This window comes from Streptomyces sp. NPDC101151 (assembly GCF_044768335.1).
GTDB lineage: Bacteria > Actinomycetota > Actinomycetes > Streptomycetales > Streptomycetaceae > Streptomyces.
Map to the genome: position 1 here is coordinate 112,393 of NZ_JBIWPP010000015.1, position 57,671 is coordinate 170,063.

Genomic DNA, 57,671 nt, shown 5'->3' on the forward strand with positions numbered 1-57,671 from the left:
CGTCGCGGCGTCGGACGACGCTCTCTCCTCCGGCAGCTCTGAGGTGGTCACGGACATACGGGGGAGCCCTTCTGGCGGCGGACGGGAGGGGAGGGTTCCGGTGGTGGGGCAGCCGGGTTCGCGGGCGTCGTTCACCGAGGCCGGGGGGTGGGCGGGCGGATACCGACGACTGCGGGCGCACGGGGGGATGACGGGCGCCCGGAGCGATAAACCTAAAGGCTTTCGGTTTTCGCAATGTAACCTGCCGTTGGGCATCCGGGAAGACCTCAGGGAGAACGCTGACCATGGGACGGCCGCGCACACCGCTCCTCGACCGCGAGCGCATCACCACCACGGCGCTGCAACTGATCGACGAGAACGGCGACTTCAGCGTGCCGCAGATCGCGCGACGGCTCGGCGCCCAGACCGGGTCGGTGTACCACCATGTGGAGGGCCGGGACGGCATCGTGGAACTGCTGCGCGAGCGCGTCGCCTCCGCGATCGAACCCGCCACCCTGGACCTGACGCCCTGGGATGCGGCCGTCGAGGCCTGGGCCCGCTCCTACCGCGCCGCGTTCGCCGCCCACCCCCGCGCGATCCCGCTGCTGATGACCTCACCGGTACGCGCGCCCCGGGTGCTGGAGCAGTACGAACGGGCGGTGACCCTGCTGCTCACGGCCGGCTTCGACCGCGCCGAGGTCATGCCCCTGATCATCGCCCTGGAGAACCTGGTGCTGGGCTCGGCACTCGACCTCGCCGCACCGGAGGCGATGTGGGAGCTGACCGACCGGACCCCGACGCCCCGCCTCGCCGAGGCGCTCGCCGCGGTGGGTGAGGGCCGCGCCGACCGTGCCTTCGAGGTGGGCCTGACCGCGTTCATGAACCACGCCCGAGCGCTGCGGGAGAACCGGGCAGACGCCGGCTGAAGCAGGCGGGGCGACCGCCTTTGAGTACGAGAACTCATGACGGTGGCACCGGGATCGGCCAGGATCGGTGCATGACAATGATCAGAACGACGGGGGCCCGGGCCGGGGTGGTCCCCTTGGTGCTGCTGGCCGTGCTGACGGCCGGGTGCGGGATGCGGCGGGCCGCGGACGACGCCGGTGCGGGCGGGCCCTCACAGACCGCGGTGGCGACACCGAGCAGGCCCGACGGTGTGCCGTGCCCCGGCGAGAGCCCCACCGCGTCGCCCCTGCCGTCCACGGACTCCCCGAGCCCCACCGCGCCGCTGACCGACCACTACGCCGAGAACCACGGCTTCATGGTGCCGTTCCCGCTGACCGGCAAGCGCCGCTGCCAGGGCCTCGCGGTCGTCGGACGCGTCCAGGAAGCACTCGAACCACTGCGCAGGCGCGGGGAGTTCAAGCCCGAGAGCGTCCGCAGGGCCCTCATCGGCCTCGGATACTCCGACGGACAGGTGCAGACGTACCAGAACGGCCCGACCGGCGTCGGCTTCCTGATCGAGGTCGACGACCACCCCCTGTGCGTGGAGGGGGGCATGGACCGCGCCAAGACCGAGGCGGACGCTTTCGGCGGCTACCCCGACCACACCGGCTGCGACCAGCCCTCGGGAGGCCATTGACCTCTCGGGCCCATCTAGGACAGTTTCCGGCCTATTCATGTCCTACGGTCGCCTCATGGTCACCTCACAGGAAAACCGAGAGTCCCAGCTGTCCGGCGAGTGCGGCGAGCTGCTGCACGCCCTCGCCGAGCAGCGGGACCGGCTGCTGATCACCGTCCGCGGCATCACCGACGCGCAAGCCGCCCGGCGCACCACGGTGAGCGAACTCACGCTCGGCGGGATCGTCAAGCACCTGGCCCGGGCCGAACGGGTCTGGACGCAGATCATGGCGAAGGGCGACGGGGAACTGCCCGACGGCATGCTCGACCTCGAGCAGTACCGCATGACGGACGGCGACACGCTCGCGGCGCTGCTGGAGGAGTACGCGGCCGGGGCGCGCGCGACCGAGGAGGCGGTGGCCGCCCGGCCTGGACCGGAGCGTGCCGTTGCCCAGGACCCCGTGGTCCCCGCCGGAGACGGTCCACTGGTCGGCCCGCCGCATCCTCCTGCACCTGATCCGGGAGACGGCCCAGCATGCCGGGCACGCGGACATCGTCCGGGAGGCGCTGGACGGGGCGAGCAGCACCGCTCAGTGGTGAGCGCCGCCGGTTTCCCAGTACCGCAAGTAATATGATCACCTTCTCTGGGTATACCAGTCAGTCAACTCGGCCCGTCCCTTCCGGGACGCGCCCTGCCCGGAGATGTCCATGTCTTCTCTCAACGATGCGGCCGACGACGCATTCGAAAACGCACGCTTCACCTACGAACAGCACATGCAGACGTGCCGCCAGTGCCATGCCGACGGCGCGCACTGCGCCGTGGCCAAGCACCTCCTGCGGATCTACAACAACGCCCGCAGGGACCGCCTCCGTGCCACGGGGTACCAGGCCCCGACGGTCGCACCGTGACGCCCGGGCCCGGTGACCGAGGTCAGACCGTGCCGCCGTACACCTCCGCCACGTTCGTGCGGGGCGGCGGGCCGTATCGGGTCGCCGGGCCCTGGGCGAAGGCGCGCAGCAGGTTCTCCGTGGTGCGCGTGACGAACGCGCGCGTGCGGCTGTCCATGCCATGGGCACGGCCGAGTTCGCCGGTGCCGGCGAGCAGGCCCTCCACCCAGCGCATGGTGCCGGCCGCGAAGACGCCCGCGCCGCCAGGAGTCGTGTAGTACGCCGAGTCGCTGTGACTGGGGCGGCCGGCGCACACGACGGGGGAGTGCGCGGTGATCTCCATGGGACCGGGGGCGGGAGAGCGGGGCACGACACGGTCGTACTCGGCTCCGACCAGATGGGCGAAGCCGTCACCCGGCCGCACACCGGTGCCGTCGTACAGCCAGTGATCGGCGGCTCGTACCACATACGGGGCGTCGACCGGATAGCCCTCGTAGAGGACACCGGTGAGCGAGGACTCCGGGTCGGCGGCGGGCGGGCTGCGGAAGTCGGTGGTCACCAGCGCCGGATCGGACGCATACGAGGGGTCGGCCCGATAGGACGTCTTGTAACAGATCACCGTACGGTCGCCCGCCTGCTCCCCGCCCTCCAGGCGGACCCGGCGGAAGCAGGTGTTCGCGCCGAGGAAGGCCACGTTGGTCCCGGCGTCCCGGGCCCGGGTGACGGACGCCCGCTGTTGCGGCGTCCAGTATTCGTCGTGTCCCAGACAGACGACCGCGTGCGCTCCGTCGAGCACCGACGGGTCGCGGTGGACGTCGACGCCCGTGGTGTAGGCGAGCGGAATGCGCAGGCGCTCGGCAAGCACCGCCACCGCCCACTCGTAGACCAGGAACTTCTCGGCGCCGTTGCCCTCGTAGGGGCGGTCGAAACTGACCGCGAGCGACCGGGTGTCGTATGCCCCCGAGGGGCCCGTGTAGAGGCTGTGGCCGCCCCAGTGGTTGTACGCCTGCCAGGTGGCCGGGGCGTGCAGCAGGACCGTGCGGCCCGCGCCCTCGGCGGAGCGGACGATCAGCGGGACGTGACGCTGGTGGCCGGTGTCCGCCTCCAGCCGCAGCAGATACGCGCCCTCCGGCCATCCGGTGGTGTCGAGGCTCAGCGACGTGGGCCAGTCGGCGCGCACGGTGCGGGTGGCGGGCAGCAGCAGCGGGGGCGGCTGGGCGCGGCCGGGTACGAGAGGCGACGTCCATATGAGGCGGGCCCGCTTGCCGCCGTACCAGCCGACGCGGAACGCCGAGACCCGGAACGACGCGGCGGTGGTCGACACATACAGGCCGCACTCCTGGCCCGGCACGATGCTCACCTGGTCGGTGTATCCGGCCACGGCATCAGGCGGGCCCGTCGAGCGGATCCGCCAGTCGGCCGTGCCCGGCGCGTGCTGTTCGGCCTCCGGCAGGAGCCGCCCGGCCCGGCCGGGCCGGGCACGCGGTGGCGGCGGCGTACAGGCAGCCGCCGCGCCCAGGCCCGCACCCGCGCACAGGGCCAGGAATCGCCGTCGGCTCGGGCCCTGCCCGTCCGCGGACGGAGTGCCGTGTGCTGGGGTCACCGCGCCTCCCGGATCCACCCCGGTTCGTCCTTCCTCCAGGCTCCCGATCCGGCTCCGCCTCCCGCAACCGCACGACCGCTGTGGACAGGCTCTACAACGGCGGATCCTCGACGAGTTCCAGCAGTGTGCGGGCGCTTTGTGCGGCCAGGGGAGCGGTTTCGGAGGCGGTCGGAAACAGCCGGCCCCAGGCGCGGGCACGCCCCAGGGCGCTCAGACGCCAGGCGAGGCTCGCCGCGCGCCGGAGTTCCGCCGCCGTCCGGCCGGTTCCGGTCCACGGCTCCAGATAGGCGTCCCGCAGGCGGGGCACCACGTCGGGTCCGTACCGGGCGCCGGCTCTGCCAGCTGTGACCTGCAGGCTGCAGAACGGGTGGGAGACGGCCGCGTCGCCCCAGTCGAAGAAGGTGTACCGGCCCGGCTCCGGATTGAACAGCTGGCCGTCGTGCAGATCCGAGTGGTCGAGCGAGTCCGCGATGCCGAAGGCCGCGAGTTCGCCGCACCAGTCCAGGAGGCGGGGCCTCAGTGCGTCCAGCCGGGCGCGTTCGTCCGGGCGGAGCGCCGCGTTCTCGGTGAGCAACTTGTCGAAGACCTCGGGCAGTTCCGAGGTCCGGGCACTCGGGACGCCCAGCCGTACGATCTCCCGCGCGTGCGGGACCAGGGCGTGCTGCATGCTCGCGTACTGGCGCAACAGGTCCTCCCACGCGTCGGGACCCACGGGCTCCCGCTCCAGCACGTTCCGGAAGAGTGAGCCCCCGTCCGGCAGCAGCGACCAGCCACGGCCGGCGTCGACCGCGAGCGGCTCCAGGACATGCTCCGGCACCCAGCGGGCCAGCGCGGAGGTCAGCGCACCCTCGAAACCACTGGCCGGCGGATTCGCCTTGAACCAGACGGCCTCACGCCCGGCCACCGGCACCCGCACCAGGACGGACCACGGCCGCAGCCGCACCTGCAGGGGGCCGGCCCTCCGCAGCCCGCGCGCGGCGAGTCCCGTCGCCACCCAGTCGAGGGCCGCGGTCCGCCAGGACTCCCGCTCCCAGGGCGTCACCGCGTCCTCGTACCGGCCGCGGTCCACGGTCGTCGACGCATCATGCTGCATCGGGCCATCTCAACATCGTGAACCGCGGGTGGCCAGCGGTTTTCCACGAGACCGGAGACGCGGCCAGGCGACTCGAAGTACGGAAAGAGACCCGACTCGCCTCGTGTGCCGCCGGTAAGCTCACGAACACATGTCCGGAGCGTCGTATGCGGCCAACTCCGAACAGACACAGCCGAATACAGTAGGGGGAACCGTGCCTCAACGGCACCACCGGCCCGCGCGCCTGGGGAGCGCAGCGGCCACCGTCGCCACCACGCTGGCCGTCACGGCGGGACTGGCGTTTCCGTCACTCGCACCCGCGTACGCAGCCACCACCGGAGTCGCGATTCCCGCGCCCGATGCCGACGCCGACCGCCGGATCACGGTGGTGACGGGCGGCCGCACCGGCGTGCTGTACCAGGAAGAGGGAACCGACGGGTACGTCTGGAGCAACACCAGGAAGGTGGTACCGGCGCTCAACGGCGTACCGGCGCAGTCCATCTTCTTCACGTCCGACTACGACAACAGGGTCTACTACTCCACGACCGCGGACGACGGCGGCATCACCATCACGGAACTGAGCCTGGACACCGGCGCCTCGCGAACCCTCGCACTGCCGAGCGGCTACCGACATCCGCAGGTGAGCAGCGGCTATGTGCTCGCCTCGCAGCAACAGGCCGACGGTACGTACGAATACCGGGTGACCAGGTTCAACGGCACCGACATCCAGGTGCAACTGCCGGCGGGCGCGACCGCGGAAGCCGCTCCGGAGATGCCGGCGAGCGACGGCTCGCAGTTCGTCGTCCGCTACCGGAAGGACGGCCGCGCCGCCTACGGCATCGTCGACGGCGTCTCCGGCGCCGTCACGCCCCTCCAGGTGAGTGGACCGGCGAGCAGCTTCCGGCTCACCGACGCCTGGGTGTCGTGGTACACCCGGGAGGACGGGACCGGGATCCGGATCAGGGCGCGGGGCAGCGCCGGCGGCAGTCCCGGCGTCCGGACCGTGCCGACCTCGTCCCCGGACACCGACGTCACCTCGTTCGTCGTCGGCAACAGCCTGCTGTGGTACGAGGGCTCCGGCGGGGCGCTGCGCAATCTGTCGCTCGGCGCGGACACGGCACCGCTCCTGACCGATGTCGAACAGGCCTGGCAGAACGGCGAGTCGGTGGCCGTGATCGGACGGGCCACCGCCGACAGCCCACGCACCCTGTACCTCCTCACCGGATCCGGCGGCAGCGAGGTCTCCGTCACGCCCTGGCACACGGTCTCTCCCGTGCACCACGACGGCTCGGTCGGTGCGCTCGGCCTCGACCGGGGCACCGTACGCCTCCTCAACACCCTCGGCGGCACCAGCACTCTGCACAGCCAGGACGTCGGCACAGCCCTGACGCCGGCCGGCGGGGCCCCGCTGACCCCGGCCGCCACCTCCGGCAGCACGGGTGCGGGCCGCTTCGCCGACGGCGGCGACGAGGGCCTCGCCCAGCTCACCACCGACCCGGCCACCGGCAACGACATCCTCACCACCGCGGCCGACCCGTCCGGCCCCATCGCCCTGCCGGCCAAGAACGGCAGGATCCTCGACGTCTCACCGCAGTACGTCCTCTACACGGGCGGTGGCAAGCAGTACGTCGTGGACATCACCGCCGGCACGGTCGTACGCGAACAGAAGGCCCAGGCGGCCGTTCTCGACCACAGCACGCTGTGGACACCGTCCGCCACCGCGGGCCAGGTCGTCGCCACCAGCCTGCGCACGGGCAAGGCGGTACGGACCGTCGACACCGGAGGCGGCTGCACACCGGACGACCTGCGGACCAACGGCACGCTCCTGTACTGGAGCTGCCGCGCCCTGCAGAAGGCCGGGATCAAGAACCTCGCCTACATGGACAAGACGTACTACGCCCCCGTCGGGGACGTGCTCCTCGGCGACGGCTTCTACGGCTACTACGACCCCGCCAGGAAGTCGATCCGGCTGACGGAGGTCCACAACGACGTCACCGACTCCCTCGGGGAGATCACCGGCGTCACGTCCACGGCGGCCGCCGACACCCGGGGTGTCACCTGGGCCGTCGACCGCGGCTCCAACAAGGTCGCCTACGTGGACGCGGACAGCACCGTCCATGTCGTCGGCGCCTACGACTACACCTGGCTCGCGTCCAAGCTGACCGCGCCCGACTCCAGCGCTCCCTCGTCGTTCGCGGTCACCGGCGGTGCGGCGCGGTGGGACGGCCGCTGGTGGCTGTCCAAGCCCGCCGCCTCCTGGCAGGTGACCCTCAAGAGCAACACCACCGGAGCGGTTCTGCGCACCTGGCAGGGCGGCCCCGCCCGCAGCGCCGTACGAGTGAGCTGGGACGGCAGGACGCAGGGCGGCGCACTGGTGCCCAACGGCGCCTACACCTGGACGCTCACCGCCGCCCCGGCCGACGGCAACGGCGCCGCGCTGTCCGCCTCCGGCACGGTCAAGGTGTCCGGCGCCGACGCCGTACGGCGCGACCTTGCGGGCTCCGACGGGATCGGCGACCTGATGACGCTCGGCTCCTCCGGAGCCCTGACCGTCCAGAAGGGGGACGGCAAGGGCGCGTTCTCCGGCAAGGTCACCGGGTCGGGCTGGGCCGCCTCCGTCAAAGCCGTCCCGTTCGGCGATCTCAACGGCGACCGCTGCAACGACGTACTGGTGCGGTTCGCCAACGGCACTCTGCGCGCATACCGGCCCGGCTGCGGCAAGGCCGTCACGCCGTCCACCGCGTACACCGCGCTGGGCACGGGCTTCGACCAGTACGACGTCCTCACCTCACCCGGTGACGTGAGCGGTGACGGACGCGCGGACCTCGTCGCACGGAGCGCCAGGACAGGTGCGGTGTACCTGTACAAGGCGACCGGCTCCGGGAAGCTGTCGGCGCGGGTGAAGCTGTACGCGGACTGGTCCGGCTACAAGAAGGTCATCGGTGCCGGTGACCTCGACAGCGACGGCCATGGTGATCTGCTGGTCCAGGACAAGTCGAACAAGCTGTGGCGCTTCAACGGCACCGCGTCGGGCACGTTCAAGGCTCGGGCGAAGGTCTTCGACACCTGGGGTTCCTCGTACAACGCCGTCGTCGGCATCGGTGACATCACCGGGGACGGCAAGGCGGACCTCGTCTCCCGCGACACCTCCGGTGTGCTGTGGCGTGAAAACGGCACCGGCAAGGGCTCCTTCGGCGGCCGCACGAAGATCGGCTCGGGCTGGGGCACGTACAAGGGCGTGTTCTAGCCCCGGGCCTGCACGAGGGGTGGAGCTTACCGAGAACCCGGGAAGTGCCTCTGAGCTGTAACGACAGGACGTGCTGAGGATCCTGTACGGGCTAGCGGAAGAGGCACTTCCCATGTGCAGATCAGTAATTACGGGTTACGGACGGGGCTTCCCGGGGGCTTCCCGGTGTGGTCGGTCACGGCAGGATCTCGATGTACCCGTCGGTTCCGTGCACTCGGATCCGCTGCCCGTCCCGGATCAGCCGGGTGGCCTGCTCCACGCCCACGACGGCCGGCAAGCCGTACTCCCGGGCGATCACTGCACCATGGGTCATCAGGCCGCCCACCTCCGTCACCAGGCCCGCGATTCCCACGAACAGCGGCGACCAGCTGGGGTCCGTGAAGGCCGTGACCAGGATGTCGCCCGCTTCGAGGTCGGCCTCCGCCATGTCGAGGATGACGCGGGCCCGTCCCTCGATGGTCCCGGCGGAGACCGGCAGGCCGATCAGGGCGCCGGCCGGCACGTCGTCGCGCCGATAGGCCCCGGTGACGGCCTCACCGTCCGAGGTGAGCACCCGGGGCGGTGTGAGCGCGTGGTACGACCGGAACGCGTCCTTGCGCTCCTGGATGAGCCGGCCATCCACCCGGTGCGAACGCACGACGTCGTGGAGTTCCTGGAACGTGAGGTAGGAGATGTCCTCCATCTCAGCAATCACGCCCGCCTGCACGAGGCGCTCGGTCTCCTCCAGCAGGGCCTGCTTGTAGACGAAGTAGCGGCTGACGATGCCGTACTTCGGGTACTCCCGGTACCCGATGAAGGTTCTGACCCGGTCGATCATCCGCTTGGCCTCGTCGGCTTTCCGGTCCCCGTCCGGCAGGGCCCGCAAGCGGGACAGCACGTCCTGTTCCTTCTTCTGCGCCTTCTGCCGCCCTTGCTCGAAGCGCCGCTCGGCAGCGCCCGGCTCGAAGTTCCTGACGTTGTCGAGGATCACCGGCACGAGCGTGGTGGGGCGCTCGCGCCAACGCGGCCTCGTGATGTCGATCTCGCCGACGCAGCGCATGCCGTACCGGTCGAGGTAGGCCTCAATGGCGTCGCGCGCTTCGGTCCCGCCCGCGAGCTTCGCCAGCTCGCCCAGGAAGGCTTCGTTCTCGACGTACTCGACGCCCTGCAGGAACGCCACCACCTCCGGGTGCGGGCGGATCACGTCCGCGACGTCGAGCAGCGCAAGTCCCATCTCCGACGTGACGTTGTCGGGGGCGGACAGCGTGAGCGTGTCAGCCGCGTTCTTCTCGCCCAGCCACTCCTGCAGCTTGTCGTTGAGCCACCAGGTGGCCTCCATCCCCGCCATGATCGCCTGCATGCTCAGTGGATCACCGAGGACTCGCTTGTGCTCCTCGAAGGCCTCCAGCAGGAAGTCGAAGAGCGCCGGTCCCGTCTTCGTCCGGATGTCGTGCTCCAGGGCGGCGATGGACGCCTGGCTGCGTTCGATCAGCTCGGTGACGGTGGCGGGATCGGTCTCGATCGGGGCGGGCGCACCGCCGACCGGCTGCGCGCCGGGACCCGCGTCCGGGAGCGAGGGGACGAAGTCGTCGCCGTCGAGGACGGTCTCCAGAGCGTCCCTGACCAGCGGATCGCCTCTCCCTACGAGGTCCAGGAGGCCGGCGCGGCTCGCGGGCGAGGCCAGGCGCCGGGTGACGTCGACGAACAGCCTCCCGCCGGCCTCCTGCATCGGCACCATGGCCGTCAGCTGCCACATGGAGAGCCCCAGGGGCTTCATGGGGTCGGTCATCATCTGCTGATGGCCGACGGAGACGTAGACGTGGTTCTCCTGGTCGCCGGTCTCGGGGATGGGGAACAGCGTCGTGATCGGCCGGCTCTGAACGATCTGGAAGCCGTCGTCGACCAGGCACCATTCGATGTCCTGCGGGCGGCCGAAGTGTGCTTCGATCCGCCGTCCGAGCTGCACGAGCCGCACGACCTGCGCATCCGTCAGCGCCGGCTGCTCCTGCCGCTGCAAGTCGATCGCCACTTCCTGCGTGCCGCCGGTCGGCAGGGCGTGAACGGCACGCTGCTTGGCGGCGATCGCCTTGGCGACCACCTCGCCGTGTCGCACCTTGTAGACATCCGGGTTCACCAGGCCGGAGACCAGGGCCTCGCCGAGGCCGAAGCCGGCGTCCACGGTGGCGACCTTCCGGTTGCCCGTGACGGGGTCGGCCGTGAACAGGATGCCGGACGCCTGCGGGAAGGCCATCTGCTGCACGACCACGGCCATGTGGACCGTACGGTGGTCGATGCCGTTCCGCTGGCGGTAGGTCACGGCCCGCTCGGTGAACAGCGAGGCCCAGCACCGGCTGACGTGCTGGAGGATCGCCGTCGGCCCCACGACGTTCAGGTACGTGTCCTGCTGGCCGGCGAAGGAGGCCGTCGGCAGGTCCTCTGCCGTCGCGCTGGATCGGACGGCGTAGGCGGCCTGTTCGCCGAGCCGGCCGAGCGCGCGAGTGATCGCCGCCGCGAGATCGCCCGGGACGGCGATCCCTTCGATGGTCCCGCGAATCTGCGCGCTGAGCGTGCGGATCGCCTCCCGGTCGTCCGGATTCAGGCGCGACAGCTGATCGAGCAGATCGTCGAGCGACGGCGCCTCCGCCATGGTCCGCCGGAAGCCGTGCGTCGTCACGCAGAACCCACCCGGCACGCGGATGCCTTCGATCCGCGACAGCCCGCCCAGGTGCGCGCCCTTGCCGCCGACGACCGCGACCTGCGTCTCGTCGACCTCTTGAAGATCCAACACGTACTGCTCAATCACTGCGATACCTCCGAGGCAGCCGTGCTCCATTGCACTGCGGTGGCCGATCGAATCACCGGCGCTTCCCACTCTGTCGAACCTCTTGTCGAGCACGTCCTCATCCCTGGTCGTCTTTCCTCTGACGGGTCGGCCGGCCGCGCAGCCCGAACGGGCGGCGCACACCCCCGCACCTCCGCGCCGGGCACCCGCAACGGCACTGCCGGTACCACCACTGGTCGACGTCACCGCGTCCCCTCATACGTCGACTCATACGTCGACAACGGCACACGCACGTCGTCCCGCGTTTCCGCGAGTTGTGGCATCGGCCGACGATTCTGCGCCGTGACCCGGGTCTTGCGGCAAGCCCCCCAGCGCGCTATAAGTTGAGAGTGGCAAGGAGAGAGTTCTCCTTGCCTCTGCTTTTTTGGCCGTCCAACGGAACGGACAAGCCTCTCGCGAAGCAGGGCCTTGTGTCCACAGAGGCCGTGTGCGGGTGACCTCGAGTGGCGATTGAACAGGCCTGTCGGGGCGCACTGCCTTCGCGACGCAGGCGGCCGAAGACGTTGCATCCCGAGACTGTTGATGTGATGCGCACCACTGTCAGGGTGCTTCGGGTCGGGCATGCACGATCATGATCGAATGGACGCTAGTTTCCTTGGCATCACTGAGCTGGTCGAAGCCCCGTCCGTGGCGGTCGTAGTCGACGTCATGCGTGCTTTCACGGTGACTGCCTGGGCCTTTGCCCAGGGGGCGGAAAAGATCGTTCTTGCCGAGTCGCTGGATGAAGCCCTGGCGCTCAAGTCTCGCCACCGGGATTGGGTGGCCCTCAAAGACGGGCCGCCCGCGCCCGGGTTCGACATGGTCAACTCGCCGGGCCTGCTGCGGTCTGTTGACCTTGGCGGTCGGACCGTTGTGCAGAAGACCACGGCAGGGACGGTCGGCGCCCTTGCGGTCAAAGAGGCGTCGCTGGTGCTGTGTGCCGGCTTCGTGGTGGCGGAGGCAACGGCTCGGCTCTTGCGGACACGCAAGTGCGACCGTGTCACGTTCGTGGTCACTGGCGAGGATGGGCGCGCCGATGAAGATTTGGCGTGCGCTCAATACATCGCTCGCAGGGCCACCGCGGCCGGGACGGATGCTGCTGAGTTCCTCCGCCGCGCCGGCGAGTCGCGCGCCGCCGCCGAGCTGGCTGAGGGTGTGCGTCAAGGAGTCCATCCTGATGACGTCGCACTCTGTCTCGAGCTCGACCGGTTCCCCTTTGCCATGAGAGCGACCTCGGAAGACTCGCTCATGGTCCTGCGTCCGTGCACCGTGCCTCCGCTGACCGACGGGGCTTCGGCCTGATCGCTGGTGATGTCCGACTCTCGCGATGCGAGAGCCGGCATCCGGTCGGGTGTGCGGCATCGGTTGCCTGTCCCGATGACGGTGGTTCGGGGTGGCCGGAGGAGGAGTAGGGCTTCGCGGCAGACATCGGCGTCGGCGACGACTGCGGACCGGCCGTCGACGGGGGCAGCAGCGGCATCTGGTGGCCGCAGGCGGCGGTGAACACATCGCGCTGTCCGTCGACCAGCTCGGCGATCACGGGTCGTGGTCGGGCCGTCCCGCCGCACCGACCAGATTCTCCTTCTGTGCACCGATCAACCGGTAAGTGGGCGCGTTCCGGCCGAAGCAGTTTTTTGGTGTTGCTTGACCCGTCGAATGCCACCGCAGGGCGGCGGAATTCCGGCCGGGGACGGGCTCTTCCCTGACGTGCCCGATGTCCTATTTGACTCCTGCCGACGTGACGTCGCAGTGTCACGCTCCGCTGCCCTGCTTCGGTGGATCATGACGCTCTGTTCATTGCGCCGGGTTGGTGGCTCCGCTAGCGTTGCCGGTGATCAGCAGAGAGACAGATGTGACGGGGGCTCTTTCTGGGGTCTCGTGGCCGCGGGGTCAGCGGTCTGCGTTACGGGGGTGTATTTGTGCAGGCGTTTTCCATGGGTAGAGCGGTTGTATCGTCCAAGTCCGACGGGGCGAGACGCCGTTGCCCTCTCCTTGTGTCCCAGGGCTAGCGACGGCCTTCGAGTTCGCACGGCTCCCTTGAGCTTTCACGGGCTGACAGTTTCTTGACTCCCTTTCCGTCCGTAATGAATCGTGACGTTCGCATCCGGAATTTCCCCTGCGGGGTCCGGATATTTTCCATGCTGTTCTGGGATGGATATCGATGGCCAACTCGCCGACCTTCACCGAGACTTTCACCGTCACCACTGACAATCCCCTGTTACGCGGACACGTCGTGTACGGGCGTAATCTTCTGCCGGGCGTCGGCTATGTGGATCTGGTGCTGCAAGTCCTGGCCCGGCACGGCCATCCCATGGCGCACGTCGCCTTACGCAACCTCACCATTCTCGCGCCGCTCGTCGTCGCGCCCGGCGAGCAGGTCCTGACCACGGTCGCAGCACGGCCGGCGCCGAAGGACGAGTGGCGTATCGAGGTCCGCAGCCGGCGCCGGCAGGACACCGAGGACGTCCTGCACGCGGTGGTCATGGCCCGCCGATGCGCACCGGACCCCTTCCCCGAGCGGCTGCCGCTCCCGCTCGGCGGGGCGGACAGACTGACCCCCCTCGCCGACATCTACGCCTGGCTCCGGGAACACGAGCTGGTCCACTCGGGCCTGATGAAGATCGACGGTGTGGTCCACCACCGCCCCGGAGACTGGGTCGTGGAGCTGGAACTCCCCCCGGCGCAGCGGGACAGCGCGGACGGCTTCCTCTTCCACCCGGCACTGTTCGAGGCGGGACTGCTCGGCGGCAGCGTGAACAGCCACATGCTGCACGACGAAAACGACGAAGACGGGGACGTGGCTCTCTACCTTCCCCTCGTGTTCGAGTCGTTCCGGGCGACAGCACCTCTGGGCAGGCGCTGCTACGTCAGGGTCGCGGCCGCCTCGACGAGCCGCGACGACCAACTCATCCGACTGACGGCCGAGTTCTACGACGCGACGGGGGCCAAGGTCGCCGAGGTCGGCCGGCTCGCGGCCAAGCGGGTGCCGACCGCCGCGGCCCTCGACGTCCGGGACACGGCGACGGCTGACGCAGGGGGATCGGAGGCCCCGGTGGCAACCGCCGCGGCCGCAGCCGGACAGCCTCTCGTCGCTCTGCTGAGGGAACTGGTCGCGGCACGGTCAGGGCTGTCTCCGGCAGAGGTCGGGACGCACTCCGGTTACTACGACCTGGGACTGACCTCCGCCGCCCTCGTGGGCCTGGTGAGCGAGTTGGAGGAGCGGCTCTCCCTGGAGCTGTCCCCGACCGTCGTCTTCGAATACACCACCATCGCGCAGCTTGCGGCCTGGCTCGAAACCCGCCTCGCGGAGTCCGGAGCCCGAGCGGAGCCCCGCGCGGCGGCCCCGTCCCGCCCCGACGGCCCCGCATCGGACGCCGTTCGGCCCGACGGCCCGCTGCACGCCCTGTGCGCCGAGCTGAGCGGCGAGACAGCGGCCCTCCTGGGCCTGCCTCCCCAAGAGATCGACCGGGACACCGAGTTGACGGAACTCGGCTTCGACCTCGTCGGCCGGTCCGCCTTCGTGGAGCGCCTGAACGACCGCTACGGCCTGGCTCTCACACCCGCCGTGCTCTCCGCGTACCCGACCGTGCGACGGCTGTCGGCCCACCTGCTCGACCGGCACGGCGACAGCGTCGCCGGCTCGTCGCCCACTCCCGGAACGGCACCGGGTCCCGCGCCTGACAGCCAGGTCCGAGCCCGCCCGCCGGCACACCCGATGCTGCACACCCGGCTGGCGCCGGACGACGGAACCGCGTTCCTGACCCGCCTCGACGGCAGCGAGCCGTACCTGCGTGACCACCTGGTGCGCGGTGCCCGGACCCTGCCCGGGGTCGCACACCTGGAGATGGCGCGAGCGGCGGTGGCCGCCGCCCTCGACGCTCCGCCCGCATCCCGGGTGCGGCTGGAGGACGTCGTATGGCTGCGTCCCGCGCTGAGCGGACCGGAGGGCCTGGAGCTGCGGGTCGCCGTGCGCCGGGCCGCCGGCGGCCTGATGGAGTTCGAGATCGCGGCACCGGGCGACGGCGACACCCTCTGCTGTCAGGGACGGGCGCGTCGTGTCGAGGGCACCGAACCCGGCCTGCCACCGCTGGACCACGTGCGGGCCGGATGCGCCGGGCCGGAGATCCCGGCGGCCCGCGTGTACGCCCTGTTCGCCGGCGCCGGCCTGGAGTACGGCCCCGCCCAACGCTCCTTGACCCTCGTGCGTACGGGCACCGACGCGGACGGGCAGCCGCAGGTGCTGGCCGAACTGCGCCTGCCCGCCGCCGCCGACCCGCTGGCCGGGTGCGTGCTGCATCCCGCCCTGCTGGACGGGGCCCTGCAGGCCATGGCGGGCCTCCGTCTCACGGACGACGATCCGCGGAAGCGGTCGTCCGGACCCGCGCTGCCCTTCTCCGTCGAGCGTGTGGACGCATACCGCGCCACTGCCGACCGGGCCTTCGCCTGGGTCCGGTACCGGCCGGGCAGCGGCCCGGACGCGGCGCGGCCCCTGCTTGACGTCACGGTCTTCGACGAACAGGGCCGCGTCTGCGCCGACCTGACAGGGCTGAGCACCCGCGCCCTGCCGGAGACCTCGGAGTCCGCCCCACGGCTGACCGAGGCGGGGTCGTCCACCGCACAGGACACGGACATCGCTGTCATCGGCGTCAGCGGACGCTACCCGGACGCGGCGGACCTGGACGAGTTCTGGGAGAACCTGCGCTCCGGCCGCGACTGCGTGCGCCGGCCGCCGGCCGACCGCTGGGAGCCGCACGGCCGGGCGGCCACGGACGGCACCGGCGACCTGTGGGGCGGCTTCCTCGACGGCATCGACCTCTTCGACCCGCTGTTCTTCCAGATCTCGCTGCGGGAGGCGGAGCTCCTCGACCCCCACGAGAGGCTGTTCCTGCAGTGCGCGCACCATGTCCTGGAGGACGCCGGCTACACCGGGGAGCTGCTCAGCCGCACCTCCGGTTCGGTGGGCGTGTTCACCGGCGTGATGTATCAGGACTACCAGCTCTACGGTGCACAGGCCCAGGAGCGGGGGCTGCCGGTGGCGTTGTCCGGGAGCGCGTCGTCGGTGGCGAACCGTGTGTCGTACGTCTACGGGTTCACCGGACCGAGCATGAGCGTGGACACCATGTGCTCGTCCTCGCTGACCGCCATCCACCTGGCCTGTGAGGCCATACGCAGCGGCCGGTGCGGAGCCGCGCTGGCCGGCGGGGTGAACCTGACCTCGCATCCCAACAAGTACCTGATGCTGGAGCAGCGCAACTACCTCTCCAGCGACGGCCGCTGCCGCAGTTTCGGCGCCGGCGGCGACGGTTACGTGCCCGGCGAGGGCGTCGGAGCCGTACTGCTCAAGCCCCTGGCACGCGCCGTGGCGGACGGCGACCACATCCACGCCGTGATCAAGGGCACCGCGGTCAACCACGGTGGCCGCACCCCCGGTTACACCGCGCCCAGCCCCGTGGCCCAGAGCCGGGTCGTGGGCGAGGCGCTGGCCGCGTCCGGCATCGATGCCCGCTCGATCGGTTACATCGAGGCCCACGGCACCGGTACCTCGCTGGGTGATCCGATCGAGATCGCCGGCCTCATGCGGGCCCTGGAGGCGGCCGGACCTCTGCCGGACCACTGTGCGATCGGGTCGGTCAAGTCCAACATCGGCCATGCCGAGAGCGCGGCCGGGATCGCCGGAGTCACCAAGGTGCTGCTCCAGATGCGGCACCGGCAGCTCGTCCCCAGCCTGCACGCGAGCACCCTCAACCCGCACATCGACTTCGACGGCACCCCGCTGCGCGTACAGCGGAGCCTGGAACCCTGGCGGCGGCCCGGCGAGGCCGACGGCGGAGAAACCCTGAGCGGCCCGCGGGTCGCCGGGGTCTCCAGCTTCGGGGCGGGCGGCTCCAACGCGCACATCATCCTCAGCGAGTACGAGACACCCGCACCGCCACCGAGGTCACGGACGGCCGGACGGCCGGCGCTGCTGGTGCTCTCCGCCGCGAGCGAGCCCCAACTGGTCGAGCAGGCCCAACGGTTGGCGGCGCGGCTGGCGGAGCTGACCGAGGACGACCTGCCCGACGCGGCCTGGACGCTCCAGACGGGCCGCACGGCACTGCAGGAGCGGCTGGCGTTCTCGGCGGGCTCGCTCGCGGAAGCCAGGGCCCTGCTCGCCGAGTTCGCCGCCGGCCCCGGGCGGCCGGGCGCCTGGCTGCGCGGCAGCGTGCTCACGGAAGCCGAACCGGACGACGCGGAACGGGCCGGCGCCCTCGACGACTGGTTCCGCGATGCGGCCTGCGACCGGCTGCTTCGCCTGTGGGCCAGGGGAATCGAGGTGCCCTGGGAGACCGTGCAGACGGCCTACCGGACGAACGGTCCCGACGGTGCGGCCGCCGCGGAACCGCGCCCGCGCCGGATACCGCTGCCCGGCTACCCCTTCGCACGTGAGCGCTGCTGGATCGACCTCGACGCTCCTGCCGAGCGAGTCGTCGAGGCGGGGCGGAACCTCCCCGGCGACGGGCAGGACGGCGCCGTGGTGCTGCTGCGCCCGGGCTGGGCGGCCGGCGAGCCGGCAGCCGCGGCCGGCCAGGAGAGCGGATTCTCCGCACACCGCGTGACCGTGGTCGGCACCCTCACCGCGAACGAGCGCGACACCCTGCGGGCCGCCCTCCCGCCGCAGGCCCACTGCCGGTTCGTCGAACCCGCCGACGGCCCGGTGGACCGCCGGTTCACCGACGTCACACGCGAGGTGTTCACACAGATCCAGGACATCCTGCGCCCGGGACTCGTCCGGCCGTTGCTCTTCCAGCTGGTGCTGGCGCAGCCGACGGCCACGGAAGCGGAGCGGGACCGGCTCGCCTGCCTGCGCGGACTGACCGGGCTGCTGCGCACCGCCGGGCACGAGAACCCGCTGCTGCACGCACAGCTCGTGGACTGTCTCGACGGAGCCTCCCCGGCCACCGTCGCCGCCCGGATCACCGCCGAGGCCGCACCCCGCCCCGAGCCCGAGGTGCGGTTCCGTGACGGCCGCCGGTACACGGCGGTGCTGGACGAAGTCGGCACGGGCGGCGCCACGACCGTTCCCTGGCGCGAGCACGGCGTCTACCTCATCACCGGGGGCGCCGGCGCCCTGGGCCGGATCGTCGCGGACGACATCGCCGCCTCCGTACGGCACGCCACGGTGATCCTCGTCGGCCGCTCGGCACTCACCGGGGACCAGCGGTCCGCACTGGACGGGCTGCGCCGGGCCGGGCTGACGGTGGAGCACCGGCGCACGGATGTCGCGGACCGGACCTCGGTCGCCCGGCTGCTGGCCGACGTCACCCGCGAGCACGGCCCGTTGACCGGCATCCTGCACGGCGCCGGGATCACCGAGGACAGGCTCATCGTGAGCAAGTCCCCGGCAGAGCTGGAGCGCGTCCTGGCACCCAAGGTCGCCGGGCTCGTCCACCTCGACGAGCTGAGCCACGACCAGCCGCTGGAGGTGTTCGCATGCTTCTCGTCGGCCAGCGGCACCTTCGGAAACCTCGGCCAGGCCGACTACGCCGCCGCCAATGCCTTCATGGACGCCTACGCGGTGCGCCGCAACCTGCTCGTCGCTTCGGGCGAGCGCAGGGGCAGGACCGTGTCCGTCGGCTGGCCGCTGTGGGCCGACGGCGGCATGGGAACGGACGAGGTCGTCGCACAGCGGATGCGGAACCTCGGTCTGGTCCCGTTGGAGACCGGGCCGGGGCTGGCCGTGCTGCACCGCGCACTGACCGACCGGGACGCCACCGGGGACGGGCAGCTCGTCGTGTTCGCGGGCCGGCGCGAGGCGCTGCCCCGGATCACCGGCCGCGCCGCCGGCCCGGGCGACGTGGCCGCAGGCTCCGGAGACGGGACCGGCCCCTCTCAGCCCGCAACCGATGCGGTGACGGACTCCGCGGGCGACGAGAACCGGCACCTGGAGGACCGCGCGGTCGGCCATCTGCGGCGCGTCCTCGCCGACATCCTCAAGCTCGCTCCGGAGCGTCTGCATCCCGACGTCGAGCTGGAGCGGTACGGCATGGACTCCGTCCTGGCCGTCACCGCGGCCACCCGGCTGGAAGCGGCGTTCGGCCCCTTGGCCAGGACCCTGCTGCTGGAGCGGCCGACCCTCAGGGAACTGGCCCGCTACTTCGCCACCGAGCACCCGTCGGCGCTGCGCATCCTGCTGGGTGAGCCCCGGCCCGCCCCCGCCACATCACCGGCGTCCTCGGTTGCGGACCCCGCAACCCCGAAGCCGGCATCCCCCGGCCAGGACGCGCAGATCGCAACCGCGCCGGAGCGCGCCCCGCGCGGGCGCGCCGAACGCAGAGGTGAGTTCATGGACGTCGCTGTCATCGGCATGGCCGGGCGCTACCCGCAGGCGCAGGACCTGGACGCCCTGTGGACCCACCTCCGCAACGGCGCGGACTGCGTCACCGAGCCGCCCGCCGACCGCTGGGAGGGCATCCACCCGACCGGGACCTGGGGCGGATTCCTCGACGGGATCGACCGCTTCGACCCGGGGCTGTTCGGCATCTCGCCCCGCGAGGCGGCGGTGATGGACCCGCAGCAGCGACTGTTCCTGGAAACGGTGTGGGAGCTGCTGGAGGGCTGCGGCATCACCCAGGAGGTGATCGAGCGACAGTACGGGCGAAGCGTCGGCGTCTACGTGGGAGCCGCCTACCAGCTGTACCGTGCGGACCCCTCCGATCCCACCCTCGCGGCACTCACCTCGACCGCCTCCTACAACCTCATCGCCAACCGGGTCTCCCACTTCTTCGGGCTGGAGGGGCCGAGCCTGGCGGTGGACAGCATGTGTACCTCCTCGGCCATGGCGATCCACCTCGCCTGTGCCGACCTGCACCGCGGGGAGAGCGAGCTGGCCGTCGCCGGCGGCGTGAACCTGGCCACGCACCCCGACAAGTTCCTCGCGCTCTCGGAGATGCGGATGCTGGGCAGCCACCCGGGCAGCCGCAGCTTCCGCGACGGCGACGGCTACCTCCCCGCCGAGGCGGTGGGCGCCGTACTCCTCAAGCCGCTGGACGCCGCACTGCGCGACGGGGACGTCGTACACGCCGTGATCAAGGGCACCGCCTCGCTGCACAGCGGCCGCGCCAACAGCTTCATGACCCCCAGCCGCAGGGCCCAGGTCACCGTCATGCGCCGAGCGCTGGAGCGGGCCGGCGTCGCTTCCGACTCGATCGGCTACGTCGAGTCCTCGGCCAACGGCACGGCACTGTCGGACGAGATCGAACTGAGCGCTCTGCGCGAGGTGTTCGACGGCGCGGCCGAACCCGTGGCGGTCGGTTCCGTGAAGTCGAACATCGGGCACCCGGAGGCCGCCTCGGGCGTCGCCCAGCTCACCAAGGTCGCCCTCCAGTTCCTCCACCGCGAGCTGGTCCCGCTCGCCGAGCCCGGTGAGCCCAACCCCAACCTCGGCCTGGACGGCGGCCCGCTCGCCCTGTGCGAGCGGCTGGCCCCCTGGGAACAGCGGCCGGACGCGCAGGGCCGCCCGGTCGCCCGGCGCGCCCTGATCAACTCCGTGGCCGCGGGCGGAAGTCACGTCAGCCTGGTGATCGAAGCGCCGCCGGAGACCGCGGCCGACCCCGCGGAACCGGCCGCTGCCGGACCCCATCTGGTGGTGGTGTCCGCAGCCGGGCCGGCGCGTCTGCGCACGGCGGTACGGCGGCTGCACGAGTTCCTCGGCAACAGCGAGGCCGTGGACCTCGCGGACGTCGCGTACACGCTGCAACTGGGCCGCGAGGCCATGCCCGAGCGGCTCGCCGTGGTGGCCGCGAGCGTGGCGGAACTGCGCGACGCCCTCACCCGCTGCCTGGCCGGCGGCGACGGCTCGGACACGACTGACACCCCGCGCGGTGGAGCCGTGCACATGGGCAACGCCGAGGGCGCGGCAGCCCCCCTCATGGCGGTGCTCGACGGTGCCCGGGGCGAGGCGTTCCTCTCCGCCCTGGTCGCCGACCGCGATCTGGAACGGCTCGCCGAGCTGTGGGTGTCCGGTGCCCGGATCCCCTGGCGGGGGCTGCACCCGCGGCGCCGCCGCCCGGTACCGCTGCCGGGTACCGCCTTCGAGCGGGGAAGCTACTGGCTCGGCCGCACGGGCACGGCGGCGCCCGTGACCCCCCGGACCGAACGCGTGCGGCCCGCGACGGCAGAACCCGCGCCTACGGAGGTGGCAACGGCCGCCAGGGAACGCATCGTTGTGGAGGTCTGCGCCGAAGTGCTCGGCTTCCGGCCCGACGAACTCGGCCCCGGCGACATCTTCCAGGCCCTGGGCGGGCACTCCCTGCTCGCCCACCGGTTCGCCGCGCTGCTTCTGGAGCGGGGGCTGGACTGCACGGTGCCCACGATTCTGCAGGCCCCCACCCTCGCGTCCCTGGCGCAGGCGGCGGGTGCGGCGGGCCTCGCCGAGGCGGGGGAGCCGGTACCCGTGAGGGGTGAAGCGGACCTCCCCGGCCCGGCACAGCCGGCCGAGGTGCCCCCGCGTACCGAACCCGCCCCGGCCTCCGGACCGATGGACGTCACGGTCGCCCCTGCGGAGTCCGTCCCCGCGCCGCCGGATGTCGCCCCGGCCGCGGCGGACGTCGTCGCCGCGCCGGTCGATGCCACCTACACGCCGACGGACGCGATCCTCGCGCCAGTGGGCGTTCCCGCGGGCAGTACCCGTATCACCCCCGCCATGCTGCCCCTGGTGTCCCTCACCGAGGACGAGCTGGCGGCGGTCGTCGCCGCGGTACCCGGCGGTGCCGGGAATCTTCAGGACGTGTACCCGCTCGCACCCATGCAGGAGGGCATGCTCTTCCACCACGTCAGGGACGGCGGACACGACCCGTACGTCTCCTCGGGGCTGTTCTCCTTCGCGGACCGCGCACGCCTGGACCGGTTCGTCCAGGGCCTGCGGGCGGTGATCTCCCGGCACGACGCACTGCGTACCGTCATCCTCGCCGACGGGCTCGGCAGCCCGGTCCAGGCCGTGCTGCGGCACGTGGAACTCGCCGTCGACGAGATCGAGCTGCAGCCCGGCACGCCCGCCAAGGACCAGCTGGCCGAGCTGATCCGGGCCGCCGCGCCCATGCCGCTCGACCAGGCCCCGCTGATCCGGCTGCGGACCGGACGACACCCGGGCACCGGTGTGTGGCACGCGGCGATGAGCCTGCACCACACCATCCACGACGCCTCGTCGCTCGGCCTGCTCTTCGCCGAGATCGTCGCGCACATCGAGGGCCGGGCGGACACCCTGCCGGACCCGGTGCCCTATCGCGCCTTCGTCGAACACACCCGCCGCCGGGCGGAGGACACCGACGCCTCCGGCTTCTTCTCCGAGCTGCTCGGCGACATCACCGAGCCGACCGTGGTGTTCGGACTGCAGGACGTGCACGGCGACGGCCGGCAGGTCCGCGAACTGCGCCGGATGCTCGACGACGGCCTGGGCAGGAGGGTCCGGGCGGTGGCTGCCGAGCTGGGGACCAGCCCCGCGACGCTGTTCCACGCCGGCTGGGCCCTGACCGTGGCGGCCTGCGCCGACCGCGACGACGTGGTGTTCGGCACGGTCATGTCCGGGCGCGTGCAAGGCCCCGCCGGCATCGATCGGATGGTCGGCACCTTCATCAACACCCTGCCGGTGCGCCTCGATCTGGCCGGCCGGAGCGTGCGGGATCTGGTGCGGCGGACCGAGGAGGTCCTGCACGGCATCCTGCGCCTGGAGCAGACGCCGCTCAGCGAGGCCCGGGCCCACAGCGGACTGTCCGGTCCCGAACAGGCGCTGTTCAACGCGATCCTCAACTACCGCCGGCTGCCGGACGAGGACGGCACCGGCCGCCTGCTCGAACGGGTCGGCATCACCCCGCTGTCCGAGGTCCTCGAACGCAGCAACTACCCAGTGACCGTCTCCGTCGACGATCTGGGCCGGTCGTTCCGGATCGAGGCCCTGATCCACCGGGCGCAGGACGCCGATGTCGTCGTCGACTGCCTGGAAGCCGCCATGGCCTCCCTCGTCGACGCGCTGTCCGCCGCGGAGCACGCCGCGCGTCCGGCGCTGGAACTGCCGGTGCTGCCGTCCGCGATGGCGCGCCGCGAACTCGCCGAGTACGCCTGGGAACCGGCGACGACCGAGGAGCCCGGCGGCGGCGCCGGGCGTCGTCTGCATGTGTGGTTCGAGGAGGTGGTGCGGGGTGTTCCGGATGCGGTGGCGGTGCAGTGCGAGGACCGGTCGCTGACCTATGGCGAGTTGAATGCGCGGGCCAATCGGCTGGCTCGGTATCTGCGTGCGTCGGGTGTGGGGCGTGAGTCGTTGGTGGCTCTGTGTCTGCCGCGCAGTGAGTGGCTGGTGGTGTGTGCGCTCGCGGTGCTGAAGGCGGGTGGCGCGTATGTCCCGCTGGATCCGTCGGCGCCGGCCGAGCGCTTGGGCCATGTGCTCAGGGACAGCGCCCCCCGGGTGCTGCTGGTGGACGGCGGGGTCCCGGAGGGGCTGGACGCCGGCGGCGCCTCCGTCGTCGACGTACCGCGGGACGCCGACCGCTGGGCGGGACTGCCCGCCGCGGACCTGCCGCCCGTGCCCGGTGCCTCCCCGGACGACCTGGCGTACGTGATCTACACCTCGGGTTCGACCGGGCTGCCCAAGGGCGTGATGGTCGAACACCGCAACGTCGCCCGCTTCTTCGTCGCGGCGCAGGAATGGTTCGGCTACCGGCCCGGGGACGTGTGGACCCTGTTCCACTCCTTCGCCTTCGACTTCACCGTGTGGGAGATGTGGGGCGCGCTGCTGCACCGCGGCCGCCTGATAGTGGTCACCCAGGAGACGGCGCGCAGCCCGCGGGACTTCTACACGCTGCTGTGCGAGGAGGGCGTCACCGTCCTGGGCCAGACGCCCACCGGAATGGGGCAGTTGATCGCGGCGCAGGGCGAGGACGGTGCCCCGCACCGGCTGCGGACCATCGTCCTCGGCGGTGAGGAACTGGACGCCTCGACGCTGGGTCCGTGGTTCGGCCGGCCGGTCAACGACCGGACCGAGCTGGTGAACATGTGGGGAACCACCGAGACGACCGTGGTCAGCACCTACCGGGTCGTGACCGAGCCCGACACCCGCCTGACGACCAGGCCCATCGGCGGCCCGATGCCGGGCCTGAGCGTGTACGTGCTGGACCGGCACGGCCGGCCGGTGCCCACCGGTGCGGTGGGCGAACTGGTCATCGGCGGCGAGGCCGTGGCCCGCGGCTACCTCAACCGGCCCGAGCTGACCGCCGAGCGCTTCGTGGACGATCCGTTCTGCGGTGTTCCGGGCGCGCGGATGTACCGCACGGGAGACCTGGGGCGCCGGCTGCCGGACGGTTCGCTGGAGTTCCTCGGACGCACCGACGGCCAGGTCAAGGTACGCGGCTACCGCATCGAACTGGGCGAGATCACCACCCGTCTCAACGAGCACCCCGCCGTCGCCGACGCCCGGGTGGTGGTGCGTGGCCAGGGTGACGACCGGCGCCTGGTCGGATACGTCGTACCCTCCGCCCGTACGGCGCGAACGGTGCGCGAACTGGCGCACCTGGCCCGCACCGAACCGGCCGCCATGGGCCGAGTGCACGAACTCCCCAACGGGCTGCCCGTCTTCGACCACGAAGGGAGCCGGACCGAGTACCTCTACGACAGGATCTTCACCGACCCGGGGCCTCTGCGACACGGCATCACGCTCGGCGACGGCGACCGCGTCGTGGACGCCGGTGCCGGCGTCGGACTCTTCACCCTGTTCGCGGGCCTGTCCTGCCCCGGGGCCAGGCTCCACGCGTTCGAGCAGGCTCCGGCCGCCCTGGACGCGCTGCGCCGCAACGTGGCACTGCACGGCGTCGACGCCAAGGTCTTCGACCACGGCCTGGCCGGTGTGGAGACGGCACCCACCACCACCCTGTCCCGGGCCATGGCCCGGGCGGGCCTCGACCGGATCGACCTGCTCAGGGTGGACACGGAGAGCGCCGGGCAGGACGTGCTCGGCGGCATCACCGACTCCGACTGGCCCAGGATCCGCCGGCTGCTCGTCGAACTCCGAGACACCGAAGGACAACTGAAGAAGACGGTGGCGCTGCTGGAGGAACACGGCTTCGACGTCGTCAGCGAGCGGGACGACGCGGCGCCGTACCCCGCACCGGCGTACTCCCTCTACGCCCGGCGCCCCGCCGACACGGGACCCGGGACCGGAGCCGGCACGGCGCCGCCCCCCACGCTGCGTGTGCCGCGCTGGCCCAACGAGCAGGTCCTGAGGGAGGAACTGGACGTCGCGCTGCGGGCCGCGCTGCCGCCGTACATGGTGCCGTCCGGCTACGTCGTCCTGGACGCACTCCCGCTCACCGTCAACGGCAAGCTCGACACCGCGGCCCTGCCCGATCCCGGGGTCCCGCGGCCACGCGACGAGCACGGCACCACACCGCGCACCGAAGCCGAGCGGATCGTGTCCGCGGTCTGGGCCGAACTGCTGGACACCGATGCCGAACACCTGGGCGTGGAGAGCAACTTCTTCGCGCTCGGCGGGAACTCCCTGCTCGTCACCCGCATGATCAACATGATCAAGCAGCGGACCGGAGTGGAACTGCGTGTCCAGACGATCTTCGAGGCACGGCAGCTGTCCGACCTCGCGGCCGAGGTGGCGCGAGGCCTGCGGAACACCGGATCCGCCGCCGTGCTCGACCTGGAAACGATCAGCGAGAGCATCAACCTCGTCGAGAGCCTGACCGACGCGGAACTGGACGCCCTGGCCATGGACGACGCCGTCCTCGACAGCGAGAGCTAGGCAGAGAGGCCGATGATGAGCACGCCGCACCAGGACAGCGGGCAGGAGCTGATCCGCAAGATCCGGTCCATGCCCGCCAAGCGGCAGCGCGCCGTGATCGCGCTGCTGCGCAAGCAAGGCGTCGACCTCTCCGCACTGGATCTGATCCCGCGCCTGCCCCGGTCCCCGGACCAGCAGCTGCCGCTGTCGTTCGCCCAGCAGCGGCTGTGGTTCCTCACCGAGCTGGAGGGCGCCAACCCCTCCTACAACGTCCCGATGGCGATGCGCCTGCACGGCCCGCTCGACCGCGCAGCGCTGCGCCGGGCGCTCGCGGGCCTCGTCCAGCGGCACGAGGCCCTGCGGACCCGCTTCGAGGCCCGCGACGGCGTCCCGCGCCAGTGCATCGACGACGGCACCGGGTTCACGGTCCGCGAGCAGGAGGTCGCCGACCCGGCGGACGTGCCCCGGATCTGCCGGCAGGAGATGCTCGAACCCTTCGACCTGGCACGCGACTCGCTGATCCGGGCGCTCCTGCTGCGGCGGAGCGAGACCGAGCACGTCCTGATGGTGACGATGCACCACACCGTGTCGGACGGCTGGTCGGTCGGTGTCTTCTTCCACGACGTGAGCGCGTTGTACGAGGCCTGCTGCCGGGGACAGGAGGCCACGCTTGAGCCGCTGCCGGTGCAGTACGCCGACTACGCCCACTGGCAGCGCCGGTGGCTGGCCGGCGAGGTGCAGACACGCCAGGTGTCGTACTGGAAGAAGCAGCTCGCCGGAGTCGACGCGGGACTGACGCTTCCCGGGGACCGGGCCCGGCCGCCGGTGCGCGGCCATGAGGGCACCCGTGAGTTCTTCCAGTGCTCCCCGGAACTCCTCGGGCGGCTGCGCGAGATCGGCGAACGGCACGGCGTCACCCTGTACATGACGTTGCTGGCCGCCTACTCCGTCGCGCTGCACCGCTACACACAGCAGACCGACATAGCCGTCGGCACGGTGGTCGCCAACCGCAACCGGGCCGAGGCCGAGGGACTCATCGGTCTCTTCGCCAACACCCTCGTGATGCGCAACGACCTGTCCGGCGATCCGGCCTTCTCGGAGCTGCTGGCGCGGGTCAAGCGCACCGCTCTGGAGGCCTACGACCACCAGGACGTGCCGTTCGAGGCCGTGGTGGACGCCCTCCAGGTCGAGCGCAGCCTCAGCCACTCGCCGGTGTTCCAGACGGTGTTCGTGCTTCAGGAGGAACAGGCGGAACCGCAGCTCAGCCTGGGCGAACTGAAGGTGACTCCCGTCGAGGTCGACTTCAGCATCGCGAAGTTCGACCTCACGCTGGACCTGCGGGAGACCCCGGACGGCCTGGCCGGAGCGGTGGAGTACAGCACCGCCCTGTTCGACCGGGCGACCGTCCAGCGCTTCGTGCGGCACTACACCGCGCTTCTCACGTCCATCGCCGATGCGCCGCAGGAACGTGTCTCCCGGCTCCGCATGGAGGACGGGACCGAACCCGACCTTGTGCGCGAGGAGCACAAGGCGGCCGGGGACGCGAAGTCACCGCCACGTCGTCTGCATGTGTGGTTCGAGGAGGTGGCGCGGGGTGTTCCGGATGCGGTGGCGGTGCAGTGCGAGGACCGGTCGCTGACCTATGGCGAGTTGAATGCGCGGGCCAATCGGCTGGCTCGGTATCTGCGTGCGTCGGGTGTGGGGCGTGAGTCGTTGGTGGCTCTGTGTCTGCCGCGCAGTGAGTGGCTGGTGGTGTGTGCGCTCGCGGTGCTGAAAGCGGGTGGCGCGTATGTCCCGCTGGATCCGTCGGCGCCGGCCGAGCGCTTGGGCCATGTGCTCAGGGACAGCGCCCCCCGGGTGCTGCTGGTGGACGGCGGGGTCCCGGAGGGGCTGGACGCCGGCGGCGCCTCCGTCGTCGACGTACGCGGCCGCTGGGAGTGGCTGCCGGACGACGACCTGCAGCCGGTGGCCGGTGCCTCCCCGGACGACCTGGCGTACGTGATCTACACCTCGGGTTCGACCGGGCTGCCCAAGGGCGTGATGGTCGAACACCGCAACGTGGCCAGGCTGTTCACCACCACCCGCGACCGGTTCCGCTTCGGGCCCGAGGACGTCTGGACCCTGTTCCACTCGTTCGCCTTCGACTTCTCGGTGTGGGAGATGTGGGGGGCGCTGCTGCACGGCGGCCGGCTCGTGGTCGTACCCCGCGAAGTGGCCCGCAGCCCGCGGGACTTCTACACGCTGCTGTGCGAGCAGGGTGTCACCGTCCTGAACCAGACGCCGAGTGCCTTCGGCCAACTGATCGCGGCACAGACCGAGGACGATGCCCCGCACCGGCTGCGGACCGTGGTGTTCGGCGGAGAGGCGCTGGACACCACGGCGTTGCGCCCGTGGTTCGCCAGACCGGTCAACGACCGTACCGAACTGGTGAACATGTACGGCATCACGGAGACGACCGTGCACGTCACCCACCGGCCGGTGACCGAGGCCGACACCGCACATCCGGTCAGCCCCATCGGCGGGCCGCTCCCCGACCTGACCGTGTACGTGCTGGACCAGCACGGCAATGCGGTGCCGACCGGCGCCGTGGGCGAGATGTACGTGGGCGGCGACGGCGTGGCGCGCGGCTACCTCGACCGTCCGGAGCTGACCGCGGAGCGCTTCCTGGACGATCCGTTCCGGGGTGTGCCGGGCGCGCGGATGTACCGCACCGGAGATCTCGCGCGCCTGCTGGCGGACGGTTCGCTCGAATACCACGGGCGCAACGACGACCAGGTCAAGATCCGCGGCCACCGCATCGAACCGGGGGAGATCTCCGCCCGCCTCGGCGGGCACCCCGGGGTGCGCTCCTGTGCCGTCGTGGTCCGCGAGGACCAGCCCGGCAACCGCCAGCTCGTGGCCTACGTGGTGCCCGCGGCCGACCGGCCGGAGGAGGAGCTGCGCACCGAGCTGGACCGGCTCGCACGGCGCGAACTGCCCGAGTACATGCTCCCGGGCGCCTACGTGTTCCTGCCGAGCCTGCCGCTCACCACCAACGGCAAGCTCGACCGCGGCGCGCTGCCGGCACCCGGCATCGACGCCTACGCCCAGCGGGAGGACAGGGAGTTCACGGCCCCCGCCACCGACACCCAGCGGACGCTGGCGCGGGTGTGGGCCGACCTGCTCGGCTTCGAGGCCGACCGGATCAGCGCACACGACAACTTCTTCGCGCTGGGCGGGCACTCGCTGCTCATCACGGTCCTGGTGGCCCGCCTGCGGGACACCGGACTGCACCTCACCGTGCGTGATCTGTTCAGCGCCCCCACCCTGTCCGCCCTGGCGGAGCGCATCGAGGCCCACGCCGGGAACGCCCCGACCGAGGCGGCAGACGCGGCCGACGGTGACAGCGCCGCCTACACGGTTCCGCCGAACGTCATCCCCGAAGGCTGCGAACGGCTCACACCCGACCTGCTGCCACTGGTCCCGCTGAACCAGGAACACCTGGACGCCCTCGCGACCCACGTCCCGGGCGGCGCGTCCAACATTCAGGACATCTACCCGCTGGTCCCCTCGCAGGAGGGCATCCTCTTCCATCACCTGATGGACCGGGACAACGACCCCTACGTGATGTCCGCCGTGCTCGTCGCCGACGACGAAGCGGCCTGCACCGCGTTCACCGACGCGCTCCAGACCCTGATCGACCGCCACGACGTGCTGCGCACCGCCGTACTGACCGAAGGGCTGCCGGAACCGGTGCAGGTGGTGTACCGCTCCGCGAAGCTGCCCGTGGAGCACATCCGCCTCGCCGGCGACGGGCCGGCCGCCGACGGCGCGGACGCCGAGCAGCAGGCCCGCGACCTGCTCGACCATCCCGCCGCGCTGCCGCCCGACCGGGCACCCATGCTGAGAATCCGGATCGCGCCCGACCCCGGATCGCAGCGGCGCTTCCTCGTGATGAACTTCCATCACCTCATCGAGGACGCCACCTCGTTGCGTCTGATCGCCGACGAGGTGGCGGCCCACATGGCCGGCCGTGCCGACCTGCTGGCGCCGCCCGCCTCCTACCGCGACTTCGTCGCACACACCCTGCACCAGCTGCGGACGGGCGACGCGGAGGACTACTTCCGCACCGTTCTCGGCGAGGTCACCGAGCCGACGGTGCCCTTCGGCCTGACCGACGTCCGCGGTGACGGCCGCCGGACCCGCAAACCGCGCCGGTCGCTGCCCGCCGGTCTCACCCGGCGGCTGCGGACCGAGGCCGGGCGGCTCGGCCTGAGCCCGGCATGGCTCTTCCACGCCGCCTGCGCCCGCGTGGTGGCCGCGGGCAGCGGGCGCGACGACGTGGTCTTCGGCACCGTGATGTCGGGGCGCCTGCAGGGCGTGCCCGGTGTGGAGCGGATGCTGGGCAACTTCATCAACACCCTCCCGCTGCGGGTACGGCTGGCCGGCCGCACCGTCCGGGAGCTGGTCGACGAGGTCGCCGCGGGACTGCGCGGGCTGATCACGCGTGAACAGTCCTCGCTGAGCCTCGCCCAGCGGTGCAGCGGACTGGACAGCGACACCCCGCTGTTCAGCGCCGCCATCAACTTCCGGCACCTGGAGCAGGCCCGTGACGGCGCCTCGGCACCGTCCCTCGAGACCCACGGCGTCAGCTGGCTCGCCGTCATGGACCGCACCAACTACCCCATGGGCATCTCGCTCGACGACCTCGGCGACGAGCTGTCCCTGACCGTCCAGGTCGAGGACGCCGTGGAGCCCGAGACGCTCCTGACCTACGTGGAGACCGCGCTCGCCGGCATCGTCGAGGCACTCGCCGTCGACGACGGACGCAGCACCCGGGCGCTCGACGTCGACGTGCTGCCCCCGGCGGAGCGACAGCGGCTGCTGACCACGGCCCGGGGCGCGTGCCCCCCGTATCCGCAGGAGTCCGGACTGGCCGACCTGTTCGAGGAGCAGGCGGCCCGCCACCCCGACGCCGTCGCCGTGCGCCACGGCGCACAGCAGCTGACCTACGCACAGCTCAACGCCCGCGCGAACCAGGTGGCACACCACCTGCGCGGCGCCGGCGTCGGCCCCGACGTCCTCGTCGGGCTGTGCGCCGACCGGTCGCCGGAGCTGGTGATCGGACTCCTCGGCATCCTCAAGGCGGGCGGGGCCTACGTCCCCGTCGATCCCGCCTACCCCGAGCAGCGGATCCGCACCATCTTGGACAGCTCGGGCGCGCGCATCGCGCTGACCCGGTCCGGCCTGCCCGACGCGCCGTTCGGCCACGTGGCTGACGTCATCCACCTCGACACCGGGGAGCGTGCCGCCGACCGGGCACAGGTCCTGCACACCATGCCCGAGGACAACCCCTCCCGCGCCGACGCGCACCCGGCGGCCCAGCACCTCGCCTACGCCATCTTCACCTCCGGCTCCACCGGCCGCCCCAAGGGAGTGCTGGTGGAGCAGCGCGGCGTGGTCCGGCTCGTGCGCAACCCGGACTACTTCGCGGCCGACGAGAACACGGTGGTGCTCCACCACTCCTCGATCTCGTTCGACGCCGGCGCCCAGGAGGTGCTCACCCCGCTGGTCAACGGCGGCCTGCTGGTGCTGCACGACGGGGACTCCAAGGACCCCGGGCAGCTGCTGGACTGCGTGCAGCGGACGGGCGTCACCACCATGCTGCTGTCGGCCGCCTTCCTCCCCGCGTTCGTGGACGTCGCGGCCGGCCGGGACCTGCCGCTGCGCTCTCTGGCCGTGGTCGGCGACACCTTCTCCGCCCGGGACGTCGGCAGGCTCCACGCGGCCCATCCCGGCCTGACCGTGGTCAACGGATACGGCCCGACAGAGAACAGCATCGCCTCCACCTACCACGTGATCCCCCGGGACCTCGCCGAGGACGCCCGGGTGCCCATCGGCGTGCCCGTCCCGCACACCACCGCCTACGTCACCGACGACCGGCTGCGGCTCGTACCGGACGGAGTGATCGGCGAACTCTGCCTCGGCGGCCCGGGAGTGGCCCGGGGGTACCTCGACGACCCCGACCTGACGGCCGAGCGGTTCGTCCGCGACCCCTTCGGCGACGAACCGGCCGGGCGGCTGTACCGCACCGGTGACCTGGTGCGCAGGCTGCCGGACGGCACCCTGGAGTTCCGCGGCCGGGTCGACGACCAGGTCAAGGTACGCGGGTTCCGGGTGGAACCGGGCGAGATCGAGACGGCCCTGCAGGCGCACCCCGCCGTGCACAGCGCCGTGGTGGTGCCGCGGGCCGCGGGCGAGACCCACATGCTCAGCGCCTATGTGTGCCCCGCCGAGGGGTGGCTGGAGACGGCCTCCGAGGGGCAGAGCGCCGAGCACCTCGACCACTGGCAGCGGCTCTTCGAGGGCCAGTACTCCAGCAGCCCGGAGGAAGCCTCCCGCGACGACCTGAACCTGGCCGGCTGGGAGAGCAGCTACACCGGGGAGCCCATCCCCGAGCCCGAGATGCGGGAGTGGATCGACGGCACGGTCGCCCGCATCCGGCAACTGCGGCCGAAGCGCCTGCTGGAGATCGGCTGCGGCACGGGCCTGCTGCTTTTCCGGTACGCGCAGGACTGCGAGCATGTGCACGGCATCGACATCTCCGCCGCGGCCCTGGACGACGTACGCCGGGGTGCCGAGCGGCGCGGCTGGTCCCACGTCACCCTGCAGCAGGGCGACGCCCTGTCGGTGGCCGGGCCGGGTGCGGGCACCGACCGGGCGGACTTCGACCTGGTGGTGCTGAACTCCGTCGCGCAGTACTTCCCCGGCCGCCACTACCTGGACGACGTCATCGCGCGGATCCTTCCCCTCGTGGCGGACGGCGGCCGCATCCTGCTCGGTGACATCCGCAACCTGGACCTGTTCTCCGCGCACGTCTCGGCCGTCGAACGCAGCCGATCCGGCGTGCCGGTGACCGCGGGCGCGCTGGCCGCGCAGATACAGCGCCGCCGCCGGCAGGAGACCGAACTCCTCGTCAGCCCCGCCTACTTCGCCCGCCTGCTGGAGCGCCACGACGAACTGGGCGCCGTCGACATCATGGTCAAGCGGGGCGTGGGCGGCAACGAGATGCTCGCCTATCGCTACGACGTGGTGCTCACCAAGGGCGCCGCCACACCCGCCGACGACCACCCGTGGCTGCAGGCCTCGACTCCGGCCGAGCTGCGTGCCCTGCTGGACGCGGGCGCCCCCGACCGGTTCGGCATCACCGGAATGACCAATCCGCGCATCGCACAGGACGTGCAGGTGTGGACGTCACTGGCCCGCTGGGCGCCGTCCCGCCAGGTGGAAGCGCTGCCGGACGGAGCCCGGCTGTCCCCGCAGGCACAGCGGGAGACACAGGAACTGGAGGCGGTGCTGCGGCACGCCGAGGACCTCGGGTACACGGTGGCGGCCACCTGGTCGCAGGACCGGCCCGAGGGCCTGGACCTGGTTCTCGGCCGGGGCGAGGCGCCCCGCGCGCGGGCCCGCGACCCGTACCGGGCCCAGCGGCTGACGAACGCGCCGCAGGTCGACCGCCTGGGTCCGGCCCTGGTCAGGCAGCTCAGGGACCACCTCTCCGAACGGCTGCCGGACCACCTGGTCCCCGGCGCCTTCGTCGTGCTGGAGGAACTGCCGGTCACCCCGCAGGGCAAGGTCGACAAGCGGGCCCTGCCGGCGCCGGACGAGGACGACGTGGCCAAGGAGGTGTACATCGCACCCAGCACCGAGGCCCAGCGCACCCTGTGCCGCCACGTCGGCACGATCCTGGGACTCGACCGGGTCGGTCTGCAGGACAACTTCTTCAACCTGGGCGGCCACTCGCTGCTGGCCACGCGCCTCAACCTGCGGGTGAAGAAGGAGACGGGCGTGGATCTGCCGCTCCAGCTCATCCTCACGGCCGCCACCATGGCGGACATGGCCGCCGCTCTGGAGGAGGAACTGGGCCGGCGCATCCCGGAACAGCAGGACGTCCCCACTGGCCAGGGGGAGACCGGCGCGGACAACACCGGCGCCCGGCCGCGACCGGACGCGGAGCTGCTCCCCGCCACGCCCGCGCGGGAGGGCGATGAGGCACCGCTGTCCACGGCGCAGCAGGACCTGTGGTTCCTGCGCCGGCCCGCGCACCTCGGCACCGCACACGACAACGTCCAGCTGACCCTGCGGCTGCGCGGCCCGCTCGACCGCGACGCCCTCACCGGTGCGGTGCGCGCCCTGGTCGCACGGCACGCCATCCTGCGCACCAGCTATCTGCGCCGTGACGGAGCCGTCGTCCAGCGGGTGAACGGCGGCGCCGGCTTCCGGGCGAGCGTCCTGGAGATCCCGGGCGGCGGAGACGAGAGCGCGCTCACCGAATGGCTGCGGGCGGAGCGGCTGCGTCCGTTCGCGCCGGAGGACCCGCACATGCTGCGGGCCCATCTGCTGGCGGCCGACGACGAGCACGTACTCGTACTCACCCGTCCCTGGGGCGTCTTCGACGGCTGGTCCACCGGCATCGTGCTGCGCGAACTGGTCACCGGGTACCGGGAGTTGTGCGATGGCCGCGAGCCCCGGTTCGCACCGCTCGCGCTGCAGTACGCCGACTTCGCCCGCTGGCAGCGCCGCACGGTGGACGCCGCCGAACTCGACCGGCAGCGCGACTACTGGCGCAAGCAACTCGACGGGCTGCCTGCGTGTCTCGCGCTCCGCACCGACTACCCCCGGTGCCCGGTGAAGTCCCACCAGGGCGCGGCGGTGCGGCTCTCCGTCCCGGCCGGCCTCGTGGAGCAGCTGCGCAAGCTCGCCGCGGAGCACGGAGCCTCGTTGTACATGACCCTGCTGGCCGCCTACGCAGCGCTGCTCGGCAGCCGGAGCGACGACCACGAGCTGGCGATCGGCTCACCGGTGACCAACCGGCCGGCCGCCGAACTCGAGGAACTCGTCGGGTACTTCGTGAACGCGCTGGTGCTGCGTCTGGAGGTGGCACCGCGGCGGACGTTCGGCGAACTGCTGGGGCAGGCCAGGGACGTGGTGGCGGAGGCGCAGGCACACAAGGACGTTCCCTTCGCCGACCTCGTCCGCAGCCTGGTGCCCGAACCAGACCCGGCGTATTCCCCGCTGTTCCAGGTGATGTTCAACCTGGTGCCGGCCCCGTCGCCGTCCGGAACGGACACGGACGGCACCGGCGGCCTGGACGGGGAGTACCTGCCCGGCGAAACCGGCACGGCGAAGTTCGACCTGAGCCTCGCCCTGCGCGAGACGGACTCCGGGCTGGACGGCCACCTGGAATACAGCACCGACCTCTTCGCGCGAAGCACCGCCGAGCGGCTGGCGCGCGGCTATGTGCGCCTGCTGGAGCAGATCGTCCGGCACCCGGACGCGGACCTGGCACGGCTGTACCCGGCAGCCGGCGACCACGGCGAGAAGGAGCCTTCGTGAGTCATCTCGTCGCCACCGTTCTCGGGGACGTGGCCCTCGTCGTCCTGGTGTCCTGGCTGTTCGCCGGCCTGGCCCAGCGCCTCGGGCAGCCCACGGTGATCGGCCAGATCCTCGCCGGGATCGCTCTGGGACCGACCCTGCTCGGGCGGTTACCCGGAGACCCGTCGGGGCATCTGTTTCCCGCCGAGGCGCGGCCGTTCCTGTCGGTACTGGCCCAGATCGCCGTCGTCCTGTTCATGTTCGTGGCGGGCTACGAGATCGACTTCCGCACCTTCCGGGCGGGACGCACCGCGGTGAGCGTCGCGGCGGCCGCCCTGCTGACGCCGATGGCGCTCGGAGCCGCGGTCGTCTCCCTGTGCGGCGGACTGTTCTCCGCCGTGGACCCCGGGCATGCGGGCCGGCAGTCGTTCGCGATGTTCATGGCGGTGGCGGTCTCGATCACCGCATTGCCCGTGCTGGCCGCCATCGTGCGGGAACGCGGGGCCGCCGGCACGGCGGCGGGGACGGTGTCGATCGCGGCGGCCGGCTTCATGGACGTGGCGGCCTGGCTGGTGCTTGCGGCGGTGCTCAGCGACTCCGGGCAGCCCACCCGCTGGTCCTGGCCGGTCGCCCTGGCCCTGCTCGCGGCCTTCGTGGCGTTCGTGCTCGGCCTGGTGCGGCCCGCGCTGCGCTGGTGGCTGAGCCGGCCGGCCACGGTGCTGAGCAACCCCGTCCCGGTGGCGCTGGTCTTCGCCCTGGGCAGCGCGTGGGTCACCGAGTCGCTCGGCCTGCACGCCGTCTTCGGCGGGTTCCTCGCCGGGCTGGCCATGCCGCGCCGGGACGGCGCGCCGAACGCCGACGTCCTGCGGCCGATGGAACAGACCTCAGGGCTGCTGCTGCCGCTGTTCTTCGTGACCACCGGCCTGTCGGTCGACATCGGCACGCTGGGCGCGGACGGCTTCGGCCTGCTCGGTGTGCTCCTGCTGGTGGCGATCGCCGGCAAGGCCGCACCCGCTTACGGGGTGGCCCGGTTGCGCGGCCTGGACACCCGGCAGTCGGCGTTGATCGCCGTCATGGTGAACACCCGGGGGCTCACCGAGCTGATCGCGCTGGACGTCGGCAGGTCGGCCGGGCTGATCGGCCAGGACCTGTACGCCGTCCTCGTCCTCATGGCGCTGGTCACCACCTTCATGACGGGGCCGCTGCTCCAGCTGATCGGCAAGGGGAAGGAGGACGGGTCACGCCCGGTCCGGAAGGACGGGCCCGGCCCATCGGAAAGCAGTTCTGCTCAGTCTGCACACACGGCCGCCGTCGGCGGCGAGAAGGCGGGAGAGACAACAGCGTGAGCAACACCGAAGCATTTGATGTCGTGGTCGTCGGCGGCGGTCCTGGCGGCTCGACGCTGGCCGCGCTCGTGGCCAAGCAGGGGCACTCGGTGCTCATCCTGGAGAAGGAGCACTTTCCGCGCTACCAGATCGGCGAGTCGCTGCTGCCGTCCACCATCCACGGCATATGCCGGCTGACGGGTGCCGCGGACGAACTGGCCAAGGCCGGCTTCCCGATCAAGCGCGGCGGCACGTTCCGCTGGGGCGCCAACCCGGAGCCGTGGACGTTCTCCTTCTCGGTGTCCCCGCGCCTGGCGGGCCCGACCTCCACCGCCTACCAGGTCGAGCGGTCCAAGTTCGACAAGATCCTGCTGGACAACGCCCGTCGGCTGGGTGCCGTGGTGCGTGAGGGCTGCGCGGTGTCGGACGTACTGGAGCACGACGAGCGGGTCACCGGCGTGCGGTACTCCGACGGCGACGGCGTGGAGCGCGAGATCTCGGCCCGGTTCGTGGTGGACGCCTCCGGCAACAAGAGCCGGCTCAACCAGCACATCGGCGGCCGCAGGGAGTACTCGGACTTCTTCCGCAACCTGGCGCTGTTCGGCTACTTCGAGAACGGCAAGCGCATGCCCGAGCCGAGCCGCTACAACATCCTGTGCGTGGCGTTCGACAGCGGCTGGTTCTGGTACATCCCGCTCAGCGACACCCTCACCAGCGTCGGGGCCGTGGTCCGCCGGGAGATGGCCGAGAAGGTGCAGGGCGACCCGGAGAAGGCGCTGCAGGCGCTGATCGACGAGTGCCCGATGATCTCCGACTACCTCGCCCCCGCCCGGCGGGTCACCGAGGGGCAGTACGGCCAGATCCGGGTCCGCAAGGACTACTCGTACCACCACACCGCCTTCTGGCGGCCCGGAATGATGCTGGTGGGCGACGCGGCGTGCTTCGTCGACCCGGTGTTCTCCTCGGGTGTGCACCTGGCCACCTACAGCGCGCTGCTGGCCGCGAGGTCGATCAACAGCACGCTGGCGGGCACGGTCGAGGAGGAGCCCGCCATGAAGGAGTTCGAAGCTCGCTACCGGCGTGAGTACGGCGTGTTCTACGAGTTCCTGATGTCGTTCTACGACATGCACCAGGCCGAGGACTCCTACTTCTGGCAGGCGAAGAAGCTCACCAGGAACACCCACTCCGAACTGGAGTCGTTCGTCGACCTGGTGGGCGGGGTCTCCTCCGGCGAGGCAGCACTCGAGCAGCGCCTGCAGGCACAGTCCGAGGAGTTCGCCTCCGCGGTCGAGAACATCGCGGCCGGCGGCAACGACAACTGGGCGCCGCTGCTCGGCTCCTCCGTCGTGCGGGAGGCCATGGCCGAGGCCACCAAGGTGCAGATGCACGCGGCGCTGGGCGAGGACGCGGAGGAGGAGACGCCGTTGTTCGAGCACGGGCTGGTGCCCTCGCCGGACGGCCTCTCCTGGGTGCGGGCCTCGGCGGGCTGACCGGGGAGGTGAGGCTCCCGGTAGCGGAAGCGTCCACCGAGGTGGACCCGCTACCGGGAGCGCCGCCCGGTTCCGGGTGGGCCGTCAGACACCCAGGCGCTCCTTGATGTCCGCGAAGAACGGGATGTGGCGGTAGTCCTTCGCGTCCGGGTCGTAGTCCGTGTACTGGTTGGTGAAGTCCAGGAGGCTCTTCTGGACCTGTTCGACGGGTGTGGTGTGGATCAGTTGCTCGATACCCCTGATCTCACCGAGGAACTGCGCCAGAGCGGCAGGCAGTTCGTCGTGCAGGTGGATCACGCCCCCGCGCAGTTCGACACCGCCGTGCGCGGAGAGGTAGTTGAACAGGAGCTGAGAGGCGACGGCGTCGTAGTTGGGCCGGGGGATTCCCTCGACCGCGTAGCGCAGCAGCCGCTCGGAGAGGATGTACTCGTACGCCAGCCGTGCCTCGCGGGCGGGCAGTTCCGGATCGTCCAGGCACACGAGCATCGCGGAGACGTCGACCCGCAGCTCTTCGAGTCCGGCGAGCGGCTTGAGCTTCTTGACCGGGAGAAACTCCGGAATGGGCATGTCTCCGTGCCGGTGGTGGTATTCGTGCAGCCGCACCCACCACGAGGAGGCCTGTTCGACCGTACGGTCGTCGACGCCCTGGAGGAGGGGGAAGCTGCCCTCGGCCATCACCGCGTCGATCATCTTCCGGGTGATCCGGTTGTGCCGTTCGACGAACTTGTTGATGAAGTAGAAGATCAGGTCGTCGCCGTCCTGGACGCCGTCGATGTGATTCTCCGGGAAGAGAGCCACGACGACCCTCGACGTGAACCCCTTCGAGCTGGCCGTGATGTTCACCGGCATGGTGTTGCTGGCATACCGGGTGGCCAGATGGGGATTCGTCGGCAGTGTCTCGTAGGTCAGGTATTCAAGAGACAGTGACGGGAAGTAGGAGGCGTCGAAGAGGGAGAACAGATGGTGATCGCGTTCTTCGTTGATGTGTGCCTTGACGGCGGTCAGGCGAGGTTCGGACGAATGGTTGCGGAGATCCTCGATGAGGGCCCGTGCTATGGGTTGCCGACTCAGGTTCGGAGCGTCGGCTATGTGCTGTGCCAGCTGGTCCAGAAAGCCCTGGTCGTGGAAGGAATCACGGGTTCCCTTGATTTTCTCGCGAATTGCGTCGACCTCGTCGATGACGACGGATACCGTGCTGTGCGACATGGCGAATATGTTGGCACACGTGTCCGTTCGACACCACCGACTTTTGAATTTTCTTCACAGGAGTCATTCGCTCCGTGTCCCATTGTCCATTTCCACGGAACAGGAGTAACGCGTGCGCATCGAAGGCAGCGTCGCGCTCGTCACGGGCGGAACGTCGGGCCTCGGTCTGGCCACCGTACGCAGACTGCGCGATCTGGGCGCCTCGGTGGTCGTCCTCAACCGGCCCTCCGAGCGGAGCGAGAAAGTCGCGGCGGAACTGGGCGAGCGGGTCCTGTTCTCCCCGGGTGACGTGACCAGCGAAGACGACGTCAACGCCGCCCTCGACCTGGCCATGGAACTCGGTGTGCCGCGCATCGTGGTGAACTGCGCCGGGATCGGCAACGCCTACCGCACCGCAGGCCGGAGCGGCCCGTTCCCCTTGGACGCCTTCAGCAGAGTCATTCAGGTCAATTTGATCGGCAGTTTCAATGTGATACGTCTTGCCGCGGCGCGGATCGTGCGGCTGGGGGACGACGGAGAAGAGCGCGGAGTCATCGTCAACACCGCCTCCGTGGCCGCATTCGACGGTCAGATCGGGCAGGCCGCCTATGCGGCTTCCAAGGGCGGTGTCGTCGGCATGACTCTGCCGATCGCCCGTGACCTCGCGCAGTCGCGGATTCGCGTGGTCACGATCGCGCCCGGGCTGTTCCATACGCCCATGTTCGACGTCTTCCCCGAGTCCGCGATCGAGGCGCTGGGCCGGCAGGTGCCGCATCCGAACCGGCTCGGCGACCCCGGGGAATTCGCGTCGCTCGTCGCGCATATCGTGGAGAATCCGATGCTCAACGGCGAGACGATCCGGCTCGACGGCGCCATCAGAATGGGGCCGAGGTGAACCCTTTGTCCAGTTTGCCTGGGGTGAAGTCATGCGGAGTGTCACGCTCTGCTCTTCGATTTGAATCGATCATAACCCTCTGTTCATTGCGTTCCGTTGCTGGTGTCCGTTAGCGTTGCTGATGATCATGTCACGGGGGTGGATGTGTTTCTGCGTGTTCTTGTGCGCTGTCGAAAATCTGACGGCTTCGCATTTCTTTCCGCGTGACAACCCTTTTCTCGTCTACAGGCTCGTCATCCTCCTTTCGAGCGGAGAAGGAGTGCTGCGTGAAGCACGCGGTTGCCGTCGTCGGCATGTCGTGCCGGGTTCCGGGAGCGGATGACCTCGGCTCCTTCTGGCGGCTGTTACGCGACGGCACGGACGCGATCGGCGACGTACCGGAGGGCCGGTGGGACCTGGCGGGGATCCCGGACGACCTCCTCGCCGCGGGGCTGCGACGAGGCGGGTTCCTGGAGCGCGTCGCCGACTTCGACGCCGCGTTCTTCGGCATCTCGCCCCGCGAAGCGGCCGCCATGGACCCGCGCCAGCGCCTGGCCCTGGAACTGAGCTGGACGGCACTGGAACACGCGGGCATCGTGCCCGAACGGCTGCGCGGCGAGAACGCCGCGGTCTTCCTCGGCGCGACGGGCGACGACTATGCCGCGCTCACCCAACTGCACGGCCAGGACGCCGTCTCCCACCACTCGCTGACCGGCCTGAGCCGCGGCGCCATCGCCAACCGCATCTCGTACCACCTGGGCCTGCGCGGTCCGAGCCTCACCGTCGACACGGCCCAGTCCTCTTCCCTGGTCGCCGTGCACCTGGCCGGTGAGAGCCTGCTGTCGGGCGCCACCTCCCTGGCGCTGGCCGGCGGAGTCCACCTGAACCTGACGCCGGCCGGCACCCTCGCCTTCGCCCGGGCCGGAGCCCTCTCCCCGGACGGCCGCTGCCACGTCTTCGACGCCCGCGCGGCGGGCACGGCCCGCGGTGAGGGCGCCGGGGTCGTCGTCCTCAAGCGCCTGACGGACGCCCTCGCCGACGGCGACCGGATCCACTGCGTCCTGCTCGGCAGCGCGGTGAACAACGACGGCGGCGGCGCGACCTTCACCGTCCCCGACGGCGACGCCCAGCGCGAACTCCTGCGTGCCGCCTGCGATCGCGCCGGGGTGGAACCGGCCGACGTGCGCTACGTCGAGCTGCACGGCACCGGCACCCGGGCCGGAGACCCCGTCGAGGCGGCAGCCCTCGGAGCCGTGCTCGGCCGCGGCCGGCCCCGCGAACGGCCCCTGCTCGTCGGGTCGGTGAAGACCAACATCGGGCACCTGGACGGCGCCTCGGGCGTCATCGGACTGATCAAGGCGGCCCTGGCGATCGGGCACCGCACCCTCCCGGCGAGCCTGCACTACGCCGAGCCGAACCCCGCCATCCCCCTGGAGCGGCTGCGGATACGGGTCAACGACACCGCGGGCCCCTGGCCCGAGGGACGGCGGCTGGCGGGCGTCAGTTCCTTCGGCCTCGGTGGCACGAACTGCCACCTGGTGGTGGCGGAAGGCCACGGCGAGCCTGGCAAGGACACCGGTGCGGACACGGACGGCGGCGACCGCGCCCCGGCCCGCCCCGTGCCCGTGCTGGTCTCCGGCCGAACCGAGGCGGCCCTGTGCGCCCAGGCACGGCGCCTGCTGGAGTGGGTCGAGTCCGACCCCGCGCTGCGCCCCGCGGATGTCGGATACGCCACGGTGACGACCCGCTCGGTACTGGAGCACCGCGGCGTGGTCGTCGCCGAGGACCGAGCCGAACTCCTCGCCGGTCTCGCCGCGCTGGCGGCCGGCGAGCCGTCCCCGCAGCTGGCTCGGGGAGTGGCGGCCGACGCCCCGGGCATGGTGTGGGTCTTCCCCGGACAGGGCCCGCAGTGGGCCGGCATGGCCCTGGACCTGTGGGAGACCTCGGCGGTGTTCGCCGCGCGGATGGACGAGTGCGCACGGCTGCTGGACGGCCTCGTCGACTGGTCGCTGCGCGAGGTGCTCGCCGACGAGGACGCGCTGCGCCGGATGGACGTCATGCAGCCCGCGCTGTTCGCGGTGCAGGTCTCCCTGGCCGAGGTGTGGCGCGCCGTCGGTCCGGCCCCGACCGCGGTCGTGGGCCACTCGCAGGGGGAGATCACCGCCGCCTGCACGGCCGGCATCGTCTCCCTCGACGACGCCCTGCGCCTGATGGTCGAGCGCAGCCGGGTCATCACCGCCCGGCTGTCGGGCCGCGGCGCGATGGCGATGCTGGCCATGCCGGTCGAGCAGGTCGATCGGAGCCGCGTCACCGTCGGAGCCGTGAACGGCCCGGACGCGGTCGTGGTCTCCGGCCCGGTCGACGCGGTCCGCGAGACGGTGCGGGAGTGCGAGGCACGCGGCGTCCGCACCCGCATGGTCCCGATCGACTACGCCTCCCACTCGCCGCAGGTGGAGGAGATCCGATACGAGGTCCTGCGGGCCGCCCGACGGGTCACCGCCCGGCCCGCCGACGTCGCGTTCTACTCCACGGTCACCGGCGCCCGGCTGGACGCCGACGCCCTGGACGCCGAGTACTGGTACCGGAACCTGCGGGAGCCGGTGCGGCTGCAGGCCGCCGTCCAGGCCCTGGCCGAGGACGGCCATCGCGTGTTCGTCGAGGCCAGCCCGCACCCGGTGCTGACCACGCCGATCCAGGACACCCTGGACGGCACCGGCGCGATCGTGCAGGGCACGCTGCGCCGCGGCGACGGCAGCCTCCGACGACTCCTGCTCTCCCTGGCGGAACTGCACGTCCGGGGCGTAGCCCTGGACTGGCGACCGGTGTTCGAGGGCACCGGGGCCCGCACCGTGGAGCTGCCCACGTACGCCTTCCGGCGCACACCCCACTGGATCTCCGGCGACCCCGCCCGACGGCCCACCGCGAACCCGGCGTCCGCAGCGCTCACCGAGCCCGACCGGCCGGCCGCCGGCACCCAGGCACGGCCGGTGGACCCACTGGCCCTGGTCAGGTCGCAGGCGGCGGCCGTACTCGGCCATGCCGACCCCGGGGCCGTCGAGTCCGGCCACACCTTCAAGGCACTCGGCTTCGACTCGGTGACATCCGTCGAACTCAGCAGCCGGCTCAGCTCCGAGACCGGCCTGCGGCTGCCCTCCTCCCTGCTGTACGACCACCCCACCCCGGCCGTACTGGCGGCGCACCTGCGGGACCGGCTGTCCGGACCGGCCGCCGGCTTCGCACCGACCACGCCCGCCGCGCAGGACGCCGACGACAGGATCGCGATCGTCGGCATGGGCTGCCGTTTCCCCGGCGGCGTCGCCTCGCCGGACGATCTGTGGCGACTGGTGCGCGACGGGACCGACGCCATCTCCGGGTTCCCGCAGGACCGAGGCTGGAGCACGGACCCGGCACAGGCCGGCCAGGTGCGGTCCGGTGGCTTCCTCACCGGAGCCCTGGACTTCGACGCCGACTTCTTCCGGATCAGCCCGCGCGAGGCCCGGGCGATGGATCCGCAGCAACGGCTCCTGCTCGAAGTGTCCTGGGAGGCACTGGAACACGCCGCGATCGACCCCCTGTCCCTGCGCGGCAGCCGCACGGCCGTCTTCACCGGGGTCATGGACCAGGACTACGTACCCCGGCTGCACGAGACGACCGACAGCTTCGAGGGACACGCCCTGACGGGCGGCGCGACGAGTGTGGCGTCGGGACGGGTGGCCTACACGCTGGGCCTGGAGGGCCCGGCGGTGACGGTGGACACGGCCTGTTCGTCGTCACTGGTGTCACTGCATCTGGCGGCGCAGTCGCTGCGGGCGGGCGACTGCACCCTGGCGCTCGCCGGCGGTGCCACCGTGATGTCCACGCCCGGGATGTTCGTGGAGTTCTCCCGTCAGGGCGGCCTGTCGCCCGACGGGCGCTGCCGGGCCTTCGCGGACGGCGCGGCCGGCACGGGATGGGCCGAGGGCGCGGGCGTGCTGGTGCTGGAACGGCTCGCGGACGCGCGCCGGCTCGGGCACCGGGTACTGGCGGTGGTCCGGGGCTCCGCGGTCAACCAGGACGGCGCCTCCAACGGGCTCACGGCACCCCATGGTCCGTCCCAGGAACGGGTGATCCGCGCCGCGCTGGCGGGCGCGGGGCTGGCGCCGGCCGATGTGGACGCCGTCGAGGCGCACGGCACGGGGACGAGGCTGGGCGACCCGATCGAGGCACAGGCCCTGCTGGCGACCTACGGGCAGGGCCGTCCCGCCGAACGGCCGCTGTGGCTGGGGTCCTTGAAGTCGAACATCGGGCACGCACAGGCCGCCGCCGGCGTCGGCGGTGTGATCAAGACGGTGATGGCGCTGCGGCTCGGGGTGCTGCCACGGACCCTGCACGCGGGCGCGCCGTCGCGCCATGTGGACTGGTCGTCCGGCGCGGTCGAGCTGCTGGTGGAGGAGCGGGACTGGCCACGGCCGCAGCGGCCGCGCCGGGCGGCCGTGTCGTCGTTCGGGATCAGCGGGACGAACGCGCACGTGATCCTGGAGGAGGCCGCGCAGGAGGGCCCGGAGGCCGGTGCGTCCGATGTCCGCGGACCCCTGCCGGTGGTGCTGTCGGGGGCGGGCGAGGCCGCGTTGCGGGCGCAGGCGCTGCGGCTTCGGCAGCGGGTGGAGTCGGACGCGGAACTGAACGTGCGGGACGTGGGTTTCTCCGCGGTCGAAACCCGCCCGGCCCTGCGGCACCGCGCCGTGGTCGTCGCCGAAGACCGTGCCGCGCTCCTGGACCGGCTCGACGCGCTCGCCCGGGGCACAGAGGATCCGGGCGTCAGCCTGGGCACCGGTCGCACGGCCGGTGACCGGGTCGTCTTCGTCTTCCCCGGCCAGGGCTCGCAGTGGACGGGCATGGCCGTGGAACTGCTGGACGCCTCACCCGTGTTCGAGCGCCGGATGCGGGAATGCGCCGCCGCCCTGGCGGAGTTCGTGGACTGGGACCTCGACGGCGTGCTGCGCGGCGCACCGGGCGCGCCCACGCTGGAACGGGTGGACGTCGTCCAGCCCGCGTCCTGGGCCGTGATGGTGTCGCTGGCCGCGCTGTGGCAGTCGTACGGCGTCGAACCCGCGGCCGTCGTGGGGCACTCGCAGGGCGAGATCGCCGCCGCCTGCGTCGCCGGCGCACTGGAGCTGCGTGACGGCGCCCGCGTGGTCGCCCTGCGCTCGCAGGCCATCGCCCGGGGCCTCGCGGGCCACGGCGGGATGATGTCGGTGGCGCTGCCGGCCGTGGAGACCGAGTCCCGGCTCGGCCCGTGGCAGGGCCGCCTCGAAGTGGCCGCCCTCAACGGCCCGTCCGCCACGGTCGTCGCCGGGGATCCGCAGGCGCTGGAGGACCTGCTCGCCGAGTGCCGGACGGACGGCGTCCGGGCCCGGATCATCCCGGTGGACTACGCCTCGCATACGTCCCTGGTGGAACGGATCGAGGACGAACTGGCCCACGTCCTCGCCGAAGTGCGCCCCCGGCCCGCACACGTGCCCTTCTTCTCGACCGTCGAGCAGGACTGGCTGGGCGAGCAGGCGGTGGACGCGGGGTACTGGTACCGGAACCTGCGGCACCAGGTCCACTTCGACACGGCCGTACGAGCGCTCGCCGGCCAGGGGTACGGCCCGTTCGTCGAGGTGAGTTCCCATCCGGTGCTCAGCACGAGCATCGTGGAGATCCTGGAGCACCGCACGCCCGGCCAGGACCCCCTGGTCTGCGGAACCCTGCGGCGCGACGAAGGGGGACCGGAGCGCTTCCTGGCGTCGGCGGCCCGGCTGTGGACGCACGGCGTTCCGGTCGACTGGAGCCGGGGGGCGTACACAGGGACCGGCGCCGCACGCGTGGCACTGCCCACCTACGCCTTCCAGCGCCGGCGGCACTGGGCCCACCCGCTGGCCGACCGGCCGCTGCTGACGGACGCCGTGGAACTCGCCGACGGCGGCGACCTGCTGCTCACCGAGCGGCTCTCGCTGCGCACCCGGCCCTGGCTGACCGATCACCGCGTCCTCGGCCGGTGCGTCGTACCGGGAACGGCGCTGCTGGAGATGGCACTGCGCATCGGCGACGTCGTCGACGAACTCGTCCTGCACACACCCCTGGTGGTGCCGGACGAGGGCGACGTCGAGGTGCAGCTGACCGCCGGCGCCCCGGACGCCTCCGGCCGGCGCGCGTTCCGCGTCCACGGGCGGGCACACGACGGCACCGGCCGGGAATGGCACCTGCACGCCACCGGACGGGCCGGACGCGCAGAGCCCGGCGGCTCGCGCGAGACGGCCACGCAGTGGCCGCCGCCCGGGGCGGTGCCCGTGGACCGCACGGGGTGGTACGAGGAACTCGCCGGCCGCGGCCTGGAGTACGGCCCCGCGTTCCGCAACCTGCGGCGGGTGTGGCGGGACGGAGAGGACCTTCTCGCCGAAGTGGCCCTGGAGGAGGCGGCCGGACCCTTCCAGGTGCACCCGGCGCTCCTGGACGCCGTACTGCATCCGCTGGTACTCGACGAGGGCCCGGGACCGGTCGTGCCGTTCTCCTGGACCGGAGTGCGGGCGGCGGGCAACGGTGCGACGCGGCTCAGGGCACGCGTCAGCCGTCTCGGCGACCAGCGGGCGGCGCTCACCGTCGCCGACGGCAGCGGCACCGAGGTGCTCTCGGTGGAGTCCCTCGCCCTGCGCCCGCTGGACGCACGGCGCACCCACCCCCGGCTCTTCCAGGTCGACTGGCGTGAGATCACCGCTCCCGGCAGTGCGGCACCCGCACCCGGGCCCACCACCGTCCTGCCGGTCGAGCCGAGCGGGCCGGTCGCACCGGACACGGTCCACGCGGTCGCCGAGCGTGTGCTGGGCGAGGTCCAGGCCTGGCTGGCCGCACACGGCGACGGCCCCGGTCGGCTCGCCGTCGTGACCCGGCGCGCCGTGGCCGCCGTCGCCGGCGACGCCGTCGAGCTGCCCGCCGCCACCGTGTGGGGCCTGCTGCGCTCCGTCCAGTCCGAACACCCCGGGCGCGTCGTCCTGGTGGACCGGCAGGAGCCGGCCGAGGGACACGCCGACGACGGACTCGACCGTGCCCTGGCCACCGCGGAGACACAGCTCGCCGTGCGCTCCGGGCGGATCCTCGTGCCCCGGCTCAGCCGCGGTTCGGTGCCCGCCGCCGAGCCCGGTGCGCCGGTCTTCGACCCCGCCGGAACCGTACTGATCACCGGCGGAACCGGCGGGCTGGGCGCCATGGTGGCCCGGCATCTGGTCCATCGGCACGGCGTACGACAACTGCTGCTGGTCAGCCGCAGCGGTACGGCGGCGGACGGAGCGGCCGAGCTGACCGCGGAACTGACCGGAGCCGGTGCCGACGTACGGGTCGTCGCCTGTGACGTGACGGACCGGGACGCGCTCGGCGACGTCGTCGCCTCCGTGCCCGGGACGGCGCCCCTGCGCGCCGTGGTGCACGCTGCGGGGGTCCTCCAGGACGCCGCGGCAACGTCGTTGTCCCCGGAGCAGCTGCACACGGTGCTGTCCGCCAAGGCGGACTCGGCATGGCATCTGCACGAGCTGACCCGCGACCTGGACCTCACCGCGTTCGTGCTGTTCTCCTCGGTCTCGGCCACGATCGGACTGCCCGGCCAGGCCAACTACGCGGCCGCCAACGCCTTCCTGGACGCGCTGGCCCACCGTCGCACCGCTGACGGACTGCCCGCGGTCTCCCTGGGCTGGGGACTGTGGGAGCGCGGCACCGGACTCACCGGCCGGCTCAGCGACACCGACCGGCAGCGCATCCTGCGCAGGGGTCTGCGGCCGTTGGCCACGGACGAGGGGCTCGCCCTGTTCGACCTGGCCGTCACGGCCGACCGTCCGCACCTGGTGCCCGCCCGGTTCGACCTCTCCGGACCGCAGACCGAAGTCCCCGCCGTACTGCGCCGGCCGGCCCGCACCCCCGCCCCGTCGGACGAGCCCGCGGCGCAGGCCGGACCGTCACTGCGCGAGCGCCTGCCCGCCCTCGCCGAGGCAGACCGCGAGCTGACGGTACGACGGCTCGTGCAGCAGGAGATCGCCACCGTCCTCGGCCGGTCCGGGCCGGACGACGTACCTGCCGAAAGAGGCTTCATGGAACTCGGCTTCGACTCCCTGACGGCCCTGGAGCTGCGCAGCCGGCTGGCCGCCCGCACCGCGCTCACGCTGAACGCCACGGTGACCTTCGACCACCCGAGCGCCACAGCGCTCACCCGCCACCTGCTGGAGCGGCTCGTCCCGCCGTCCGGCCCGCCCGCACCACAGGTGCCGCCCGTCCTCGCCGACCTGGACCGGCTGAGCGCGAGCGTGACGTCGGTCGACGACGACCATCTGCACGCGGATGTCACCGCCCGGCTGCTGGACCTGCTGTCGACCCTGACCGTCGGAGACGACGTGACCGGGTCGGCGCACGACGACGAGATCGCCGCGGCCACAGCGGACGAGCTCTTTGCCCTGATCGACGATGAGCTCGGAAGGCCTTCGGCATGAGCGACGCGAAGATGCTCGACTACCTGAAGCGGGTCACCGCCGAACTCCGCCACACACGCCGCCGACTGCGGGAACTGGAGGCCCAGGAGAGCACGGCCGCCCAGGAGAGCACGGCCGCCCAAGGGGGCACGGCGGTCCGGGAGCCCCTCGCGATCGTCGGCATGGCCTGTCGCTATCCCGGTGGTGTGACCTCGCCCGAGGACCTGTTCCGGCTGACACTCGACGGCGTGGACGCGGTCACCGGGTTCCCGGCGAACCGGGGCTGGGATCTGGAGGGGCTGTACGACCCCGACCCCGACCACCTCGGCACCAGCTACACCCGGCACGGCGGATTCCTGCACGACGCGGCCGAGTTCGACGCCGCCCTGTTCGGAATGGCACCGAGGGAGGCGCTGGCGACCGATCCGCAGCAGCGCCTGTTGCTGCAGTCCTGCTGGGAGGCCCTGGAACGCGCGGGAATCGCCCCGACCTCCCTGCGCGGCAGCCGGACCGGCGTCTTCGCGGGCGTGATGTACGGCGACTACGCGTCCCGTCTGGGCGCGGACACCGGCACGTTCGAAGGGCACCTGTTCAACGGCAGCCTGCCCAGTGTGGCCTCGGGGCGTATCGCCTACACGTTCGGGTTCGAGGGGCCCGCGGTGACGGTGGACACCGCGTGTTCCTCCTCGTTGGTGTCGCTCCACCTGGCGGCGCAGTCGCTGTGGTCGGGAGAGAGTTCGCTGGCGCTGGCCGGCGGCGTGGCCGTGATGTCCACACCGCGCACCTTCGTCGAGTACGCGCGCCAACGGGCCCTGTCGCCCGACGGCCGCTGCAAGGCGTTCTCGGACGCGGCGGACGGCACGGGCTGGGCCGAGGGCGTGGGCATCGTCGTACTGGAGCGGCTGTCGGACGCGCAGCGGCACGGACATCGTGTCCTGGCGGTGCTGCGTGGCTCCGCGGTCAACCAGGACGGCGCCTCCAGCGGACTCACCGCCCCCAACGGGCCCTCGCAGCAGCGCGTCATCGGGGACGCTCTCGCGAACGCCGGCCTGTCCGCCGCGGACGTCGACGCCGTGGAGGCACACGGCACCGGCACCCGCCTCGGCGACCCGATCGAGGCGCAGGCGCTGCTGGCGGCCTACGGCCAGGACCGCGTCGAGCCGCTGTGGCTCGGCTCGCTGAAGTCCAACATCGGGCACACCCAGGCCGCCGCCGGCGTAGGCGGCGTGATCAAGATGGTGATGGCCGTCCGGCGCGGTGTGCTCCCGCGCACGCTGCACGTCGACGAGCCGTCACGGCACGTGGACTGGTCGGCGGGAGCGGTCGAGCTGCTGACCGGGCAGCGTCCCTGGCCCGAGACCGGCCGGCCGCGCCGGGCCGGGGTGTCGGCGTTCGGGGTGAGCGGCACCAACGCCCACGTGATCATCGAACAGGCGCCCGCCGCCCCGACGGTCGAGCCCGGACCGGCTGTCGTCCGCCCGGTGCCCGTCGTCGTGTCGGGCGCGACCGAAGCCGCGGTGCGGGCCCAGGCGGTCCGGCTGCGGGAGCGGGTGGCGTCCGACCCCGACGTGCGCCCGGCCGACGTCGGCCATTCCTCGGTCACCGCGCGCGCGGCACTGGAGCATCGCGGTGTCGTCGTCGCCGAGGACCGCGAGGAACTGCTGGACGGGCTGGACGCCCTCGCGGCGGGCGAGTCGTCACCACACCTGGTCGAGGGATCGGCCGCCCCCGACTCCGGCGTGGTCTTCGTCTTCCCCGGCCAGGGGGCGCAGTGGCCCGGCATGGCTCGTGAACTGCGCGACAGCTCACCGGCGTTCGCCGCCCGCCTCGACGCGTGCGAGCGGATCCTGGACGGCCTCGTCGACTGGTCGCTGAGCGAGGTTCTCGACGACGAGCGGGCACTGGAACGGGTGGACGTCGTCCAGCCCGCCCTCTGGGCCGTCATGGTGTCACTGGCCGAGGCATGGCGGTCGGCCGGAGTGACGCCCTCGGCCGTGGTGGGGCACTCGCAGGGCGAGATCGCCGCCGCCTGCGTCGCCGGAGCCCTGTCCCTCGAAGACGGCGCGCTGCTGTCCGTGCTGCGCAGCCGGGCGCTGACGGCACTCGCCGGCCGCGGCGGCATGGTGTCGATCGTCGCCCCCCAGAACTCGGTGCGCGAGCGCCTCGAACCGTTCGGCGAGCGGATCTCGGTGGCGGCGGTCAGCGGGCCGTCCTCCGTCGTCGTCTCCGGCACCCCTGACGCCCTGGAGGAACTGCTCGCCTCCTGCGAGGCCGACGGAATCCGGGCCCGTCGTGTGCCGGTCGACTACGCCTCCCACTCCGCCCACGTCGAGGAGCTGCGCGACGAACTGCTGGAATCGCTCTCCGACGTGAGCCCGCGCACGGGAGAAGCGGCCTTCTACTCGGCCGTGACCGGCGACCGGCTCGACGGCAAGCAGCTCGACACCGCGTACTGGTACCGGAACCTGCGGGAGCCGGTGCGGTTCGAGGACACCGTCCGGGCCCTCGCGGCGGCCGGATACGGGGTGTTCGTCGAGGTCAGCCCGCACCCCCTGCTCACCATGGCCGTCCAGGACACGCTCGACGACGTCGACCTGCGCCGGCCCGTCGTGGCGGAGACGCTCCGCCGCGACGAGGGCGGCGCCCGGCGATTCCTGCACTCCCTCGCCGCCCTGCACGCCCAGGGCGTCGCGGTCGACTGGGCGCAGACGTTCGAGGGCACCGGCGCCCGCACCGTGGACCTGCCCACGTACGCCTTCGGGACGAGGCCCTACTGGCTGCGCGGGTGGCGCCCGCTGCTGGACGGCTCCCTCGAACTCGCGGACGGCGCAGGGACCGTCCTCAGCGGCCGCCTGTCCCTGCGCACCCACCCGTGGCTGGCCGATCACCGCGTGCACGGCCGTGCCGTGGTCCCCGGAACCGCGCTGCTGGAGATGGTGCTGCAGGCCGGCCATCCGGTCGCCGAACTCACCCTGCTCGCGCCCGTGATCGTGCCCGACGAGGGCGAGGTGCATCTCCAGGTGCTGGTGGGTCCCGCCGACGACGGGCACCGGAGCGTGCACCTGTCCGCACGGGGCCCGGACTCCGACTGGCAGCGGCATGCGACCGGTCACCTCACCGAGTCCGCCGCCACAGCGGCACCGCCGGAGCCCGCCGACACGGACCTCACTCGGTGGCCGCCCCCGGCCGCCGAACCGCTCGACCTCGCCTCCTGGTACGACGACCTGGCCGCACAAGGCCTGGGATACGGCCCGGCCTTCCGCGGTCTGCGCGCGGTGTGGCGACGCGGCGACGACCTGTTCGCCGAGGTGTCCCTGCCGGAGCCGGCCCGCCCGGCACTGCTCGACGCCGTCCTGCACGCCCTCGACCTCAAAACCGCTCCCGCACTGCCGTTCTCCTGGAGCGAGGCCCGATGGCTGGACCTCGAGGCGGCCACGGAGATCTCCCGCCTGCGGGCCCGGATCACACGGCTCCCGGACGGCTCCGTGGCTCTGCGGGTCGCCGACGGCACCGGCCGCGGCGTCCTCTCGGTCGGCGGCCTGACGCTGCGCCCGCTCGACGCCGTACGCCTGGACGGTGTCGGGGGCGCGCTGTACGCGGTCGACTGGACCGGGGTGGCTCCGCGTCCGGTCACGGCCGGCACGACGGGCGTCACCGTCGTACGCTGCCCGTCCGCCGACGGCGAGCCGCCCGCCCGGGTCCACGCCGTCACCTCCGCCGTGCTCGCGGACGTACAGGCCTGGCTGGCCGGCCCGGAGGACCGCTCGGGGCGCCTGGTGGTGGTGACGCAGCGGGCCGTGGCCGCTGTGGCCACGGACACGGACCTCGACTTGGCGGCGGCCGCGGTGTGGGGCCTGGTGCGGTCGGCCCAGACGGAACACCCCGACCGGATCACGCTCGTCGACACCGACGACCCCGAAGGACTGCCGCAGGTGCTGCCCTCGCTGCTCGCCTGCGAGACACCGCAGATTGCGGTGCGCGGCGGCGAGCTGCGCGCGCCGAGGCTGGTACGCGCGCCGTCGGCGACGAGAAGCGGATTCCCCGCCGACGGCACGGTCCTGGTCACCGGGGCCTCGGGAACGCTCGGCGGATTGGTGGCACGGCATCTGGTGGCCGCACACGGAGTCCGCGACCTGCTCCTCGTCAGCCGGAGCGGAGCGGACGAACTCGCGGACGAACTGACCGCGCTGGGCGCCCGGGTGACCTCGGCGGCCTGCGACGTCGGCGACCGCGACGCGCTCGCCGGTGCGCTGGCCGAGATCCCCGGGGACCGGCCGCTGCGGGCCGTCGTCCACGCCGCCGGAACACTGGACGACGGGGTGATCGACTCCCTCACGCCCGAACGCCTGCGCTCCGTGCTGGCCGCCAAGGCCGACGGCGCCTGGCACCTGCACGAGCTGACCCGCGACGCCGGCCTCACGGCCTTCGTGCTGTTCTCCTCGGTCGCCGCCACCCTGGGCACCGCAGGGCAGGGCAACTACGCCGCCGCCAACGCCTTCCTCGACGCGCTGGCCCGGCACCGCCGCGGACTCGGGCTGCCCGCTGTGTCCCTGGGCTGGGGCCTGTGGGCCGAGCGCAGTGCTCTGACCGGAAATCTCGCCGACGCCGATCTGGCACGGCTGACCGCAGCCGGGGTGCTCCCGCTGGCCACCGAGGACGCCCTGGCGCTGCTGGACGCCGCCCTCGGCACGGACCGCGCCCACCTGCTCCCGCTCCGTTCGGCCCCCGCAACGGGCATGTGGTCGCCGACCACGCACGCGTCCGCACCGGCCCGTCGGCGGGCGCCGGCACTCGCCGACGACGCCCGGGACGACAAGGACGTCCGGGACACCACCACCGCGCGGCATGTGCTGCCCGCCGACCGGGAACGCTTCGTCGGCGAGCTGGTGCTGCGGGAGACCGCCGTGGTCCTGGGGCACGCCTCGGCCGCGGATCTCGACGCCGACACCGACTTCCCACGGCTGGGCTTCACCTCGCTGGCCGCGCTCGAACTGCGCAACCGGCTGAGCGCACGGACGGGGCTGCGGCTGCCCGCGACGCTGGTCTTCGAACACCGCACACCGACCGCACTCACCGCCCACCTGCTGGACCGGCTGTCCGCCGGCACCCCCGCGGCCGAGGCCGGGCAGGCCACGGGTGCCGAGCCGGCGACACCGACGGCCGGGACTCCCGACGACCGCATCGCCGTCGTAGGTGTCGCCGGCCGCTACCCGCTGGCCGGCACGGTCGGTGAGCTGTGGGACAACCTGGCCCGCGGACGGGACTGCGTCCGGCAGGTGCCCCCCGGCCGCTGGCAGACCGACGCCCCGGGAACGGCGGACTCCGAACCCCGGTGGGCCGGCTTCCTGGACGACGTCGACCGCTTCGACCCGCTCTTCTTCCGCATCTCGCCCGCCGAGGCCGAGGCGATGGACCCGCAGGAACGCCTCTTCCTGGAGACGGCGTCCGCCACGCTGGACGACGCCGGCTACCCTGCGGCCACGCTCGCCGCCCAGGGGCCCGTCGGCGTGTTCGTCGGGGTGATGAACAACGACTACGAGTGGCTGGGCGGGGCGGTCACGGCGCTCGGTGCGCCGACGGACGCCCACAGCCGGCACTGGTCGGTCGCCAACCGGGTGTCCTACTTCTTCGACTTCACCGGACCCAGTCTCGCCGTGGACACCGCGTGCTCCGCCTCGCTCACCGCGGTCCACCTCGCCTGCCAGAGCATCAGGAACGGCGAGTGCGCCGCCGCCGTCGCCGGTGGCGTCAACCTCACCCTGCACCCCAAGCATCTGACCGACCTTGCACAGGCCGGGATGCTCTCGCGCGGGAGCGAACTGAGGGCCTTCGGCGCCGACGCGGACGGCTTCGTCGACGGGGAGGGCGTGGGCGCCGTACTGCTCAAGCCGCTGGCGAAGGCCCTCGCCGACGGTGACCGTGTGCTCGGCGTCATCCGGGGAACGGCCGTCAACTCCGGTGGCAACACGGGCGGTTACACCGTGCCGAGCCCGGCCGCCCAGAGCGCGGTGATCCGGACGGCGCTGGACCGCGCCGGTGTCGCCGCGGACACCGTGGGATACGTGGAGGCGCACGGCACCGGAACCCCGCTCGGCGACCCGATCGAGATCGCGGGACTGGTCGAGGCCTTCGGCGGCAGCCTCGGCCCGGCGGAGCGGTCGAAGCGGCCGGCCGTCGCGATCGGTTCGGTCAAGACCAACATCGGGCACCTGGAGTCGGCCGCCGGTATCGCGGGCCTGACCAAGGTGCTCCTGCAGCTCCGCCACCGGATGCTGGCGCCCTCGCTGCACTCGGCACGCCTCAACCCGGAAATCGACTTCACCAGCACACCGTTCGAGGTGCAGCAGACGCTCCGGCCCTGGACACGACCGGGTGCGTCCGGCACGGACGACCCTGCGGGGCCGCCGCTGCGCGCCCTGGTCAGCTCCTTCGGTGCGGGCGGTGCCAACGCCTGCGTGGTCATGGAGGAATACCGAATGGCCGATCGGCCGGAATCCACGGAGGATGCGGCACCGCAGCTCCTCGTACTGTCCGCGCGGGACGAGGAACGGCTGCGGGCAGCCGCCGCGGAGCTGGCGGAGTTCCTGCACCGGGGCCTCGCGGCGGCGCCGGCCGGCGTACCGCACACCCCGGCGGACGTCCGCGGCCGCTGCCTGCGGCTGGCCGCCGAACTGGCGCTGGTCGAACCGGAGTCGCTGGACCTCACCACCGACCTCGTCGACTGCGGCTTCGGCATCGTGGAACGGGCCCGCTACTTCGCGCTGCTGGCCGAGGAACTGGGCTGCGAGCTGCCCGCGGACACCATGACGGCGGACACCATCGGGGCGGTGGCCGAAGTGGCGGCCGCCGCCGTGGCAGAGCACGCGCAGCCGGCGCCGAGCGGGCCCGCCCGGTACGCGCCACGGCTCGCCGACGTCGCCCACACACTGCAGTCGGGGCGCACCGCCCACGAGTACCGGCTCGCCCTGCCGGCCGCTTCGGTCGCCGAGGCCGCCGCGCTGCTGGAGGCGTACGCGGCCGGCGGCGACGACCACCTGATCAGCACCGGTCATGTCACCCGCCAGGTGGTGCGGCTGGCGCCGAGCGAGGCAGACGACCTGGAACAGGCTTTGGCACGGCGTGAGTTGACCGCGGTGGCCGGGCACTGGGTGGCGGGAGCGGACGTCGACTGGTCACGGGTCGTCTCCCCGGCCGCCCGCAGAATCGAGATGCCCGGCTATCCTTTCGCCCGCAAACGCCTCTGGCTGCCCCGGCCCCCGGCCCGGACGGCGGTTTCGGCCGCCGACGGTCCCACGCCACAGGCTGGTACCGCGGGCGTCCGACCCGGGGAAGAGGCAGCCGCACCGGCCCCGTCCCGGAACGCGGGGGAGGGGCTCGACCCGGCCGTGGCCGCCGTGCTCGCCGGGTTCGCGGACCTGGACGCCGCCTCGGTGACCGGGGTGTTCGCCGTCTACCGCCGCATGGGAGTCTTCCGCGGTTCCGGTGAGCGCCACGCCGGTGAGGAACTGCGCAGGAGCCTGCGCATCCGCGACAAGTTCCGGCGTCTGCACGAGGCCCTGTTGGAGCTGCTGGCCGGAGCTGGCTTCCTCACCCGGGACGGCGACCGGTTCGTGACCACCGCGGCCGTCGACCGGGCGGAGGCGGCCGGCACGGCGGAGCGTTGGGAGGCCGAGTTCGACCGGGTCGCGGCCCGCTGCCCGGACATCGAGCCGACCGTCTCCCTCAACCGCGCGTTCCTGCGGGCCTACCCGCGCCTGCTGCGCGGCGAACTGGTGGGCACCGAGGTCATGTTCCCGGACACCTCGATGGAGCTGGTCGCGAACCTCTACAAGGGCAACCCGCTCACCGACTTCTTCAACCTGCGGGTCGCGGATGCCGTCCGTGAGGTGCTCGACGCCCGGCCGGCCGAGCTGTCCGGCGAGGAGATCCGGATCGTGGAACTCGGCGCCGGCACCGGCGCCACCACGGAACGCATCCTGCCCGTCCTGGCCGGCGCCGCGCACCCTGCCGGCTACACCTTCACCGACATCTCGCCGCGCTTCCTGGACCACGGCCGCGAGCGGTTCGCCGCCACCCACCCGTTCGTCCGCTACGAGCTGCTCAACCTGGAGCGCGGCCTGCCCGAACAGGGCTTCGCGCCGGGCACGGCCGACGTGGTCGTGGCCACCAACGTGGTCCACGCGACCAGGAACCTGCGCGCGACGCTGCGCGGGATCAGGGAGCTGCTCAAGCCCGGGGGACGGCTGGTGCTCAACGAGCTGACCACCGTCCGGCCGTACCTGACCGTGGGCGGCGGCGTGATGGAGGGCTGGTGGGCCTTCCAGGACACCGAGCTGCGCCTGCCCGGCTCACCCCTGGCCGCACCGGAAAGCTGGGCCCGCCTGTTCCGCGAGGAGGGCTACACACAGCTCGCGGCCCACGGGGGCGCAGGGGCGGACCTGGGCCAGCATGTGCTGGTCGCCCAGCGGGACGGCGCGACGCGTGAGGCCGCGCCGGCCGTCGTGGCGCCGTCCCGCCCGGCCGTGGTGGCCGGGACACGGCCCGCGGCGGCGGACGTGGCGGCGGACCGCCTGCGGGAGCTGTTGGAGCAGGTCCTCAAACTGGACGAACCGATCGACCCGGACCGCCGGCTGACCGACTACGGTTTCGACTCGCTCAGTGGCATGAAGATCGTGTCGGTCGTGGAGGAGGCGTTCGGCGTCGCGGTTCCGCTGGAGGAGTTCTTCGAGCGGCCGACGTTGCGCGAGCTGACGGCGCACCTCGTCGCGGGCTGGCTGCACGACATGGCCGGGCCGCCTGCCGTAGGAACCGCGGAGCCCGCCGCCGTGGCGGAATCCGCGACCGGCACACAGCCCGCCGCCCCCGTCACCTCAGCGGTCGCGCGCTCCGCGGAACCGGTACTGCGTCCCCGCAGCGACGTGCTCCACAGCACCCATCCCCTGACGGAGGGGCAGCGCGCCCTGTGGGTGATCGAGCAGATCACGCCCGGATCCGGCGCCTACAACCTGCCGCTCGCCTTCTGGCTCGACAACGACGTCGACGTACTGGCCCTGCGAGTGGTGCTCCAGGAC

General features: G+C 72.1%; 17 protein-coding genes and 1 pseudogene (2 of these 18 only partly in view). 13 read left to right on the forward strand and 5 right to left on the reverse strand.

Annotated features, from left to right (window positions below; translation table 11 throughout):
- Positions 1-57, reverse strand: the beginning of a protein-coding gene (locus tag ACIRU3_RS26195; protein WP_404060692.1) for an APC family permease. 1,431 nt of this gene lie to the left of the window's left edge; 57 of the gene's 1,488 nt are visible here — the first part of the coding sequence; its start codon is at positions 55-57; its stop codon lies beyond the left edge, outside the window.
- Positions 58-284: 227 nt separating this feature from the next.
- On the opposite strand from ACIRU3_RS26195, the gene ACIRU3_RS26200 reads away from it, so the two are divergent.
- The 4 genes and pseudogenes from ACIRU3_RS26200 (at position 285) to ACIRU3_RS26215 (ending at position 2,448) form a co-directional block, all read left to right on the forward strand.
- Positions 285-905 (forward strand): TetR/AcrR family transcriptional regulator, encoded by a 621-nt coding sequence (locus ACIRU3_RS26200; RefSeq protein WP_404060695.1) that lies wholly within the window; start codon positions 285-287, stop codon positions 903-905.
- 71 nt (positions 906-976) lie between these two features.
- Positions 977-1,561 carry a hypothetical protein gene (locus tag ACIRU3_RS26205; protein ID WP_404060698.1) on the forward strand — a complete coding sequence of 195 codons (585 nt, stop codon included), beginning with the start codon at positions 977-979 and terminating at the stop codon, positions 1,559-1,561.
- 55 nt (positions 1,562-1,616) lie between these two features.
- Positions 1,617-2,139 (forward strand): annotated as a pseudogene (locus ACIRU3_RS26210) (DinB family protein).
- 108 nt (positions 2,140-2,247) lie between these two features.
- Positions 2,248-2,448, forward strand: a complete 201-nt coding sequence (locus ACIRU3_RS26215; protein WP_404060700.1) for a hypothetical protein — start codon at positions 2,248-2,250, stop codon at positions 2,446-2,448.
- A gap of 22 nt (positions 2,449-2,470) precedes the next feature.
- Here ACIRU3_RS26215 and ACIRU3_RS26220 read toward each other — a convergent pair whose 3' ends face one another.
- Positions 2,471-4,030 carry a N,N-dimethylformamidase beta subunit family domain-containing protein gene (locus tag ACIRU3_RS26220; protein ID WP_404060703.1) on the reverse strand — a complete coding sequence of 520 codons (1,560 nt, stop codon included), beginning with the start codon at positions 4,028-4,030 and terminating at the stop codon, positions 2,471-2,473.
- 91 nt (positions 4,031-4,121) lie between these two features.
- Positions 4,122-5,123 carry an aminoglycoside phosphotransferase family protein gene (locus tag ACIRU3_RS26225; protein WP_404060706.1) on the reverse strand — a complete coding sequence of 334 codons (1,002 nt, stop codon included), beginning with the start codon at positions 5,121-5,123 and terminating at the stop codon, positions 4,122-4,124.
- A 193-nt stretch (positions 5,124-5,316) separates the two neighbouring features.
- On the opposite strand from ACIRU3_RS26225, the gene ACIRU3_RS26230 reads away from it, so the two are divergent.
- A complete protein-coding gene (locus tag ACIRU3_RS26230; protein WP_404060709.1) occupies positions 5,317-8,349 on the forward strand; it encodes an FG-GAP-like repeat-containing protein in 3,033 nt (1,010 codons plus the stop codon).
- 175 nt (positions 8,350-8,524) lie between these two features.
- Here ACIRU3_RS26230 and rph read toward each other — a convergent pair whose 3' ends face one another.
- Entirely contained in the window at positions 8,525-11,131 is a 2,607-nt protein-coding gene (rph, locus tag ACIRU3_RS26235) for a rifamycin-inactivating phosphotransferase (protein WP_404060712.1), read from the reverse strand.
- A gap of 618 nt (positions 11,132-11,749) precedes the next feature.
- Here rph and ACIRU3_RS26240 point away from each other — a divergent pair.
- The 5 genes from ACIRU3_RS26240 to ACIRU3_RS26260 all read left to right on the forward strand — a co-directional run bounded on the left by ACIRU3_RS26240 (position 11,750) and on the right by ACIRU3_RS26260 (position 38,070).
- Positions 11,750-12,451, forward strand: coding sequence for a 2-phosphosulfolactate phosphatase (locus ACIRU3_RS26240; protein ID WP_404060715.1), 702 nt, complete (start codon positions 11,750-11,752; stop codon positions 12,449-12,451).
- Positions 12,452-13,310: 859 nt separating this feature from the next.
- Positions 13,311-25,922 (forward strand): amino acid adenylation domain-containing protein, encoded by a 12,612-nt coding sequence (locus ACIRU3_RS26245; protein ID WP_404060718.1) that lies wholly within the window; start codon positions 13,311-13,313, stop codon positions 25,920-25,922.
- Positions 25,923-25,937: 15 nt separating this feature from the next.
- Positions 25,938-35,276, forward strand: coding sequence for an amino acid adenylation domain-containing protein (locus ACIRU3_RS26250; RefSeq protein ID WP_404060720.1), 9,339 nt, complete (start codon positions 25,938-25,940; stop codon positions 35,274-35,276).
- Positions 35,273-36,601 (forward strand): cation:proton antiporter, encoded by a 1,329-nt coding sequence (locus ACIRU3_RS26255; protein WP_404060723.1) that lies wholly within the window; start codon positions 35,273-35,275, stop codon positions 36,599-36,601. Before ACIRU3_RS26250 ends, ACIRU3_RS26255 begins: the two co-directional genes overlap by 4 nt.
- Entirely contained in the window at positions 36,598-38,070 is a 1,473-nt protein-coding gene (locus ACIRU3_RS26260; protein WP_404060726.1) for a tryptophan 7-halogenase, read from the forward strand. The genes ACIRU3_RS26255 and ACIRU3_RS26260 overlap by 4 nt, the downstream gene beginning before the upstream one ends.
- Positions 38,071-38,154: 84 nt before the next feature.
- On the opposite strand, the gene ACIRU3_RS26265 is transcribed toward ACIRU3_RS26260, so the two are convergent.
- A complete protein-coding gene (locus ACIRU3_RS26265; protein WP_404060729.1) occupies positions 38,155-39,276 on the reverse strand; it encodes a DUF6421 family protein in 1,122 nt (373 codons plus the stop codon).
- Positions 39,277-39,388: 112 nt separating this feature from the next.
- Between ACIRU3_RS26265 and ACIRU3_RS26270 the strand changes: the two genes are divergently transcribed.
- The 3 genes from ACIRU3_RS26270 to ACIRU3_RS26280 all read left to right on the forward strand — a co-directional run.
- Positions 39,389-40,150, forward strand: a complete 762-nt coding sequence (locus ACIRU3_RS26270; protein WP_404060732.1) for a 3-hydroxyacyl-CoA dehydrogenase — start codon at positions 39,389-39,391, stop codon at positions 40,148-40,150.
- Between the two features lie 293 nt (positions 40,151-40,443).
- Positions 40,444-48,621, forward strand: a complete 8,178-nt coding sequence (locus ACIRU3_RS26275) for an SDR family NAD(P)-dependent oxidoreductase (RefSeq protein WP_404060802.1) — start codon at positions 40,444-40,446, stop codon at positions 48,619-48,621.
- Positions 48,618-57,671, forward strand: partial view of an amino acid adenylation domain-containing protein gene (locus ACIRU3_RS26280; RefSeq protein WP_404060734.1) — the beginning only. The gene runs 12,474 nt beyond the window's last position; only the first 9,054 of its 21,528 coding nucleotides appear in the window; the start codon lies at positions 48,618-48,620; its stop codon lies beyond the right edge, outside the window. The genes ACIRU3_RS26275 and ACIRU3_RS26280 overlap by 4 nt, the downstream gene beginning before the upstream one ends.

Excerpts from the sequence above, each read along its gene's own strand:
- ACIRU3_RS26200 (WP_404060695.1), top strand. The coding sequence starts at position 285 with ATGGGACGGCCGCGCACACCGCTCCTCGACCGCGAGCGCATCACCACC.
- ACIRU3_RS26205 (WP_404060698.1), top strand. The coding sequence starts at position 977 with ATGACAATGATCAGAACGACGGGGGCCCGGGCCGGGGTGGTCCCCTTG.
- ACIRU3_RS26215 (WP_404060700.1), top strand. The coding sequence starts at position 2,248 with ATGTCTTCTCTCAACGATGCGGCCGACGACGCATTCGAAAACGCACGC.
- ACIRU3_RS26225 (WP_404060706.1), bottom strand. The coding sequence starts at position 5,123 with ATGCAGCATGATGCGTCGACGACCGTGGACCGCGGCCGGTACGAGGAC.
- ACIRU3_RS26240 (WP_404060715.1), top strand. The coding sequence starts at position 11,750 with ATGGACGCTAGTTTCCTTGGCATCACTGAGCTGGTCGAAGCCCCGTCC.
- ACIRU3_RS26245 (WP_404060718.1), top strand. The coding sequence starts at position 13,311 with ATGGCCAACTCGCCGACCTTCACCGAGACTTTCACCGTCACCACTGAC.
- ACIRU3_RS26250 (WP_404060720.1), top strand. The coding sequence starts at position 25,938 with ATGAGCACGCCGCACCAGGACAGCGGGCAGGAGCTGATCCGCAAGATC.
- ACIRU3_RS26265 (WP_404060729.1), bottom strand. The coding sequence starts at position 39,276 with ATGTCGCACAGCACGGTATCCGTCGTCATCGACGAGGTCGACGCAATT.
- ACIRU3_RS26275 (WP_404060802.1), top strand. The coding sequence starts at position 40,444 with ATGTCGTGCCGGGTTCCGGGAGCGGATGACCTCGGCTCCTTCTGGCGG.